51 protein-coding genes (1 of these 51 only partly in view) are annotated in these 57,362 nt (G+C 69.1%); 33 read left to right on the top strand and 18 right to left on the bottom strand.

Features of this window, described 5'->3' with window-relative positions:
- Window positions 1-28 precede the first annotated feature (28 nt).
- A complete protein-coding gene (locus AC0Z9V_RS02610) occupies window positions 29-1,093 on the top strand; it encodes an NAD(P)-dependent alcohol dehydrogenase (protein WP_485140621.1) in 1,065 nt (354 codons plus the stop codon).
- A gap of 21 nt (window positions 1,094-1,114) precedes the next feature.
- On the opposite strand, the gene AC0Z9V_RS02605 is transcribed toward AC0Z9V_RS02610, so the two are convergent.
- On the bottom strand, window positions 1,115-2,023 hold the full coding sequence (locus tag AC0Z9V_RS02605) for a sugar-binding transcriptional regulator (protein WP_459290164.1): 909 nt from the start codon (window positions 2,021-2,023) through the stop codon (window positions 1,115-1,117).
- Window positions 2,024-2,239: 216 nt separating this feature from the next.
- On the opposite strand from AC0Z9V_RS02605, the gene AC0Z9V_RS02600 reads away from it, so the two are divergent.
- The 8 genes from AC0Z9V_RS02600 (at window position 2,240) to holA (ending at window position 14,978) form a co-directional block, all read left to right on the top strand.
- Window positions 2,240-3,982, top strand: coding sequence for a glycerol-3-phosphate dehydrogenase/oxidase (locus tag AC0Z9V_RS02600; RefSeq protein WP_485141266.1), 1,743 nt, complete (start codon window positions 2,240-2,242; stop codon window positions 3,980-3,982).
- Window positions 3,983-4,119: 137 nt separating this feature from the next.
- Window positions 4,120-4,866 carry an MIP/aquaporin family protein gene (locus AC0Z9V_RS02595; RefSeq protein ID WP_133080569.1) on the top strand — a complete coding sequence of 249 codons (747 nt, stop codon included), beginning with the start codon at window positions 4,120-4,122 and terminating at the stop codon, window positions 4,864-4,866.
- Window positions 4,867-4,937: 71 nt separating this feature from the next.
- A complete protein-coding gene (glpK, locus tag AC0Z9V_RS02590; protein ID WP_208741194.1) occupies window positions 4,938-6,455 on the top strand; it encodes a glycerol kinase GlpK in 1,518 nt (505 codons plus the stop codon).
- 262 nt (window positions 6,456-6,717) lie between these two features.
- Window positions 6,718-9,240, top strand: coding sequence for a leucine--tRNA ligase (gene leuS / locus AC0Z9V_RS02585; RefSeq protein WP_485141265.1), 2,523 nt, complete (start codon window positions 6,718-6,720; stop codon window positions 9,238-9,240).
- Between the two features lie 43 nt (window positions 9,241-9,283).
- Complete coding sequence (locus tag AC0Z9V_RS02580; protein ID WP_485140620.1) at window positions 9,284-10,138, top strand: DegV family protein; 855 nt, start codon at window positions 9,284-9,286, stop codon at window positions 10,136-10,138.
- A gap of 102 nt (window positions 10,139-10,240) precedes the next feature.
- A complete protein-coding gene (locus tag AC0Z9V_RS02575; protein ID WP_485140619.1) occupies window positions 10,241-11,308 on the top strand; it encodes a ComEA family DNA-binding protein in 1,068 nt (355 codons plus the stop codon).
- Complete coding sequence (locus AC0Z9V_RS02570; RefSeq protein WP_485140618.1) at window positions 11,305-13,869, top strand: ComEC/Rec2 family competence protein; 2,565 nt, start codon at window positions 11,305-11,307, stop codon at window positions 13,867-13,869. Before AC0Z9V_RS02575 ends, AC0Z9V_RS02570 begins: the two co-directional genes overlap by 4 nt.
- A gap of 92 nt (window positions 13,870-13,961) precedes the next feature.
- On the top strand, window positions 13,962-14,978 hold the full coding sequence (gene holA, locus AC0Z9V_RS02565; RefSeq protein ID WP_485140617.1) for a DNA polymerase III subunit delta: 1,017 nt from the start codon (window positions 13,962-13,964) through the stop codon (window positions 14,976-14,978).
- Between the two features lie 174 nt (window positions 14,979-15,152).
- Here holA and rpsT read toward each other — a convergent pair whose 3' ends face one another.
- Both rpsT and AC0Z9V_RS02555 read right to left on the bottom strand, forming a co-directional pair.
- On the bottom strand, window positions 15,153-15,413 hold the full coding sequence (rpsT, locus tag AC0Z9V_RS02560; RefSeq protein WP_087075755.1) for a 30S ribosomal protein S20: 261 nt from the start codon (window positions 15,411-15,413) through the stop codon (window positions 15,153-15,155).
- A 252-nt stretch (window positions 15,414-15,665) separates the two neighbouring features.
- The gene (locus tag AC0Z9V_RS02555) at window positions 15,666-16,223 is read right to left on the bottom strand and encodes a type II toxin-antitoxin system PemK/MazF family toxin (protein WP_485140616.1); all 558 of its coding nucleotides are present in this window, start codon (window positions 16,221-16,223) and stop codon (window positions 15,666-15,668) included.
- A gap of 183 nt (window positions 16,224-16,406) precedes the next feature.
- On the opposite strand from AC0Z9V_RS02555, the gene lepA reads away from it, so the two are divergent.
- Both lepA and hemW read left to right on the top strand, forming a co-directional pair.
- Complete coding sequence (gene lepA, locus AC0Z9V_RS02550; RefSeq protein WP_459268345.1) at window positions 16,407-18,260, top strand: translation elongation factor 4; 1,854 nt, start codon at window positions 16,407-16,409, stop codon at window positions 18,258-18,260.
- Window positions 18,261-18,290: 30 nt separating this feature from the next.
- Window positions 18,291-19,520 (top strand): radical SAM family heme chaperone HemW, encoded by a 1,230-nt coding sequence (hemW, locus tag AC0Z9V_RS02545; protein WP_485140615.1) that lies wholly within the window; start codon window positions 18,291-18,293, stop codon window positions 19,518-19,520.
- Between the two features lie 110 nt (window positions 19,521-19,630).
- Here hemW and AC0Z9V_RS02540 read toward each other — a convergent pair whose 3' ends face one another.
- Both AC0Z9V_RS02540 and AC0Z9V_RS02535 read right to left on the bottom strand, forming a co-directional pair.
- Window positions 19,631-20,047: a DUF4870 domain-containing protein gene (locus AC0Z9V_RS02540; RefSeq protein ID WP_133080562.1), complete on the bottom strand. Its 417-nt coding sequence runs from the start codon at window positions 20,045-20,047 to the stop codon at window positions 19,631-19,633.
- 78 nt (window positions 20,048-20,125) lie between these two features.
- Complete coding sequence (locus AC0Z9V_RS02535) at window positions 20,126-20,977, bottom strand: DUF3097 domain-containing protein (RefSeq protein WP_208740080.1); 852 nt, start codon at window positions 20,975-20,977, stop codon at window positions 20,126-20,128.
- 164 nt (window positions 20,978-21,141) lie between these two features.
- Here AC0Z9V_RS02535 and hrcA point away from each other — a divergent pair, with 164 nt between their 5' ends.
- From hrcA to AC0Z9V_RS02520, 3 genes are all read left to right on the top strand, one after another.
- The gene (gene hrcA / locus AC0Z9V_RS02530; protein WP_133080560.1) at window positions 21,142-22,155 is read left to right on the top strand and encodes a heat-inducible transcriptional repressor HrcA; all 1,014 of its coding nucleotides are present in this window, start codon (window positions 21,142-21,144) and stop codon (window positions 22,153-22,155) included.
- 104 nt (window positions 22,156-22,259) lie between these two features.
- Complete coding sequence (gene dnaJ, locus AC0Z9V_RS02525) at window positions 22,260-23,390, top strand: molecular chaperone DnaJ (RefSeq protein WP_485140614.1); 1,131 nt, start codon at window positions 22,260-22,262, stop codon at window positions 23,388-23,390.
- A gap of 2 nt (window positions 23,391-23,392) precedes the next feature.
- Window positions 23,393-24,160, top strand: a complete 768-nt coding sequence (locus tag AC0Z9V_RS02520; protein WP_133080558.1) for a 16S rRNA (uracil(1498)-N(3))-methyltransferase — start codon at window positions 23,393-23,395, stop codon at window positions 24,158-24,160.
- A 14-nt stretch (window positions 24,161-24,174) separates the two neighbouring features.
- On the opposite strand, the gene AC0Z9V_RS02515 is transcribed toward AC0Z9V_RS02520, so the two are convergent.
- Window positions 24,175-25,170: a GerMN domain-containing protein gene (locus tag AC0Z9V_RS02515; RefSeq protein ID WP_485140613.1), complete on the bottom strand. Its 996-nt coding sequence runs from the start codon at window positions 25,168-25,170 to the stop codon at window positions 24,175-24,177.
- Between the two features lie 403 nt (window positions 25,171-25,573).
- Between AC0Z9V_RS02515 and AC0Z9V_RS02510 the strand changes: the two genes are divergently transcribed.
- The 5 genes from AC0Z9V_RS02510 to AC0Z9V_RS02490 all read left to right on the top strand — a co-directional run bounded on the left by AC0Z9V_RS02510 (window position 25,574) and on the right by AC0Z9V_RS02490 (window position 31,075).
- Window positions 25,574-26,602: a PhoH family protein gene (locus tag AC0Z9V_RS02510; protein ID WP_133080556.1), complete on the top strand. Its 1,029-nt coding sequence runs from the start codon at window positions 25,574-25,576 to the stop codon at window positions 26,600-26,602.
- Window positions 26,599-27,072 carry an rRNA maturation RNase YbeY gene (ybeY, locus tag AC0Z9V_RS02505; protein WP_133080555.1) on the top strand — a complete coding sequence of 158 codons (474 nt, stop codon included), beginning with the start codon at window positions 26,599-26,601 and terminating at the stop codon, window positions 27,070-27,072. The genes AC0Z9V_RS02510 and ybeY overlap by 4 nt, the downstream gene beginning before the upstream one ends.
- Window positions 27,069-28,379, top strand: coding sequence for a hemolysin family protein (locus AC0Z9V_RS02500; RefSeq protein WP_208739826.1), 1,311 nt, complete (start codon window positions 27,069-27,071; stop codon window positions 28,377-28,379). The genes ybeY and AC0Z9V_RS02500 overlap by 4 nt, the downstream gene beginning before the upstream one ends.
- Window positions 28,366-29,295 carry a GTPase Era gene (gene era / locus AC0Z9V_RS02495; protein ID WP_133080553.1) on the top strand — a complete coding sequence of 310 codons (930 nt, stop codon included), beginning with the start codon at window positions 28,366-28,368 and terminating at the stop codon, window positions 29,293-29,295. The genes AC0Z9V_RS02500 and era overlap by 14 nt, the downstream gene beginning before the upstream one ends.
- A 205-nt stretch (window positions 29,296-29,500) precedes the next feature.
- Window positions 29,501-31,075: an LCP family protein gene (locus AC0Z9V_RS02490; RefSeq protein WP_485140612.1), complete on the top strand. Its 1,575-nt coding sequence runs from the start codon at window positions 29,501-29,503 to the stop codon at window positions 31,073-31,075.
- A gap of 100 nt (window positions 31,076-31,175) precedes the next feature.
- Here AC0Z9V_RS02490 and AC0Z9V_RS02485 read toward each other — a convergent pair whose 3' ends face one another.
- Window positions 31,176-33,134: a M13 family metallopeptidase gene (locus AC0Z9V_RS02485; protein WP_485140611.1), complete on the bottom strand. Its 1,959-nt coding sequence runs from the start codon at window positions 33,132-33,134 to the stop codon at window positions 31,176-31,178.
- A gap of 228 nt (window positions 33,135-33,362) precedes the next feature.
- On the opposite strand from AC0Z9V_RS02485, the gene leuA reads away from it, so the two are divergent.
- From leuA to AC0Z9V_RS02470, 3 genes are all read left to right on the top strand, one after another.
- Window positions 33,363-35,105 carry a 2-isopropylmalate synthase gene (gene leuA, locus AC0Z9V_RS02480; protein ID WP_485140610.1) on the top strand — a complete coding sequence of 581 codons (1,743 nt, stop codon included), beginning with the start codon at window positions 33,363-33,365 and terminating at the stop codon, window positions 35,103-35,105.
- Between the two features lie 72 nt (window positions 35,106-35,177).
- Window positions 35,178-35,924: a DNA repair protein RecO gene (recO, locus tag AC0Z9V_RS02475; RefSeq protein WP_133080549.1), complete on the top strand. Its 747-nt coding sequence runs from the start codon at window positions 35,178-35,180 to the stop codon at window positions 35,922-35,924.
- Entirely contained in the window at window positions 35,921-36,721 is an 801-nt protein-coding gene (locus AC0Z9V_RS02470) for an isoprenyl transferase (RefSeq protein ID WP_133080548.1), read from the top strand. Before recO ends, AC0Z9V_RS02470 begins: the two co-directional genes overlap by 4 nt.
- Here the strand turns inward: AC0Z9V_RS02470 and AC0Z9V_RS02465 are convergent.
- Window positions 36,718-37,719, bottom strand: coding sequence for an alpha/beta hydrolase (locus AC0Z9V_RS02465; RefSeq protein WP_133080547.1), 1,002 nt, complete (start codon window positions 37,717-37,719; stop codon window positions 36,718-36,720). The two genes, AC0Z9V_RS02470 and AC0Z9V_RS02465, sit on opposite strands and share 4 nt — an antisense overlap.
- A gap of 81 nt (window positions 37,720-37,800) precedes the next feature.
- Here AC0Z9V_RS02465 and AC0Z9V_RS02460 point away from each other — a divergent pair, with 81 nt between their 5' ends.
- Window positions 37,801-38,886, top strand: coding sequence for a quinone-dependent dihydroorotate dehydrogenase (locus AC0Z9V_RS02460; RefSeq protein WP_485140609.1), 1,086 nt, complete (start codon window positions 37,801-37,803; stop codon window positions 38,884-38,886).
- Between the two features lie 92 nt (window positions 38,887-38,978).
- On the opposite strand, the gene AC0Z9V_RS02455 is transcribed toward AC0Z9V_RS02460, so the two are convergent.
- Window positions 38,979-39,569: a DUF3043 domain-containing protein gene (locus tag AC0Z9V_RS02455; RefSeq protein WP_133080545.1), complete on the bottom strand. Its 591-nt coding sequence runs from the start codon at window positions 39,567-39,569 to the stop codon at window positions 38,979-38,981.
- A gap of 116 nt (window positions 39,570-39,685) precedes the next feature.
- Here AC0Z9V_RS02455 and AC0Z9V_RS02450 point away from each other — a divergent pair, with 116 nt between their 5' ends.
- The 6 genes from AC0Z9V_RS02450 to AC0Z9V_RS02425 all read left to right on the top strand — a co-directional run bounded on the left by AC0Z9V_RS02450 (window position 39,686) and on the right by AC0Z9V_RS02425 (window position 45,729).
- Window positions 39,686-41,110, top strand: a complete 1,425-nt coding sequence (locus AC0Z9V_RS02450; protein ID WP_485140608.1) for a M20/M25/M40 family metallo-hydrolase — start codon at window positions 39,686-39,688, stop codon at window positions 41,108-41,110.
- Window positions 41,111-41,265: 155 nt separating this feature from the next.
- Window positions 41,266-41,646, top strand: coding sequence for a HesB/IscA family protein (locus AC0Z9V_RS02445; protein ID WP_485140607.1), 381 nt, complete (start codon window positions 41,266-41,268; stop codon window positions 41,644-41,646).
- 171 nt (window positions 41,647-41,817) lie between these two features.
- On the top strand, window positions 41,818-42,690 hold the full coding sequence (gene ctaC / locus AC0Z9V_RS02440) for an aa3-type cytochrome oxidase subunit II (RefSeq protein WP_485140606.1): 873 nt from the start codon (window positions 41,818-41,820) through the stop codon (window positions 42,688-42,690).
- Window positions 42,690-44,420, top strand: a complete 1,731-nt coding sequence (gene ctaD / locus AC0Z9V_RS02435) for an aa3-type cytochrome oxidase subunit I (protein WP_133080541.1) — start codon at window positions 42,690-42,692, stop codon at window positions 44,418-44,420. Before ctaC ends, ctaD begins: the two co-directional genes overlap by 1 nt.
- Window positions 44,417-44,818 (top strand): cytochrome c oxidase subunit 4, encoded by a 402-nt coding sequence (locus tag AC0Z9V_RS02430; RefSeq protein ID WP_133080540.1) that lies wholly within the window; start codon window positions 44,417-44,419, stop codon window positions 44,816-44,818. Before ctaD ends, AC0Z9V_RS02430 begins: the two co-directional genes overlap by 4 nt.
- Before the next feature lie 119 nt (window positions 44,819-44,937).
- Entirely contained in the window at window positions 44,938-45,729 is a 792-nt protein-coding gene (locus AC0Z9V_RS02425; protein ID WP_459268335.1) for a GntR family transcriptional regulator, read from the top strand.
- 85 nt (window positions 45,730-45,814) lie between these two features.
- Here the strand turns inward: AC0Z9V_RS02425 and AC0Z9V_RS02420 are convergent, their stop codons facing one another.
- From AC0Z9V_RS02420 to ctaE, 5 genes are all read right to left on the bottom strand, one after another.
- Window positions 45,815-47,779: a PKD domain-containing protein gene (locus AC0Z9V_RS02420; RefSeq protein WP_485140605.1), complete on the bottom strand. Its 1,965-nt coding sequence runs from the start codon at window positions 47,777-47,779 to the stop codon at window positions 45,815-45,817.
- Window positions 47,780-48,088: 309 nt separating this feature from the next.
- Complete coding sequence (gene qcrB, locus AC0Z9V_RS02415) at window positions 48,089-49,774, bottom strand: cytochrome bc1 complex cytochrome b subunit (protein WP_485140604.1); 1,686 nt, start codon at window positions 49,772-49,774, stop codon at window positions 48,089-48,091.
- 1 nt (window position 49,775) lies between these two features.
- Window positions 49,776-50,798 (bottom strand): cytochrome bc1 complex Rieske iron-sulfur subunit, encoded by a 1,023-nt coding sequence (qcrA, locus tag AC0Z9V_RS02410; RefSeq protein ID WP_133080537.1) that lies wholly within the window; start codon window positions 50,796-50,798, stop codon window positions 49,776-49,778.
- Window positions 50,799-50,873: 75 nt separating this feature from the next.
- Window positions 50,874-51,665, bottom strand: coding sequence for a cytochrome bc1 complex diheme cytochrome c subunit (gene qcrC / locus AC0Z9V_RS02405; RefSeq protein WP_133080536.1), 792 nt, complete (start codon window positions 51,663-51,665; stop codon window positions 50,874-50,876).
- An 86-nt stretch (window positions 51,666-51,751) separates the two neighbouring features.
- The gene (gene ctaE / locus AC0Z9V_RS02400; protein ID WP_133080535.1) at window positions 51,752-52,390 is read right to left on the bottom strand and encodes an aa3-type cytochrome oxidase subunit III; all 639 of its coding nucleotides are present in this window, start codon (window positions 52,388-52,390) and stop codon (window positions 51,752-51,754) included.
- Window positions 52,391-52,538: 148 nt separating this feature from the next.
- Here ctaE and trpD point away from each other — a divergent pair, with 148 nt between their 5' ends.
- On the top strand, window positions 52,539-53,600 hold the full coding sequence (gene trpD / locus AC0Z9V_RS02395; protein ID WP_485140603.1) for an anthranilate phosphoribosyltransferase: 1,062 nt from the start codon (window positions 52,539-52,541) through the stop codon (window positions 53,598-53,600).
- Between the two features lie 59 nt (window positions 53,601-53,659).
- Here the strand turns inward: trpD and AC0Z9V_RS02390 are convergent, their stop codons facing one another.
- Window positions 53,660-53,941 (bottom strand): Lrp/AsnC family transcriptional regulator, encoded by a 282-nt coding sequence (locus tag AC0Z9V_RS02390; RefSeq protein ID WP_055771154.1) that lies wholly within the window; start codon window positions 53,939-53,941, stop codon window positions 53,660-53,662.
- 34 nt (window positions 53,942-53,975) lie between these two features.
- A complete protein-coding gene (locus AC0Z9V_RS02385) occupies window positions 53,976-54,407 on the bottom strand; it encodes a DUF3054 domain-containing protein (RefSeq protein WP_485140602.1) in 432 nt (143 codons plus the stop codon).
- A 92-nt stretch (window positions 54,408-54,499) separates the two neighbouring features.
- Here AC0Z9V_RS02385 and AC0Z9V_RS02380 point away from each other — a divergent pair, with 92 nt between their 5' ends.
- From AC0Z9V_RS02380 to AC0Z9V_RS02370, 3 genes are all read left to right on the top strand, one after another.
- Entirely contained in the window at window positions 54,500-54,964 is a 465-nt protein-coding gene (locus AC0Z9V_RS02380) for a VOC family protein (protein ID WP_459291324.1), read from the top strand.
- A 389-nt stretch (window positions 54,965-55,353) separates the two neighbouring features.
- Entirely contained in the window at window positions 55,354-55,878 is a 525-nt protein-coding gene (locus AC0Z9V_RS02375; protein WP_485140601.1) for a hypothetical protein, read from the top strand.
- 220 nt (window positions 55,879-56,098) lie between these two features.
- On the top strand, window positions 56,099-56,671 hold the full coding sequence (locus AC0Z9V_RS02370) for a cysteine hydrolase family protein (RefSeq protein ID WP_485140600.1): 573 nt from the start codon (window positions 56,099-56,101) through the stop codon (window positions 56,669-56,671).
- Window positions 56,672-56,675: 4 nt separating this feature from the next.
- Here AC0Z9V_RS02370 and AC0Z9V_RS02365 read toward each other — a convergent pair whose 3' ends face one another.
- Complete coding sequence (locus AC0Z9V_RS02365; RefSeq protein ID WP_133080529.1) at window positions 56,676-57,248, bottom strand: MOSC domain-containing protein; 573 nt, start codon at window positions 57,246-57,248, stop codon at window positions 56,676-56,678.
- A gap of 60 nt (window positions 57,249-57,308) precedes the next feature.
- Window positions 57,309-57,362, bottom strand: partial view of an acyl-CoA dehydrogenase family protein gene (locus AC0Z9V_RS02360; RefSeq protein ID WP_485140599.1) — the final stretch only. It continues 1,251 nt past the right edge of the window; 54 of the gene's 1,305 nt are visible here — the last part of the coding sequence; its start codon lies off the right edge, out of view; the stop codon is at window positions 57,309-57,311.

Raw genomic sequence — 57,362 nt, 5'->3', positions numbered from 1 at the left:
GCGCTCCTGTCCCTCGTCTTTTCGTACAGTGTACGATACGGTGCTCGCAGGCGGGACGCACGGGGCGGGCGCCGGGGAGGCGATCATGCAGGAATCGATCGGCGGCAGGACGACGAGCGGAACCATGAGGGCGGTCGTCCACTCCGCGTACGGCGGCGCGGACGTGCTCGAACTGCGGGACGTGCCGGTGCCCGCGGTCGGGGCGGGGGAGGTGCTGGTCCGGGTCCGGGCCGCAGGGGTGGACCGGGGAGCCTGGCACATGATGACCGGCCTGCCGTACCTGGGGAGGCTCGCCTTCGGACTCCGGGGCCCGAGGAATCCCGTCCTCGGCATGGACGTGGCGGGCGTGGTGGTCGCGGTGGGCGGGCAGGTGTCGCGCTTCGCCGTCGGCGACGAGGTGTTCGGCGTGGGACGCGGGACGTTCGCGGAGTTCGCGACGGCGGCGGAGGGATCCCTCGTGCGCAAGCCGGCGCTCCTGTCCTTCGCCGAGGCTGCCGCCGTGCCCGTCTCGGGTGTAACGGCGCTGCAGGCGCTGCACGACGTCGGGCGGGTGCGCGAGGGCCAGCAGGTGGCGATCCTCGGGGCATCGGGCGGGGTCGGCAGTTTCGCCGTGCAACTCGCCCGGGCGGCAGGAGCGCAGGTCACGGCGGTCTGCAGCGACGCGAAGGCCGGGTATGTGCGCTCGCTGGGCGCCGGGTCCGTCCTCGACTACGGCGAGCGCGACTTCGCCGACTGCGGGACGGCGTTCGACCTCGTGGTCGACATCGGCGGCAGTCCGTCGGTGGCCCGCCTGCGCCGCGCCCTGGCGGCCGACGGCACCGCGGTGATCGTCGGTGGCGAGGGCGGCGGGAACCTGACCGGTGGGCTGAACCGCCAGCTCGGCGCCGTCGCGCTGTCCCCGTTCGTCCGCCAGCGCCTGGCGATGATGTTCACCAGGGTGCGCGCGGACGGCCTCGGGCGGCTCGTGGACCTGATCGGGGCCGGGTCCGTCGTGCCGAGCATCGACCGGGTCCTCCCGCTGGCGCATGCGGCCGAGGCCCTCGAGCTCCTCGCGTCGGGTGCCGTGCGGGGCAAGCTGGTCCTCACGGTGTAGCCCCCGACGGGCTCCCGTCCCTCACGCGTGGACGAGGCGCCGGGCACACCCCTCGTCCAGGATCAGGTCGGTCGCGAGTCCGGCGGCGAGTGCACCGCGCAGGCCGTCGATCTTGGACTCGCCGGACACCACGCAGATGCGGCGCTGCACCGCCCGCAGGTCGTCGAGGTTGGGACCGGTGCTGCGCGTGTTGAGCAGGATGTCGCGGTGCGTGCCGTCCGCACGGAAGAACATGGTGGCCACGTCGCCGACCACCCTGTCGGTCTCGAGGGTCTCGAGGTCCTCGCGGTCCAGGTAGCCGCCGCTGTAGACATGGCTCGGGATGCCTGCGCCGATCGAGCCGACACCGAAGATCGCCATGGTCATGCGGCGTTGCAGGTCCAGGATGCGGCGCACGCTGCGCTCCTCCCACATCGCCGTCTTGGTGGCCGCGTGGTCGAAGAAGGCGGGGACGGGGAACTGCTCGACGCGTGCGCCGTAGGCCTGCCCGAAGCGGCGCAGGATCTCGCTCGCGTAGGTGATGCCCGTGGTCTGGGTGTTGCCGGCCCCGTTCAGCTGCACGATCGCGCTGTCGTGGGTCTGCTTGCGGGTCAGGTGGTGGCTGACGGCGCTCAGCGTGGATCCCCATGCGACGCCGATGATCGCGTTCGAATCCACGAGTGGCCCGATGGTGCGGGCGGCCTGGATGGCCACGCGGTCGAGCACCTCGGAGTCGTTCCCCGAGTCCGCGACGGGCACCACGTGCGCCTCGACACCGAACCTCCGGCGGATCTGCTGCTCGAGGGCAGGGGCCCTCTCGGACGGGTTGTTGACCTGGATCTGCACCAGCCCGGTCTCCCGTGCCATGGACAGCAGCCGGGAGACGGTGGATCGGGACGTCCGCAGTTCGCGCGCGATCGCGTTCATGGTGAGGTCCTGCAGGTAGTACATCTGCGCGGCCCGCAACGCGTCCCGTGACCTGTTGCCCTGGTACTGATCGGGGTCGCCGGGATCCCGGGCGGGACCACCGCTCGTCGTCGTCATGCCGCCAGTCTGGACCGCTTCTGCACGTTTGTGCAATCCGGTTGACTGTTATTTCCAGCGCTCGAAGAATGGACAGTGCAGTACCCATTCCAGACATTGAGGTTACGGAGTAGTCCCTTGAGCATTCCAGCCGGCCGGACCGACGGTGAAGGCACCACAACTTCTACCCGCACCGCGGTGCAGGAGCTCAGGGACAACCCCCGGGCCTCCGTGCTGATCGTCGGTGGCGGCATCAACGGGGTCGGGACCTTCCGCGACCTCGCACTGCAGGGCATCGACGTCGCACTGGTGGAGCGCGGCGACTACTGCCAGGGTGCATCCGGTGCGTCGTCGCACATGATCCACGGCGGTATCCGCTACCTGGAGAACGGCGAGTTCCGCCTCGTCCGTGAATCGGTCATCGAGCGCAACGCACTCATGCGGATCGCACCGCACTACGTGAAGCCGCTGCAGACCACGATCCCGATCTACACGACGTTCTCGGGCATCCTCTCGGCGCCCATGCGGTTCCTGACGCACCGCCAGGGCAAGCAGGTGGAACGCGGCGCCGTCCTCATCAAGGCCGGCCTCACCATGTACGACTTCTTCTCGCGCGACGGCGGCAACGTCCCCCGCCACTCCTTCGTCGGCCGCAAGAAGGCGCTCGCCGCCATGCCCGACCTCCGCAAGGACATCAAGTACGCGGCGACCTACTTCGACGCGTCTGTGCACAATCCGGAACGCCTGACCCTGGACGTGCTGCGCGACGGCCACGTCGCCAACCCGGCCGCCCGCGCCGCGAACTACGTCAGCGCCATCGGGAACAGCGAGGACGGAGTCCTCCTGCGCGACGAGCTCACGGGCGAGACCTTCCCCTTCCAGGCCGACGTCGTCGTGAACGCCACCGGCGCCTGGACGGACGGCACCAACGCCGTGCTCGGGGCGGAGACCCGGTTCATGGGCGGCACCAAGGGTTCGCACATCGTGCTCGACCACCCGGAACTGCTCCGTGCCTGCAACGGCACGGAGATCTTCTTCGAGCACGTCGACGGCCGGATCGTGCTGATCTACCCCATGGGCGACCGCGTCCTCGTCGGCACCACCGACATCGACGTCGACGTCACCGAGCAGGCCGTGTGCACGGACGAGGAGATCGAGTACTTCTTCGAGCTGATCGGGCACGTCTTCCCGGACATCGAGGTGACGCAGGACGACATCGTGTACAGCTTCTCCGGGGTCCGGCCACTGCCGCGCCACGACGAGACGCAGCCGGGCTTCGTCTCCCGCGACTACCGCATCGAGAAGCGCGAGGAGATGCTGGGCGGCCGGTCCGTCACCACCCTGAGTCTCGTGGGCGGCAAGTGGACCACGTTCCGCGCACTGTCGGAGCACCTGACCGACGACACCCTCGCCGCCCTCGGGGCCGAGCGCAGGACATCGACGGCGGGTGTCGCGATCGGCGGCGGGAAGGACTTCCCGACGGACGAGGCCGCCGAGCGCGCCTGGATCACGGCGGCCGTCCGCCCGGGCTTCGACGAGGCCCGCGTGCAGGTCCTGCTGACCCGTTACGGAACCCGCGCGAAAGACGTCCTCGAATACCTCGCGGAAGGCCCCGACAGGTTGTTTAATTCCACGAAGGAGCTGAGCACGCGAGAGCTCGCCTACATGGTGGAGCACGAGCAGATCGGCCACCTGATCGACGTCCTGATTCGCCGTACATCGCTTGCCTTCCGGGGACTCGTCTCCGAGGAGCTGCTCGCAGAGCTTGCCGAGACCCTGGCCCCGTTGCTGGGCTGGACCGCAGCGGAATCCGCAGCGGAGATCGAGCTCGCCGAGAAGGTCCTCGCCGATGCCCATCGGGTGCAGGTCAAGAGCCTGACCGCGTAGCGGCTCCCGCCGCAACGGGTCGAACCGCTGTTCGGAACAGCGGTGCAGTGCCAACGGCAGCAGCTGCCGGGGGGGATCAACGCGTGCCGTCGAGGCGGCGGCACGCGTCAATAAATGAATAGATAGAGGAGTCAAAGATGTCTCTGGAAGTGTTTGTCGCCGAAATGTTCGGCACGATGCTGCTGCTGTTGCTCGGTACGGGTGTGGTCGCGAATGTCGCGCTCGCCCGGACCAAGGGCAATAACGGCGGCTTCCTCATGGTCAACTTCGGATGGGGCCTCGCCGTCTTCGCCGGCGTCTACGTCGCGGCCCTGTCGGGAGCCCACCTCAACTTCGCGGTCACGGTCGGTCTGTGGGTCAACGGCGACACCGCCGAATTCGCTCCGGGGGTCGACAAGAACTTCATCACCGCGATGGCCTACCTGGCGGCCCAGATGATCGGTTCGATCCTCGGTGCGGTCCTGTGCTGGCTCGCCTACAAGCAGCACTTCGACGAGGAGCCGGACCCCGCCAACAAGCTGGGTGTCTTCTCGACCGGTCCCGCCATCCGCTCCTACGGCTGGAACCTCGTCACCGAGATCATCGGAACCTTCGTGCTCGTGTTCGTCATCCTGTCCTTCGCCGGGACACCGACGGAGATCGGGCCGCTCGCGGTCGCCCTGCTCGTCGTCGGCATCGGCGCCTCGCTCGGCGGGCCGACCGGCTACGCCATCAACCCGAACCGCGACCTGGGACCCCGCATCGCCCACGCCATCCTGCCGATCAAGGGCAAGGGCAGCAGCGACTGGGGCTACGCCTGGGTGCCGATCGTCGGCCCGATCGTCGGTGGCGCCCTCGCCGGCATCCTGGTCCAGGTCATCTCGTTCCCCGTACCTGCCGCCTAGGCTCCAGCACCACCCGGGGCGGCTGTGCGCAGCCGCCCCCCGAAGACGTCCATCCAATGAAGGAGTAAGACATGTCGCAGCAGTACGTCATCGCCATCGACCAGGGCACAACGTCCAGCAGGGCCATCGTGTTCGACCACAAGGGCGATATCGTCTCGTCCGGCCAGAAGGAACACGAGCAGATCTTCCCGAAGGCCGGCTGGGTCGAGCACGATCCCGCCGAGATCTGGGGCAACACCCGCGAGGTCATCGGCACCGCCCTCTCCAGGGCCAACCTCACGCGCCACGACATCGCAGCCGTGGGCATCACCAACCAGCGCGAGACCGCCGTCGTCTGGGACAGGACCACCGGCAAGGCCGTCTACAACGCGATCGTCTGGCAGGACACGCGGACGCAGAACATCGTGGACGAGCTGGCGCAGGACGGCGGCGTCGAACGCTACAAGGCCAAGGTGGGCCTGCCGCTGGCCACCTACTTCTCCGGCACGAAGATCAAGTGGATCCTCGACAACGTCGACGGGGCCCGCGAGAAGGCCGAGGCCGGCGATCTCCTGTTCGGCAACACCGACTCCTGGGTGACCTGGAACCTCACGGGCGGCACCGACGGGGGCGTGCACATCACCGACGTCACCAACGCCTCGCGCACGCTGTTCATGGATCTCGAGACCCTGTCCTGGGACGAGTCGATCCTCGCCGACTTCGGCGTGCCCCTGTCGATGATGCCCGAGATCCGCTCCTCCTCCGAGGTCTACGGCACGGTGCACACCTCGCAGCTGCTGCGCGAGACACCGGTGGCCGGCATCCTCGGCGACCAGCAGGCGGCGACCTTCGGCCAGGCCGCCTTCGACAAGGGCGGTGCGAAGAACACCTACGGCACCGGCAACTTCATGATCGTGAACACCGGCGAGGAGATCGTCCACTCCAAGAACGGCCTGCTCACGACGGTCTGCTACCGGCTCGGGGACGCCAAGCCCGTCTACGCGCTCGAGGGTTCGATCGCCGTCACCGGTTCACTCGTGCAGTGGCTCCGCGACAACCTCGGCATCATCAAGAGCGCCCCCGAGGTGGAGCAGCTCGCCACCACGGTCGACGACAACGGCGGCGTGTACATCGTGCCCGCGTTCTCGGGACTCTTCGCGCCGTACTGGCGCGCCGATGCACGCGGTGCCATCGTCGGCATGACCCGGTTCGTGAACAAGGGCCACATCGCCCGTGCGGCCCTGGAGGCCACGGCCTTCCAGACGCGCGAGGTGCTGGACGCGGCGAACGCCGATTCCGGCGTGAACATGGAGGACCTCCGGGTCGACGGCGGCATGGTCGCGAACGACGCCCTGATGCAGTTCCAGGCCGACATCCTCGGCATCCCCGTCATCCGACCGAAGGTCACGGAGACCACCGCGCTCGGCGCCGCCTACGCCGCGGGCCTCGCCGTCGGCTTCTGGAAGGACACCGACGAGCTCGCCACCAACTGGGCCGAGGACAAGCGCTGGAACCCGTCCATGGACGAGGCCGAGCGGGAGCGCCAGCTGCGACTGTGGAAGAAGGCCGTCACGAAGACCTTCGACTGGGTCGACGAGGACGTGCGCTAGCACGGACTCCCCACCGAACGGGGCACGCCCGGTCCGCAGCAGACGGACCGGGCGTGCCCGTTCTCCGCCGCACATCCGTCGGCACGGCTCGCACTGCTAAAGTGAACCCATGCCCCGAGCCCTCCTCCTTACCTAGCCGCACGGCATCCACCGTGCGGCGGCCCCTCCTGGATGTGAGGGGCTTTTGTGTGTCCGGCGCCGGACACCCCAGGCAGGGGGTGGGTCCCCGCGGACGAGCAGTACCAGAGCAGGACGACGTTCCATCGACAGGACAGGTCAACACACAGTGAGCATCAACCCCGAGGGCGCTCAGCCGGACGAGAACACCTACGACTTCTCCGCCATCGAGGCGAAGTGGCCGGCGGTCTGGGATCGGCTGCAGGCGTTCGCGCCCGCCGACGACGGCACGCGCGAGCGGCGCTACGTGCTCGACATGTTCCCGTACCCCTCCGGCGACCTCCACATGGGCCACGCGGAGGCATTCGCCATGGGCGACGTCGCGGCGCGCTTCTACCGCCAGAAGGGCTTCGACGTCCTGCACCCCATCGGCTGGGACTCGTTCGGCCTGCCCGCCGAGAACGCCGCGATCAAGCGCAACGCGCACCCGGCCGAATGGACCTACGCGAACATCGAGACGCAGGCGCACTCGTTCAAGCGGTACGCGATCAGCGCGGACTGGAGCCGGCGGCTGCACACCTCGGACCCCGAGTACTACCGCTGGACGCAGTGGCTCTTCGTCCGGTTCTTCCAGAAGGGCCTGGCGTACCGCCGGACCTCGCCGGTCAACTGGTGCCCGAAGGACCAGACAGTGTTGGCGAACGAACAGGTCATCAACGGGGCCTGCGACCGCTGCGGGACGATGGTCACCAAGAAGAACCTGAACCAGTGGTACTTCAAGATCACCGACTACGCCGACCGCCTGCTGGACGACATGGAGCAGCTCAAGGGCCACTGGCCCGAGCGGGTGCTCGCCATGCAACGCAACTGGATCGGCCGCTCCGAAGGTGCGCACGTGCATTTCCGGATCGAGGCCGACGGCGACCTGCCGGAGCGGGACGTCACCGTCTTCACCACCCGGCCCGACACCCTCTACGGGGCGACGTTCTTCGTCGTCGCCGCCGACGCGGACCTGGCCCTGGACCTGATCACGCCGGACCGGCGCGCGACCCTGGAGCAGTACCGCGAACAGGTCAAGGGACTGTCGGAGATCGAACGGCAGGCCACGGAGCGCGAGAAGACCGGGGTCTTCACCGGCCGCTACGCCGTCAACCCGCTGAACGGCGAGAAGCTGCCCGTCTGGGCTGCCGACTACGTGCTGGCCGACTACGGCACCGGGGCCATCATGGCCGTCCCCGCGCACGACCAGCGCGACCTCGACTTCGCCCGGGCGTTCGACCTGCCCGTCCGCACCGTCGTCGACACCGGGGCCGATGATGCCGCCGAGACCGGGATCGCCACGACGGGCGAGGGAACGCTCGTCAATTCCGGCGAGCTGACCGGGCTGGACAAGACGACCGCCATCCGCCGGGCCGTCGAGCTCGTCGAGGAGCAGGGTACCGGTGAGCACACCATCAATTACCGCCTGCGGGACTGGCTGCTCTCCCGGCAGCGCTTCTGGGGGACGCCGATCCCGATCATCCACTGCCCGTCCTGCGGTGAAGTACCGGTTCCGGACGACCAGCTGCCGGTCACCCTGCCCGAGGGGCTGCGCGGCGAGGCGCTGGCGCCCAAGGGCACCTCGCCGCTGGCCGCCGTCGAGGAGTGGGTCAACGTGCCCTGCCCCGACTGCGGTGGCGCGGCGAGGCGTGACACCGACACCATGGACACCTTCGTCGACTCGTCGTGGTACTACCTGCGCTTCGTCGACCCGCAGCTGGACACTGCGCCGTTCGACACCGAGGCCGTGAACCGCTGGCTGCCCGTCGGCCAGTACGTCGGCGGCGTCGAGCACGCCATCCTGCACCTGCTGTACAGCAGGTTCTTCACCAAGGTGCTGTTCGATCTCGGCATGGTCGGTTTCACCGAGCCCTTCAGTGCGCTGCTGAACCAGGGCCAGGTGCTCAACGGCGGCAAGGCCATGAGCAAGTCCCTCGGCAACGGCGTGGACCTCGGCGAGCAGCTGGACCGCTTCGGCGTGGACGCCGTGCGCCTCACCATGGTGTTCGCGTCACCTCCCGAGGACGACGTCGACTGGGCGGACGTCTCGCCGTCGGGCTCGGCGAAGTTCCTGGCGCGGGCCTGGCGCCTCGGTGGCGGCGTCACCAGCGCGGTCGGGGCTGACCCGTCGACCGGCGACCGGTCACTGCGCTCTGTGACGCACCGCACGGTGGCGGAGTCCGCGGAGCTCATGGAGGCCAACAAGTTCAACGTCGTCATCGCGAAGCTCATGGAGCTCGTCAACGCGACGCGGAAGGCGATCGACTCCGGTGCCGGCGGTGCCGACCCCGCCGTGCGCGAGGCCACCGAGGCCGTCGCGATCCTGCTCAGCCTCTTCGCGCCCTACACAGCCGAGGACCTGTGGAGCCGCCTCGGACACGAGGCGACCGTCGCCACGGCGGGCTGGCCCACGGTCGATCCGGGCCTGCTGACCCAGGAGAGCGTCGTCGCCGTCGTCCAGGTGCAGGGCAAGGTGCGGGACCGCCTGACGGTGTCCCCGGACATCGCCGAGGACGAGCTGCGCGAGCTGGCGCTGGCCAGCGAGCAGATCCAGCGCGTGCTGGACGGTCGCGACATCCGCACGGTCATCGTGCGGGCGCCCAAACTGGTCAACATCGTCCCGGCGTGATGACTCGTCGGTGGACGGCCCCGACGCGGGCAGGGCGTGCTGCGTGCGCATAGCCGTCGTCACCGACTCGGCCGCCGGGTTCGCTCCGGAATGGAGCGCGCCCGGTGGCCTCGCCGACGGCATCCCGGTGGTCGCCATGCCGGTGCTGGTCGGCGCCGACATCCTGACCGGGGAGCACGACGACGTCACCGCACCCCTCATGGTCGCCCTCGCCGCAGGCACGACCGTGCGCACGTCCCGGCCGTCTCCCGGCCAGTTCGACGCCGTGTACGGCCGCCTCGCCGAAGAGGGGTACGACGGCATCGTGTCCGTGCACCTGTCCGGCCTGCTGTCGGGCACGGTCGATGCGGCCCGCCAGGCGGCATCCCGCGCGACGATCCCCGTCGAGGTCATCGACGCACGCACCGCGGGCATGGCGCAGGGCCGGGCGGCCCTCGCAGCCCGGGCAGCGGCGCGGAGAGGTGCGGACCTGCAGGCGGCCGCCGCCGCGGCGGCCATGGCCGCGCGGGCGTCCGCCCTCTACTTCTACGTCCCCAGCGTTGAGCAGCTCCGCCGCGGAGGCAGGATCCCGGCGGCGGCAGGCTGGCTGGGCGCCCTGCTGTCCGTCCGGGTGATCCTCCATATCCAGGGCGGGCGACTCGTCCCCCTCGAACGCATGCGGTCGGCGGCGCGCGGCATGGCGCGGCTCCAGGAACTGGTGGAGGCCGACATCACCGCGCGCGCCGGCGGCGTCCTGCTGACCGTGCACCACTTCGGCAACGAGGACGAGGCTGCGGCCCTCGCCGGGCGCCTCGAGGCGGTGGCAGGAACCGGGCAGGTGTCGACCGCCCCGTGCCCCTCCGTCCTCGCCGCACATGCCGGGCTCGGCGTCGTGGCGGTGACCGTCAGTCCCGACTGACCGGTGGCCACGAGGACCTCTGCGGCGGACCGCCGCGGGCGCGATATCCACATAGCGCTCCGGGACCCGATCGAGGACGAGTCCCGCTCCTAGCGTTGCGGGATGGGAAAGCACCGATGGCCGACCGCCGGCGACGCAGGGGAGACCGGCACCTGGGCTCCCGCGGCCCGGCCGGCGGATGGCAGCGCGGCGGGCGTTCTCCTCCCGGCGGATGGCCTCGAGGATGTGCCGGACAGTTCGGATACGCGCGCTGTCCGCGCTGCCCGGAGGGAGGAGGTGGGCCGGCAGACCGTGTCGACCGGTGTCCAGTGGCGCGTCGCGCGCTCGGCGGCACTCGTCTTCGCCGGGGTGGCACTGGCGGTCGGCGCAGCGCTCTTCCTCGTCCGGAGCTCCGAGCCGTCCGCAGCCGCGGTGTCGGTGCAGCTCGACAGCGGCGTATCGGAGGATACTGCCGAGCCGGCTGCCGGCGATGGAGCCGCACGGGGTGCGACTGCCGGTGACGGAGCCGCAGGGGATGCAGCCGTGGGGGCCGCTACGGGCGAGGGTCCGGGTGGTTCCGGTGGCGAGGACGGTACGGGTGGAGTCGGCCCGGGGAGTCCCGGTGAGGCACCGACGTATGAGTCGACCGACCGGTCAGGGGACCCTCTCGGCGTCACGGGCGGTACCGGAGGCGGAGCGCAGGGGATCATCATCGTCTACGTCACGGGAGCGGTCGCAGCACCCGGAGTCGTCACGGTCCCGTCCGGTACGCGCCTGTTCGACGTCATGGGCAGGGCAGGTGGTGCGCTCCCCGAGGCAGACCTCGAGGGGATCAACCTCGCTGCGACACCGTCCGACGGGCAGCACATCCACGTCCTCGCCGTCGGCGAGGAACCGCGGATCACCCAGGACCTCCCCGGCACCTCGTCCCCCGCCCAATCCCCGGGACGGCAGGTCGAGGGTCCCGGCGGCGGCGGTGCACCTGGCGGGAGCCCGGGCGGAATCGACATCAATACCGCGACGCTCGCGGAGATCGAGCTGCTGCCACGCGTCGGTCCGGTGCTCGGACAGCGCATCATCGACTGGCGCACGGAGCACGGGCCGTTCGGCCAGGCGGCCGACATCGACGCCGTGCCTGGTATCGGGCCGGCGATGCTCGACGGGATCCTTCCCCTCATCGTGGTGCGGTGAGGCACGACGGCGGAGGTCCTGGCCGCGCTGCCTCCGCCGATCCGCCGGGAGGATCCGTCCCGGGACCGGCCCACCGAGGCCCGCAGGCTGCTCCGTCCCGGTGGCACGGCGACCTGCGCCTGGTCCCGTCCGCTGCGGCTGCGTGGACGGCCGCTGCCGTCGCTGTCCATGGCGGGGCGGTCGGGGCGACGGCAGCGGGGCTCCTGGCCGGGGCCTGTGCACTCATGCTGTCCTGTCTCGTGGTCATCGTGCCGGGCCGGCGACGTGCGTGGGCGCTGCTGCCCGGCCAGGCGCTGGCCCCCGCGGCCGCGCTGAGCCTGGTGCTGCTGTCGGCCGGCGGCAGCCTCGCCCGTGCCGAGGCGGGACCGGTGGACGAGGCGCTCGACGGCGGTGTCCCGTTCACTGCGGTCCTGCGCATCACGGGAGAGCCGTCCTCGTTGGGTCCGGGAGCATTCGGGGGCGGGAAGCGCTACCTCGTGGACGCCGAGGTCCTCGGTGGTGTCCTCCGGGGTGCTCCCTTCGTGGCGGCGACCCCCGTCGTGGTCCTGGGGCCGGGCGGGTGGGCCGGCGTGGGGACCGGCGACACCGTCCGCGTCCTGGGCACGGCGGAACCTGCGGACCGCGTGGGGAGGGCGGCCGCGATCTTCCTCCCTGCCAGCAGCCCGGCGATCGAGGAGGCCCGCGGCTGGCTCGGCTACACGGATCACCTGCGCACGCGGTTCCGGGACCTCGCCCTCGCCGACAGCCGCGACGGAGGCCTGCTCCCGGGCATGGCACTGGGTGACCGGACCGGGCTCGCCCCGGACCTCGAGGAGGCCATGCGACGGACCGGACTGACCCATCTCACCGCGGTGAGCGGAGCGAACTGCTCCTACGTCGTGGCGTTCGCCTTCCTCGGGCTGCGGGTGCTCCGGCTTCCCCGGCTACCGGCCGGCGTCGGTGCCGTGGTCTCGCTCGTGGCGTTCGTCCTGCTCGTCCGGCCCGAGCCGAGCGTCCTCCGCGCTGCGGTCATGGGGGCGGTCGGGGTGGCTGCCGTCCTCTCGGGCCGCGGCAGGGTCTCGCTGACACTGCTGATGGTGTCGGTCATCGTCCTCCTCGCCGTGGATCCCTGGCTCTCGGTGTCCTTCGCCTTCGTGCTGTCGGTGGCGGCGACCCTGGGGCTGGTCACGGCCGGTCCGACGGTCGTCGACACCCTCGGCCTGATGATGCCGCGCCCGGCGGCCCAACTGCTCGCCATCCCGCTGACCGCGCAGCTCTTCTGCACTCCGATCCTGGTCCTGATCCAGCCCGCCCTGCCGGTGTACTCGCTACCCGCCAACGTCCTGGTGTCACCGGTCGTCCCGGCCATCACGCTGGTGGGCATGGCGGCGGTCGTGGCACTCGTCGCCGGTCCCGTACTCGCGCCGGCCCTGATCGCCACCGCCCAGTGGGGTACCCGCTGGGTGGCAGGCGTCGCCGAGGCCCTCGCAGCCGCTCCTGCCGCGACCGTGCCCTGGTTCCCGGGCGCGCCGGGAGCGGTGGTGGCTGCATTCGGGTCGGTGCTGCTTCTCCTCGCCATGGTCCGCCGCGAGTCGGTCCTCGCCGGTTGGCGGCGTGCCGTCACCCGCACTCGGCAGCCCCCGTCCGTCCCGACCGGGTCTGGAACAGCAGGGCGGCCGCCGGCCGGGTCTGGAACAGCAGGGCGGCCGCCGGCCAGGGCCGGGCGCCGGACCGTCGCGATCGTCCTCGCCGTCGCCCTGCTGGGGGCGCTCGCGACCATCGCCCTCGTCGACCGGCGGGGCACGGGGTCCTCCGCCCGGTGGGCTCTCACGATGTGCGACGTCGGACAGGGCGACGGCATGGTCATCAGGACGTCGGCGGAGCACGCACTGGTCGTCGACACCGGGCCCGACCCCGATGCCATGGACCGGTGCCTGGACGCACTCGGGATCGAGGTGATCGATGCACTCGTCATCACGCATCTGCACGACGACCACTACGGCGGGGTGGAAGGGGCATTGCGTGGAAGGACCGTATCGGCCCTGTACTACTCGACCGGGGAGGACGGCCTGCCGCGTGAGCTGACCGACGCGACGGCAGGCGCCGGCGTCGGCGCCGAGCGTCTGACCGGTGCGACCCGGCTCGACCTTCCACCCGTGCGGGTGGACGTCCTCTGGCCACGGGGGGAGACACGCCTGCCGGAGGAGAACAACGCGAGCGCCGTCCTGCAGGTCGTGGTGCCCACGGCGGAACGGCCCGTCACGCTCCTCCTCACCGGGGACCTCGAGGAGGACGCCGCCGCGGAGCTCCTCGCCGCGGTCCCCTCCCTGAGGGACGGGGGAGTGGACATCCTCAAGATCGCCCATCACGGAGCGAGGAACGGGGGAACAGGGATCATCGACGCCGTTTCACCCGCCCTCGCCCTCATCTCGGTCGGCAAGGACAACGACTACGGCCACCCGCATCCCCGCATCCTCGAACGGCTCGACCGCTCCGGCATCGCCAGCGCCCGGACCGACGAACTCGGATCGTTCACCGTGGGTGTCACCGACGGCAGGATCGAGGTCCACCGACTCCGCTGACGGGGTGCCGGCCGGAGCCACCGCTGCAGCTTTGAGGCGAGAGGGCTCCGTGCAAGAGTAGGAGTGCATTCCGACGGAAGGAACACCCCCGCGTGGCAACGAGATCACCCGCCGGCCGCAGCACCGGCGCGGGCCAGCAGCAACCAGCATCATGGCGCGAGGTGCGCCCCGCCGGCGTCCTCCTGCTCTCCGGTCCCGAGGAGTACCTGGCATCCCGGGCTGCGGAATCGATCCGGGCACAGGTGCGCACGGCACAGCCTGGAGCGGAACTGGTCCGGTTCGACGCCGGGTCCTATGACGCGGGAACCCTGACCATGCAGGCCAGCCCGTCGTTGTTCGGGGACTGGAAGATCATCGAGGTGGCGGGGCTGGCACAGATGAACGATGCCTTCCTGGTCGACGCGCTCGCCTACCTCGAGGACCCGGCACCCGATGTCGTCCTGGTGATGCGCCACTCGGGCGGGAACCGTGGGAAGAAGCTGCTCGATGCGATCAAGGCCGCCAAGGCCACCGTCGTCGACTGCCAGCCTCTGAAGAAAGACGGGGAGAAGGCGGAGTTCGTCACCACCGAGTTCCGTCTGGCACGCCGGCGCATCGACCCGGATGCCGTGCGGGCGCTCGTCGCCGCGGTCGGTTCGCAGCTCCCCGAGCTGGCGGCAGCCTGCCAGCAGCTCATGGCGGACACCGCGGGCGACATCTCGGCGGAGACGGTGGAGAAGTACTACGGGGGCCGCGTCGAGGCGACCGGTTTCAAGGTGGCCGATGCCGCCCTGGCAGGGCGGACCGCGCAGGCACTGTCCATGCTGCGCCATGCTCTTGCCACGGGGGCGGACCCCGTCCCCATCGTCGCCGCGCTCGCCATGAAGGTCCGCGCCGTCGCGAAGGTCCATGGGGTCCGAGGATCCTCGATGCAGCTGGCGAAGGACCTGGGGATGGCGCCGTGGCAGGTGGACCAGGCACGCAAGGAGGCCCAGCGCTTCAGCTCCGAGGCCCTGGCGCGCTGCATCCGCGCCCTCGCCGAAGCCGACGCCCAGGTGAAGGGCGAATCGCGGGATCCCGTGTACGCCGTCGAACGGGCCGTCACCGTCATCGCGCTGGGCGACGGCTGACGCAGCACGGACAGGATCAGCTCCGCGCCAGGCGCCTGGCTCGGTTGTGCGGCAGGGCCCCGGCGTTGTCCCGCGGGCCGGGACCGGTCCCGGCCCGGGATCGCTGCGCTCCCGCCCTTAACGACGTAGGGCCGCCTCCCTGCGGAGGCGGCCCTACGTCGAAGGTTCCGCAGCTCAGAGAGCGTTGACCTTCTTGGAGATCGCGGACTTGCGGTTCGCTGCGTTGTTCTTGTGCAGCACACCCTTGCTGACAGCCTTGTCGAGCTTGCGGCTGGCTGCCTGCAGCGCCGTAGCGGCAGCGTCCTTGTCAGCGCCCTCGACGGCCGTGTTCACGGCGCGGATGGCGGTCTTGAGCTCGGACTTGACCGAGTTGTTGCGCTGCCTCGCCTTTTCGTTGGTGAGGATGCGCTTCTTCTGGGACTTGATATTTGCCACGTATGAGAACTTTCTTTGTATTGCGGACTGGTCGTGAGGGTATTTCGGCCAACCAAGACTGAGCGGCGTGGGGATACCGTATGGCGATCGGCCAAAGTGCCCGAAGACCTGCGCGGACACACAGCTATAAAGGTTACCAGAAAGGCGCACGGAATCCCGACTCCCCAGCCGTGCCGGTCGGGCTCCGGCACCTCGACCGGTGAGCCCTCCGGCCTCGGGAGTGTGCCGTGGTCGGGACGGCCTCGGGCCTGCCTAGGGGAGCAGGTGGTCGGGTACCGCCGCGACCACCTGCTCGAAGCGCCCCCGTGCCAGGACCGCACCTTCACGCCTGATCTCGGCGGGGGCGATCCGCAGGACGCGGTCGATCTTCACCTCGCTCGGGCGCCCCTGCCGGTCCCAGCTGCCCGTGCCGATGTCCACGTACCGGTCGTCGGAGTCACGGCCGTTGTTCCGGTCCCGGCTCGTCAGCATGAGGCCCAGCAGGTCGCCGCCGTCACGCCCGATCAGGAGCACGGGGCGGTCCTTGCCCTGTGCCGGGTCGTCCTCGTACGGAACCCACGTCCAGACGATCTCGCCCGGGTCCGGGTTGCCGTCGGACGACGGCGAGTAGGCGAGCACCGCCTGCTGCCGTCGGTCGTGCCCGGAGCGGGGAGCCGCTGATGGCACCGCCGGCCCGGGCCGCCGTGTGCCGACGGGCCGACGTCGGCTCTGCGTGCCCGTCCGATCGGCCGGGGTCCCGGCCGAGGTGCTGTCCACCGCCCGGACGACACGACGCGCGAGGGACAGGAGGGAGCGGACCGTGATCGCCATGCTGGAATCCTAGGCCAGTACCAGCCGTGGCCCGGGAACCGGGAGCGCGCGATTCCCGGAGCCGTGCGGCCACGTGGGACACTAGGGGGAGTTGAATCGGCGCGAACCAGCCCCGTCCGCCGCCGATGACGGCGCGGCGGGAGCCGCATGCCGCACCCTGTCCCGAAAGAGTGAGGAACCTACGTGTCACCCATGGCCCGCACCGCGCCGGTGCCCGCCGCCACCGATCCGGCGATCATTCGGAATTTCTGCATCATCGCCCACATCGATCATGGCAAGTCCACGTTGGCCGACCGCATGCTCCAGCTCACCGGAGCCGTCGAGCAGCGGGACATGAAGGCGCAGTACCTGGACCGGATGGACATCGAGCGCGAGCGCGGCATCACGATCAAGTCGCAGGCCGTCCGGCTGCCCTGGGAGGTGGACGGCACCGCCTACGCGCTGAACATGATCGACACCCCCGGCCACGTCGACTTCACCTACGAGGTGTCACGCTCGCTCGCGGCCTGCGAAGGGGCGATCCTGCTCGTCGACGCGGCGCAGGGCATCGAGGCCCAGACCCTCGCGAACCTGTACCTCGCGATGGAGAACAACCTCACGATCATCCCGGTCCTGAACAAGATCGACCTGCCTGCTGCGCAGCCGGAGAAGTACGCTGCGGAGCTGGCGAGCCTCATCGGCGGCGAGCCCGAGGACGTCCTGATGGTCTCCGGGAAGACCGGGGTCGGCGTCGAGGCCCTGATGGACAAGATCGTGCGCGACCTCCCCGCCCCGACCGGGGATCCGGATGCGCCGGCCCGGGCGATGATCTTCGACTCCGTGTACGACACGTACCGCGGCGTGGTGACCTACGTCCGCGTGGTCGACGGGAAGCTCAGCCCCCGCGAGCGCATCCAGATGATGTCCACGCGGGCCAGCCATGAACTGCTCGAGATCGGCGTGAGTTCGCCCGAGCCGAAACCCTCCAAGGGGCTCGGCGTCGGCGAGGTGGGCTATCTCATCACCGGTGTGAAGGACGTGCGTCAGTCGAAGGTCGGCGACACCGTCACCAACCTCGCCAAGCCCGCCGCGGAGTCGCTGGGCGGCTACCAGGATCCAAAGCCCATGGTCTTCTCCGGCCTCTACCCGCTCGACGGCACCGACTACCCCGTGCTGCGGGACGCGCTCGCGAAGTTCACCCTGAACGACGCCGCTCTCGTCTACGAGCCGGAGACGTCGGCGGCGCTGGGCTTCGGCTTCCGTGTCGGCTTCCTGGGCCTGCTGCACCTCGAGATCACGCGCGAGCGCCTCGAGCGCGAGTACAACCTCGACCTGATCTCCACGGCGCCGAACGTCGAGTACGAGGTCACGCTCGAGGACAAGCGCATCATGAAGGTCACCAACCCGAGCGAGTACCCGGTGGGCAAGATCGCCGAGGTGCGCGAGCCGATGGTGTCCGCGACGATCCTCGCGCCGTCGGAGTTCGTCGGCGCGATCATGGAGCTGTGCCAGCAGCGCCGCGGCGTCCTCGGCGGCATGGACTACCTGTCCGAGGACCGCGTCGAGATCCGGTACCGGCTTCCGCTGGCGGAGATCGTCTTCGACTTCTTCGACCTGCTCAAGTCGAAGACCCGCGGCTACGGTTCCCTGGACTGGAAGGCCGACGGCGACCAGGTCTCCGACCTCGTGAAGGTGGACATCCTCCTGCAGGGCGAACAGGTGGACGCCTTCAGCGCCATCACGCACCGGGACAAGGCCTACGCCTACGGCGTCATGATGACGGGCAAGCTCCGCGAGCTCATCCCGCGCCAGCAGTTCGAGGTGCCCATCCAGGCTGCCATCGGCGCGCGCATCATCGCTCGGGAGAGCATCCGGGCCATCCGGAAGGACGTGCTCGCCAAGTGCTACGGCGGCGACATCACGCGCAAGCGCAAGCTGCTCGAGAAGCAGAAGGAAGGCAAGAAGCGCATGAAGATGGTGGGGCGCGTGGAGGTGCCCCAGGAGGCCTTCATCGCCGCGCTGTCGTCCGACGAGTCGAAGGACAAAGCCAAGAAGTGACCCCGCACGGTTTCGAGGGGGCTGGTCCGCGTGCCTAGCGCCCTTCCACTCGGCCTCCCGGCACCCGAGGACGGCGTCCTGCCTCGGGAGGCAGCGGACGGCGCGCTCGGGCGCGACTTCTGCCTCTATGTGCACATTCCGTTCTGCGCCGTCCGCTGCGGCTACTGCGACTTCAACACCTACACCGCGACGGAGCTCGGCGGCGGGGCGTCGCAGGACGCCTACGCGGGATCGGTGCTGGCGGAGCTGGCCCTCGGTGCGCACGTCCTCGAGGCCTCCGGAGTGCCGGCCCGGCCGCTGTCCACCGTCTTCTTCGGCGGAGGCACTCCCACGCTCCTGCCGGCGGAGGACCTCGCCTCGATCCTCCGCGCGGCCACCGCGCAGTGGGGTCTGGCCCCGGATGCAGAGGTCACGACCGAGGCCAACCCCGACTCCGTCACGCCGGAGTCGCTGCGTGTCCTGAAGGAGGCCGGCTTCACCCGCGTCTCGTTCGGCATGCAGTCCGCGGTGCCCCACGTGCTCGCCGTGCTCGACCGCACCCACTCGCCCGAGCGCGTGCCGCAGGCCGTGCAGTGGGCGCGCGAGGCCGGGCTGAAGGTCAGCCTGGACCTGATCTACGGGACGCCGGGGGAGTCGCTCGAGGACTGGCGGACCTCACTGGCCACGGCCCTCTCGTACGGGCCCGACCACATCTCCGCCTACGCGCTCATCATCGAGGACGGGACCCGCCTCGCCTCGCGCATCCGCCGCGGACAGGTGCCGCCCATCGACGACGACGACCACGCGGACAAGTACGCCCTCGCGGAGGAGATGCTGACCGCCGGCGGCCTGCACTGGTACGAGGTGAGCAACTGGGCGCGGACGCCCGCCGACGAATGTCGCCACAATCTGGCCTACTGGCGAGGGAGCGACTGGTGGGGCGCCGGCCCGGGTGCGCATTCGCACGTCGGCGGCACGCGCTGGTGGAACGTGAAGCATCCGCGTCCGTACGCCGAGGCTCTCGGTATCGGGCGGTCACCCGCGGCCGGACGCGAGATCCTGTCGGCGGAGGATCGCTACGTCGAGGACGTCATGCTGCGCGTACGGCTCCGTGAGGGGCTTCCGACCGGCTCCCTGACGGCGACGGGCCGCAGGGCGATCGCCGGGCTGATCGCCGACGGGCTCGTCGAGCCTGCCGCAGCTTTCGCGGGCCGCGTCGTCCTGACCTTCCAGGGCAGGCTGCTCGCGGACGCGGTCGTGCGGAGACTGCTGCCGGACTGACCGCACGGTCGTGCGGGCGGCGCGGGCCGGGACCGCTGATGACGGCCGGGCGCGCCGTCGGTGGATCGGGAGACCCATGACCGGGACCGGCGGATGCGGCGCCCGGGTGGTCAGCGGACGAGGCGCAGGTTCAGCGGGTACCGGTAGGGTCGCCCGCGGTTGACCTGGATGCCGGCGTTGACCGAGAAGATGGTGATCGTGACCCAGATGAGGGCGTTCACGACGGCGAAGATCCCGCCGATGACCGGCACCAGCGACAGGAGCCAGGCGACCAGCGCGAGGATCGTCGGCGGCAGCGTGAAGTTCAGTGCCTCCTTGGACTCCTGCGCGGTGAAGGGGCCCCTGTCCTTGAAGATGAGGAAGATCAGCAGGGACGGGATGAATCCCAGGATGCCGCCGAAGTGTGCCAGGGTGGCGAACTGGCGGTCCTCCGACGCGGTCAGTGGAAGGGCGTTGGCCGGCGTTCCTTCGAACGCGGACTGGGACTCGCCCCGTCCGTGGTGCTGGTGGTCGGCGGTGTTGGGCAACTTCGATTCCTTTGCTGGCGGCGGAACATTTCCCCCGGATCGTGCTCCAAGGATACGTGGTGGTCGGGCGCCGACCGCTCAGGCGGGACCTGCCGGAGCGGTCAGGAAGTCGATGACCTCCTCGACGCGGCCCAGCAGCGAGGGCTCCAGATCCGCGTAGGTGCTGACCCCCGCGAGGATGCGCCTCCACCCGTGGGCGATCGCGGCCTGGTCGGCGTGGGGCCAGCCCAGGCCGGCGAGGATGCCCGTCTTCCAGTCCTGGTGGCGGGGGACCACGGGCCAGGCCTCGAGCCCGAGGGCTGCCGGCTTCACGGCCTGCCACACATCGACGTAGGGGTGGCCCACGATCAGGACGTGGCTGCGGGCGCCGGGCACGGTCATCGCCTGCTGGGCGATGCGGGACTCCTTGGTGCCGGGCAGCAGGTGGTCGACGAGGATCCCCAGCCGGCGGTTCGGGCCGGGGCCGAAGTCCCGGACGGCTCCCTCGAGGTCGTCGACACCGTGCAACGGCTCGACGACGATGCCCTCGAGCCGGAGGTCGTCGCCCCAGACCTTCTCGACCAGTTCGGCGTCGTGCTTCCCCTCCACCCAGATCCTGCTGGCCCGGGCCGTCCTCGCCCGTGCACCCTCGACCCGCACGGACCCGGAGGCGGTACGCAGGGACGCGGGCGCCGTCCGCGCGACGGGTGCGACGACGTGCACGGGTGCGCCGTCGAGGAGGAAGCCATGGCCCAGCCGGAACGTGCGGTGCTTGCCGCGGCGATCCTCGAGGACCATCACGTGCAGCCCGCCGGACTTCTCGACGCGGATCACGGCGCCCACGAAACCGCTCTGGACGTCCTCGAGGACCATGTCCTTCTCGACGGGCACATCGGGCAGCGCGACCCTCCTGGGCGTCGAGATGTCCTGTGCCCCCCAGCCGTGGTCCATGCCGAGCCCGTCCTTCCCGCGAGGGCACCGGCGGTCTGCCGCAGCCCGGGTTCCCAATGCTAACAATCGGCCCGGACGTACTAGACTTGGCACTTGGGTGTGTCGAGTGCTAATCGCCTCCGGCCGCCCGGGAAGCGAGTGTGGAACCCGGAGGTGACATCGAAGTGAGTGAACCACGACGCCTGGAGGTCCTCCGGGCGATCGTCGAGGACTACGTCCATTCGCGGGAGCCCGTCGGCTCCAAGGCCCTCGTCGACCGCCACCAGCTCGGTGTCTCGTCCGCCACCATCCGTAACGACATGGCCGTCCTCGAGGAGGAGGGCCTGATCGCCGCACCCCACACGAGTTCGGGCCGGATCCCCACGGACAAGGGCTATCGGCTCTTCGTGGATCGCATCTCGGAGGTTAAGCCCCTCTCCGCGCCGGAGAAGAAGGCCATCCAGACGCTGCTCGAAGGAGCGGAGGACCTCGACGACGTGATGGACCGGACGGTCCGGCTGCTGGCGCAGCTCACCAACCAGGTGGCCGTGGTGCAGTTCCCCCGGGTCGGTGGGGCCTCGGTGCGCCACATCGAATTCGTGCTGCTCGCGCCGCAGCAGATCCTCGTGGTCCTGATCGCGACGAACGGCACGGTCCAGCAACGGATCGTCCGGACGCACGCCGATCTCCAGGAGGCCGAGCTGGCGGAGCTGAAGCAGCGGATCCTCTCCGCGGTGTCGGGTGTGAAGCTCTCCGCCCTGCCCGGCGAGCTCGCGGTCGCGGCCTCGCAGCTTCCTCCTGCACTGCGGGCCCACGGGAGTACCATCGGAAGGGCGCTCGAGCAGCTCGCGGGACTCGGCCGTGACGACCGTATCCTGCTGGCGGGTACCGCGAACCTCGCGCGGTCCACGGGCGACTTCCCGCTGAGCATCGGGCCCATCCTCGAGGCGCTGGAGGAGCAGGTGGTGATGCTCCGTCTCCTGTCCGAGATGGAGTACGACGCGCGGGGGATCTCGGTGAGGATCGGCAGCGAGAACCCCTACGGGGGCCTGTCGGAGGCCTCCGTGGTCGCGACGGGCTACGGCCCGGATGCCGGTGCGAAGCTCGGCATCCTCGGACCCACCCGGATGGACTATCCGACGACGATGGCCGCGGTGCGCGCCGTCGCCCGCTATCTCTCGAGGATCCTCGAGGAATAGCCTCCGGCCCTGATCCGGGCGGTATCCCGCGATCCGGGCAGTATTCCGCCGGCCCGGCCGGCGAGCACAAGACAGAAGTCTCCAACAGGAAGTGATGTGCACGAGTGAGTAATCACTATGAGGTCCTCGGTGTGGCGCAGGGTGCGACCGGGGAGGAAATCAAGAAGGCGTACCGCAAGCTCGCGCGGAAGCTCCACCCGGACGTGAACCCCGGTGAGGACGCGTCGGAGGAGTTCAAGCGCGTCAGTCACGCCTACGAGGTCCTGTCGGATCCCCAGAAGCGGCGGGTCTACGACACGACGGGCAACGAGAACGGGACCGACAACGGCTACGGCTCGGGCTACTCGGGCTCGGGCTTCGCCTTCCAGGACATCTTCGAGACCTTCTTCGGCGGAGGCGGCCAGCAGCCGGGTGCTCCTTCGCGGGCGCGTCGCGGGCAGGACGCGCTCATCAACGTGCGCATCGACCTGAAGGATGCCGTCTTCGGCACGAACAAGAAGATCGAGGTGGACACCGCGGAGGTGTGCCCCACCTGCGACGGCACGTGCTGCCAGCCCGGCACCTCGCCCCGCACCTGCGACATCTGCGGTGGTTCGGGCCAGGTCCAGCGGGCCGTGCGCTCGATCCTCGGCCAGGTCATGACGAGCGCGCCCTGCGGCACCTGCCAGGGGTACGGCACGGTCATCCCCAGCCCGTGCCACGAGTGCAGCGGCGAGGGGCGCATCCGCGCCCGCCGCACCCTCACCATCAAGGTCCCCGCCGGGGTCGGTACGGGCACGCGCATCCAGCTGGCCGGACAGGGCGAGGCCGGCATCGCCGGCGGACCCCAGGGCGATCTCTACGTTGAGATCCGGGTCGAGACGAATGCGACCTTCCTGCGTGACGGCGACGACCTGCACGTGACGCTGAGTGTCCCGATGACGGCTGCGGCGCTCGGTACCACGGTCCACCTGGACACCTACGACGGCGACCAGGAGCTGGTCATCAAGCCGGGCACGCAGTCCGGCGAGATCCTCACCCTGCGCGGCCTCGGCGTCACGCACCTGCGGAACCAGGGCAGGGGGGACCTGCGGGTCCACCTCAATGTCGAGACGCCCCGGAACGTCGACCACCAGCAGGAGGAACTCCTCCGCAAGCTCGCGGAACTGCGCAACGAGGAGTACACGGACGGACAGCTGGCCAGCAGCGGTTCGGGCGTGTTCGCGCGCCTGCGGGAGCGTCTCGGGAACCGCTGACCATGACGCGACCCCTCTTCTTCGGACCGGGTGAGGCAGTCCGGTCCGCAGCGCCCGGTGCCGTGTTCGTCCTCGGCGGTGACGAGGGGCGCCACGCCGCGACGGTCCGGCGGCTCACGGCCGGTGAGCGCATCGACGTCTCCGACGGTGCGGGCTACCGGCTCCGCGGGCTGGTCTCGGCGGTCGGGGCCGGGACCGTGGAGCTGACGGTGGAGAGCGCAGGGCAGGATCCGGCGCCCCGGCACCGCCTGGTGCTCGTCCAGGCCCTCGCGAAGGGCGGCCGCGACGAGCAGGCCGTGGAAGCGGCCACCGAACTCGGCGTCGACGCCGTCGTCCCCTGGCATGCCGAACGCAGCATCGTCCGCTGGCGCGGGGACAAGGAGGAGAAGGGCCGGCAGAAGTGGACCTCGCTCGTGGCCGCCGCCTCGAAGCAGTCACGCCGCTCGTTCGTCCCGACCGTCCATGGCGTGCTCGACACGCCGCGACTGGTGGCCTGGGCGTCGACGGTGGATCGGATCGTCGTCCTCCACGAGGACGCCGAGGTGTCTCTCGCCGAGCAGGTGTCGGAGCTGCGCACCTCAGGCGCCCTCGACGTCCCGACGTCGACCGCCGTGGTGGTCGGCCCGGAGGGCGGCATCAGTGACACCGAGCTGGCCAGACTGCGGACCGCCGGTGCGAGCACGGCCCGCCTGGGTCCGCACGTCCTGCGGTCGTCCTCGGCCGGTCCGGCCGCACTCGTGCTGCTGAACCACCTGCTCGGTCGCTGGTAGGGCGGGAGGCGCGGCTATCGGACGACGACGGTCTTCGAATCCGCGGCGCTGGTCGCGTCCGAGGGCGCGGACACCGTGATCTCGTAGCGGCCCGGTGGAAGGGTGACCGAGAAGGAGAACGCCCCGGGTGCGCCGTCCTGCGGGGCCATGTCCACGGAGCCGTCCCGGAAGAGGGCGGCGTCGCCGTCCTCGGAGCCGTCGATGCTGCGGTCGATCCGCCAGTCCAGGGACTGCTCGGCGGCCGGTCCCACCCCGTGGATCGTGAGGCCCGCGGTGTCGGCCTCGACATCCTCCTGCGGGTCGATGATCCACACCGGAGCGAGGTTGGCGGGGTCCCGGGTCCACTCGCCGTCGAGGTCGACGGCGTCGAAGGCGCGGTAGCCGGCCGTCCCGTCCACGAGTACGACCACCGAGCTGGCCTCGCCCCCGGTGATGAGGCCGGCGTCGGACGCCGCCGCGGTCGCCGTGTAGACCAGTTGCTGGAGGGCGAGGCGGGCCTCGTCCTCGCCGAGTCCCTCCGAGACGGCGTCCGAGGAGATGTCGAGCGTGATGACGTTCTTCGTGGAGATCGAGGACGTCACGTTCGACGCGGCCCGCCACGGGGAGCGGTAGTCGGGGTCGAGCGGCCGCCCCGAGGTCATGAGCTGCACGGCGTCGGCGATCGGATCTCCGGAGCCTTCGGCCGGTGCCACCAGGAATTCGCGGAACAGCTTGTCGCTGCCGTCGACGTCGCCGAGCCAGTAGACCGGGAGGAGGGGCTGGACCGCGTCGGCGGGCCCGGCTGCCGCGCCCTCGCTCCGGACCGCCGGCGCGGTCGGGGACGCACCGGTCTCCCCTGCGGACGACGTCGGCTGCAGGGGTGCCGGAAGGGACGTGGTCGGCGCGCCGCCCTGGTTCGGGCCGACGTTGGGGAGGAGGTACACGCTGCTGGCGACGAGCACCCCGCCGGAGACCAGGAGCATGCTTCGCAGCCCCAGCCGGTTCTTCCTCAGGGGGTCCTGCTCGTTCATGCCGGCCCCCTTCCGTCGGGCGCACTGGTGCGCGGGTCTATCGGTGGAATGTCCGTGTCCCGGCCGGGGGACGCCCCTGTCGGACGAGGCGCCGGCCGCTTGCGGTGGTCCTGCCGGACCTGATTCAGCTTGGCACAACGCAGGGAACGCCCCGCCACGAATACGGGCGGGTGGCAGGACTGAAACCCGATCGATACGAAGCCGTTGCCGATTCGCGACGAAAGCCGAGTGCGGCTCGGCAGCGTTCGCCGCCGTCGACCCCGAGGGAATCAAGGCGGTCCCGCTCCTGTTGACAAAAGGGGGATGCCGTAACATTGGCATTCCTGCTGCGAGAGCACGACAGGACCAGATCATCAGGACGACTACTCCAGCGAGGGGCGATCAGAGGCCGGACGGCCGAGCTATGAGCGAATCTTCAACAGGCATCAATGCGGCAGGACTGGACACCAGGACCTTCGTCTTCGAATCGACCCAGCAGATGGTGCAGTCGCTCGGCTCCAACGACGAGGCGCTCCGCCTGATCGAGGAGTCGTTCCCGGGCGTCAGCCTCCAGGCCCGGGGCAACGAGCTGGCGATCACGGGACCTTCCGCGGACGTCCTGCGCACCGAGCGGCTGATCGGTGAGATCCAGACCATGGCCAGCAACAACGCCACGGTCTCGCCCCAGGTCCTCGAGCAGCTGGTCACGATGCTCAAGACGCAGAGCGCCGCCCGTCCCTCGGAGGTGCTGTCCGTCAACATCCTGACGTCGCGCGGAAAGACCATCCGCCCCAAGACGCTGAACCAGAGCACGTACGTCGACGCCATCGACCGCAACACCATCGTGTTCGGCATCGGCCCGGCCGGTACCGGCAAGACCTACCTGGCCATGGCGAAGGCCGTCCAGGCGCTGCAGCAGAAGGAGGTCAACCGGATCATCCTGACGCGCCCCGCCGTGGAGGCGGGGGAGCGGCTGGGCTTCCTCCCGGGCACCCTGAACGACAAGATCGACCCGTACCTGCGTCCGCTGTACGACGCGCTGCACGACATGATGGACCCCGATTCCATCCCGCGCCTCATGGCGGCCGGCACGATCGAGGTCGCACCGCTCGCCTACATGCGCGGGCGGACGCTGAACGACGCGTTCATCATCCTCGACGAGGCGCAGAACACGACGCCGGAGCAGATGAAGATGTTCCTCACACGCCTCGGCTTCGGGTCCAAGATGGTCGTGACCGGCGATGTCACGCAGGTGGACCTCCCCAACGGTACGAGTTCCGGCCTGCGGATCGTGAGCGAGATCCTCCGCGACGTCGACGACGTCTACTTCAGCGAACTGGATGCCGCCGACGTCGTCCGGCACCGCCTGGTGGGCGACATCGTCAGTGCCTACAGCACGTGGGACGAAGAGCAGCGCGCGACGCAGGCCCGCCGACCGGTGGCAGCCCGATGAGCGTCGAGGTCAACAACGAGTCCGGTTACGAGGTCGAGGAAGAGTCCCTCGTCCGCCTCGCGAACTTCCTGTTCGAATCCCTGTTCGTCCACCCCGAGGCGGAACTGTCGATCATCCTCGTCGATGTCGCCGCGATGGAGAAGCTCCACGTGGAATGGATGGACGAGCCGGGTCCCACTGACGTGCTGTCGTTCCCCATGGACGAGCTGCGTCCCGGCACGCCGGGGCGCGTCACGCCCGCCGGGCTGCTGGGCGACATCGTGCTCTGCCCCGAGGTGGCGGCATCACAGGGGGCTGCCGCGGGCCACGGCACGAACGACGAACTGCTCCTCCTGACCACGCACGGCGTGCTCCACCTCCTCGGCTACGACCATGCGGAACCCGAGGAGGAGAAGGAGATGTTCGGCCTGCAGCGCCAGCTCCTGTCCGACTTCCTCGGCGGCACCGCACCCCGGGAGACGCGCGCTTGACCATCTGGCTCCTCGGGCTCATGGGTCTGCTCTTCGCACTCACCGCAGCACTCGTCACGGCTGCGGAAGCAGCGTTCAGCTACCTCCCGCGGCAGGAGGGCGAAGCACTCGTCCAGGGGTCCCGCACCACCTCCCTCCGCCGCATCCTCGATGCCCCCGTCGCCCATATGCATGCGCTGCGGTTCTGGCGGGTCTGGTTCGAGATGGCCGGAGCGGTCGCCGTCGCCATCCTGTTCCACGACCTCTTCGACAGCATCTGGCTCGCAGGGCTGCTCGCCACCGCGGTGATGGCGGCCATCGGCTTCGTGATCGTGGGCGTGTCGCCACGCCAGCTCGGGAGGATGCACGCTCCCGCCGTCGTGCGCGCGACCGCCGGGCTGGTGGCGTTCCTCTGCGCCGTCCTCGGGCCCATCCCGCGCTGGCTCGTGGGGATCGGCAGCGCCATCACACCCGGGGCCGCACGGGACGAGGCCGCGTTCTTCACGCAGGAGGAGTTCCGGGAACTGCTCTCCCGCGCCTCGGACGCCGAGATGATCGAGGACAACGAAGCGGAACTCATCCACTCGGTCTTCGAGCTCGGCGACACCAAGGTGCGGTCCGTGATGGTGCCACGCACCGACATGGTGACCATCGAGTCCGGCTCGACCCTCAGCCAGGCGATGTCGCTCTTCCTGCGGTCGGGCTACTCGAGGATCCCCGTGATCGGCGAGAGCTCCGACGACATCAAGGGCCTGCTGTACCTGAAGGACGTCGTCGCGAACCTCCACGGCCGCCCGGCGTCGAACCTGTCCCGACCGGTGGACGCGGACTGCCGGCCCGCCCGCTACGTGCCGGAATCGAAGCCCGTGGGCGACCTGCTGAGGGAACTGCAGCGCGAGTCGACGCACGTCGCGATCGTGATCGACGAGTACGGCGGAACCGCCGGACTCGTCACGCTCGAGGACCTGATCGAGGAGATCGTGGGCGAGATCGTCGACGAGTACGATTCCGAGGTCCCGGAGCAGGAGCAGCTCGACGACGGCGAATACCGCGTGAGTGCCCGGATGGGCATCGACGACCTCGGTGAGCTGTTCGGCCTCGACCTCGACGACGAGGAGGTGGACACGGTGGGCGGGCTCCTTGCGAAGACCCTCGGAAGGGTGCCGATCGTGGGATCGGAGGTCACAATTGACGGTATCGGTCTGCGGGCCGAGCGCGTGGAGGGCCGCCGCAACAGGGTGTCCCACGTCATCGCGTACCGCATTCCGCCAGAGCACACCGAGCAGGACGAACGAGAGACGATAGAGGCTGACAATGAGCGACGCTGAGCACAGGGCAGGATTCGTCTCGCTCGTGGGACGGCCGAACGCCGGTAAGTCCACCCTGACGAATGCCCTGGTGGGGCAGAAGGTCGCCATCACCTCGGCGAAGCCCCAAACCACCCGGCACACCATCCGCGGCATCGTGAACCGCGAGGATTCCCAGATCGTCCTCGTGGACACCCCCGGACTCCACCGTCCGCGTACCCTCCTGGGTCAGCGCCTCAACGACCTCGTCGCGGACACGCTGGCCGAGGTCGACGCCGTCGGTTTCTGCCTTCCGGCCAACGAGAAGATCGGCCCCGGCGACCGCTTCATCGCCGAGCAGCTGGCACGGCTCAACCGCAAGCCCCTCATCGCCGTGGTGACCAAGACGGACCTCGTGGACCGTCAGGCCCTGACCGAGCAGCTCCTCGCCGTGTCGAAGCTCGGCACCGAGGTCGCCGGCCCCGAGGGATGGGCGGACATTGTGCCGGTGTCGGCCGCCGACGGCTTCCAGGTGGACACCGTCGCGGAGGTCTTCAGCCGGCACATGCCGGAATCGCCCGTCCTGTATCCCGGCGGTGAACTGACCGACGAGCCGGAAGCGGTGATGGTGGCCGAGCTGGTGCGCGAGGCTGCCCTCGAGGGGGTCCGGGACGAGCTCCCCCACTCCCTCGCCGTCGTGGTGGAGGAGATGATCCCGCGCGAGGGCCGCAGCGAGGACAACCCGATGCTCGACGTGCACGTGAACCTGTACGTCGAGAGGCCGTCGCAGAAGGCGATCATCATCGGCAAGGGCGGCGCCCGGCTCAGGGAGGTGGGCACCAACGCCCGCCGCGGGATCGAGGCGCTGCTGGGCACCCGGATCTACCTCGACCTGCACGTGAAGGTGGCCAAGGACTGGCAGCGTGATCCCAAGCAGCTCGTGAAGCTCGGCTTCTAGCGGCACGACTTCCGCGTCCCGCTCGTTGGCATGCGGGGAGCGGGCTACCTGCCCTGCGCCCTTCGGCCGCTCGGTCCCCGATGGCCGCGGCCACCGCCGCGCCGCAGTTCGGGGACCGGCAGGAGAGCCGGGGCCGAGCGAAAAGGCGGGAGCGCCTCCCTCCGGCCAGTACCGACCACGTCCATCCATCCGAAGGAGACCGGGAATGACCGGCCGATCATCCCGCGAGGGCGCAGGCAGCGCCGGCGACGCCAGTGCGGCGAGCGCCCCAGTTCCCCTGGGTGCCGGACCCGCGGGGCGGCATCTCGGCCATGGCGGAGGGCACCGCGGGCTCAGGCTGACGGCCATCCTGATGGCCTCCGTCCTGGTGGCCGCCCTCGCTTTCGTCGCCGTGCAGGTCTTCCGCCTGCAGTCCAACGTGGCCACCCTCCCGCTCAATCTCGGACAGGGCCAGGAGTCGGCGCTCCCGGTCGACTCCAGCACGGACCCGCTCCAGATCCTCATCCTCGGTACGGACACGCGCACGGGCAACAGCGGCGAGTTCTTCGGGAACGAGGACTCCTCCGGCGACGGCAACTCGGACGTGATGATGCTGATGACGCTCTCGGCCGACCGCGAGGACGTCACCGTCGTGTCCTTCCCCCGCGACCTGCTGGTACCCCTGCCGAGCTGCGTGGATCCGGAGACGGGGGAGACATCGCAGGCGATGGATCTGGGCCAGCTCAACGGGGCACTCGACGAGGGCGGACCGGGCTGCACCGTGGCGGCGATCAACAACCTCACAGGGCTCTCGGTGGACCACTTCATGATGGCCGACTTCAACGCGGTCAAGGAGCTGTCCTCGACTCTCGGCGGGGTCGAGGTGTGCGTCGACGAACCCGTGGAGGACGAATACTCCGGGCTGTCCCTGCCTGCCGGGACCAGCGAGGTCGAGGGAGACCAGGCGCTGGCCTTCCTGCGCACGCGCCACAGCTTCGGTGACGGGGGAGACACCGGGCGGATCGCCGCCCAGCAGTCGTTCATGGCGTCGATGGCCCGCAAGGTGCGGGCAGAGGGGACCCTGACGAACCTGCCCAAGCTCTACACCATCGCCGACACGGTCACCCGGAACCTGACCGTCGACGAGGGCCTGTCCCAGCCCACGGAACTGCTGAAGATCGCCGATCGCCTGAAGGACGTCGATCTCGGCAACATCGCGTTCGTGACCGTCCCCACCGAAGCGTGGATCGAGGATCCGAATCGGCTCGTCCTCGACGAGGAGGGCGCCGCCCCGCTCTTCGACGCGCTGCGCGAGGACCGGGGCCTCACCGAGGAGGCGCCCGAGACCGCCGCGCCCGGTACGGGAGCCGCCACGCCTGCCCCGTCGGACGCACCCCCCGCCCCCTCGACCCCGACGTCCGCCCCCGAGGTGCCGGCGTTCGATCCAGCGTCCGTCCCGGTGCTCGTCATCAACGCGACGACGGACATCGACCGTGCGGCCGAGGTGCAGCAACTCCTCGTCGGGGCCGGCTACACGCAGGCCGCTCCCTTCGAGTCCGTCCCGGCGGAGACGTCACAGGTCCTGTTCGGGAGCGGGTACGACGCCGCTGCCGCTGACCTCGCGGAGCGGTTCGGGGTCCCTGCGAGCCAGGTGCTGTTCAGCGGGACGGCGGCAGGTGTGGAGCTGCTCGTCGGCGCCGACCTCGCCACCGGCACGAAGGTGGTCCTCCCGCCGCTCGGCGGCGAACTGGACGGCCAGACCGCGGACCAGGTCACCTGCCAGGCGTCGTCGGGGTTCTAGGAGTGCTTCTCCTCCGGCGCCCTCGGCCGCACGGACGCCCAGCGGACGCTCGGGGGAGTCGGGGCCGCAGCCGCACCGGCGGCCGCAGCCCCGACCCCGGTCACCAGATCCGGACGCGCTCTCCGGGCTCCAGCCACAGGCCGTCCTGATCGGCCACGTCGAAGGCGTCGTGGAACTCGTCGAGGTTCCGCACCACCTGGTTGCAGCGGAACTCGTTGGGTGAATGCGGGTCGACGGTCAGGCGCCGTCGGGCCTCCTCCGGCCGGATCTTCTGCTGCCAGCAGGTGGCCCACGACAGGAAGAACCGCTGCGTCCCGGTCATGCCCCCGATCACGGGTGCCTCCTCGCCGCCGAGGCTCAGGAGGTAGGCGCGGTAGCTGATGCCGAGGCCTCCGAGGTCGCCGATGTTCTCCCCGAGGGTCAGTTCACCGTTCACGGCCTGCCCGGGGACCTCGGACGGCTCGAGTGCGGCGTACTGCGCCACCAGGCGGCCGGTCAGGGCGTCGAAGGCCTCCCGGTCCTCCTCGCTCCACCAGTTGTGCAGGCGCCCGGTCCCGTCGAACTGGGATCCCTTGTCGTCGAAGCCGTGGCCGATCTCGTGGCCGATCACGGCTCCGATCGCTCCGTAGTTGACGGCGTCGTCGGCGTCGATGTCGAAGAACGGCGGCTGCAGGATCGCCGCAGGGAAGACGATCTCGTTCATGGTGGGCATGTAGTAGGCGTTGACCGTCTGCGGCGTCATGAGCCATGCGCCGCGGTCGATCGGCCGGCCGAGCTTGCCCAGCTGCCTGCGGTGCTCGAACTCCGACGCGCGCAGGACATTGCCGTAGAGGTCGGAGGGCCGGACGTCGAGCGGGCCGTAGTCGATCCACTCCTCCGGGTAACCGATCTTCGTGGTGAACTGCGAGAGCTTCTCCAGTGCCCTGGCGCGGGTCTCGTCGGTCATCCAGGTGAGCGCCGAGATGCTCGACTCGTAGGCCGCGATGAGGTTGCCGACGAGATCGAGCATCGCCGCCTTGTGCGTGGCGGGGAAGTGCCGCTCCACGTACCGCTGCCCGATGGCCTCGCCCATCGCTCCTTCCACCAGGGCCACGCCGCGCTTCCACCGGTCCTTCAGGCGCGGCGTACCCGCGAGGTGGGTGCCGTAGAAGGCGAAGGATGCGTCGACGAACCGCTCGTCCAGGTAGTCGGACGCGTGCAGCAGGACGCGGCTCACGAGCCACTCGCGCCATGTCCCGAGCTCCACCGAACCGAGGGCGTCGTCGAGCCCTCGCACGAAATCGGGCTGGTTGACGACGAGCTCCGAGGACTGGCGCGGTTCGTCGACGACGACGCGCAGCCACGGTGCCAGATGACCGGAGAGCTCGGCGGCGTCGTCGTGCCGGACGAGGTTGTAGGTCTTCTGCGGGTCGCGCCGCTCGACGCTGCCCATCGACGACGCCGCGAGGCGCGTCTCGAGTGCGAGCACGCGATCGGCCGCCCCGGCTGGATCGTCGCCGCCGACGAGCCCGAACAGCGTCGACAGGAGGTTTCGGTACTCGTCCCTCGTCTCCGCGAAACCCTCCTCACGGTAGTACGACTCGTCGGGGAGCCCCAGGGCGGACTGGTACAGGTGGAGCAGGTACCGCTCGGGATTGCCGGCGTCGTTGCTGACATAGGGTGCGACGAGGCCCTGGATACCCGACCGCGTCAGCTCCGCACTGAGGTCCACCAGCTCCGCGACCGACGACACGGCGGTGACCCGGGCCAGCAGCGGCTCGATCGGCTCCGCCCGCCGGGCCTCGATCCGGGCCGTGTCCATGAAGTCCGCGTACAGGGTGCCCAGTTTCGCGTCGATGCCGTCCGCCGGTCCGGTCCCCGCCCGCGAGGCGGCGTCCTCGATGATCGCGCGGACAGCGAGCTCGGACGCGTCCCGGAGGGCGGTGAAGGACCCCGTGAGCGGACGGTCGTCGGGGATCACCGCGTCCTTGAGCCACACTCCGTTGGCATGCCGGAAAAGGTCGTCCTGGGGTCGGACCGTTCCGTCGAGATTGTCCGGATCGAGCGTGCTGATCGTCATTGTCGCTTCCTGTTTCCTCGTGCTGCGGTACCTGGTATCCCGAGGCGAGGCGCCCCGCAAGCCATCCTATGTGCCGTGCTATCGTGGCAACGTGCGCGCACACAGAACTCTTCTTCGGTGCCGCGGCGAGGCCATCTAGGACCTACGAGCTACTGGCCATCCCTCGCCGCGGAGTCCGCGTTGCCCGGCCGCCAGCACCCTCAGTCCCGACAGATAAGGCCGATCCCCATGCGAAACGCACAGAAGTCATCAGGTATGCCGTTCGGCAAGTACCGCCCGTTCCAGGAACAGATCTCCGTGGAGCTCCCCGACCGGACCTGGCCGGACCGCGTCATCACGAAGGCGCCCCGCTGGTGCGCCGTGGACCTGCGCGACGGCAACCAGGCACTCATCGATCCGATGAACGCCGAGCGCAAGCACAAGATGTTCGACCTGCTCGTGGGCATGGGCTACAAGGAGATCGAGGTCGGTTTCCCATCGGCGTCGCAGACGGACTTCGACTTCGTCCGCCAGTTGATCGAGGGCGACCGCATCCCCGACGATGTCACCATCCAGGTTCTGACGCAGTCGCGTGAGCACCTGATCGAACGCACCTACGCATCCCTCGAGGGCGCGGACCGCGCCATCGTCCACCTGTACAACTCGACGTCCGTGCTGCAGCGCCGCGTGGTGTTCAACCAGGACCAGGACGGCATCATCGACATCGCCCTCCAGGGCGCCCGCCTGTGCCGCAAGTTCGAGGAGAACATGGGCGACACCGCTATCACCTACGAGTACTCCCCGGAATCCTTCACCGGCACCGAACTCGAGTTCGCGGCGCGCATCAGCAACGAGGTCTCGGCCGTGTTCGAGGCCTCCGCGGACCGGCAGATGATCCTGAACCTGCCTGCCACCGTCGAGATGGCCACGCCCAACGTCTACGCGGACTCGATCGAGTGGATGAACCGGAACCTCGCCGACCGCAGCAGCATCATCCTGTCACTGCATCCGCACAACGACCGCGGCACCGGTGTGGCCGCCGCAGAGCTCGGCTACCTCGCCGGTGCCGACCGCATCGAGGGCTGCCTGTTCGGCAACGGTGAGCGGACCGGGAACGTGGACCTGGTGACGCTCGGCATGAACCTCTTCAGCCAGGGGATCGATCCGGAGATCGACTTCTCCGACATGGACTCGATCCGCCGCACGGCCGAGTACTGCAACCAGCTCAGCGTCCCGGAGCGGTCGCCCTACGGCGGCGACCTCGTCTTCACGGCGTTCTCCGGATCGCATCAGGATGCGATCAAGAAGGGCTTCGAGAGCATGGAGCGCGATGCCGCAGAGGCCGGGGTCGGCGTCGACGACCTCCCGTGGGCGGTGCCGTACCTGCCGATCGACCCCAAGGACATCGGCCGTTCCTACGAAGCCGTCATCCGCGTCAACTCCCAGTCGGGCAAGGGCGGCGTGGCCTACCTGCTCAAGAGCGAGCACAGCCTCGACCTGCCGCGCCGCGCCCAGATCGAGTTCTCCGGCGTCGTCCAGCGCCGCACGGAGACGCAGGGCGGCGAGGTCAGTGGTGCCCAGCTGTGGTCGGCGTTCCAGGACGAGTACCTGCCCATGCGTGCCGAGGGCGGCGCGGGGGCCTGGGGCCACTACGAGCTGACCTCGGTGAACACGGACACGGCGGAGGACGGCTCCTTCAAGCTCGTCACGACCCTCCTCGTCGACGGTGTCCAGCAGCGCAAGACCTCGCAGGGCAACGGACCGATCGACGCCCTGCTGGCCATCCTCAGCCAGGACGGGGTCGACGTCCGCGTCCTCGACTACACCGAGCACGCCCTGTCCTCGGGCGGCAACGCGCGCGCCGCCGCCTACGTGGAGTGCGCCGTGGGCGAGCGGGTGCTGTGGGGCGTCGGGATCGATGCGAACACCACGATGGCAGCCCTCAAGGCGGTCGTCTCGGCCGTGAACCGCGCCATCCGCGACGCCGCCTGACCGAGCCCTCTCCGCCCTGCGACCCCCGCGCGGAACGATTCCCGCGGGGGTGGCAGGTGGAAGAATGAGACTGTGGCCTCCTCCTCAGCATCGCGCACCTACCGCACCGAAGGCGTGGTCCTGCGTACCTACAAGCTCGGTGAGGCCGACCGCATCATCGTGCTCCTGACGAGGGACCACGGCCAGGTCCGTGCCGTCGCCAAGGGCGTACGCCGGACCACCAGCAAGTTCGGCTCCCGCCTGGAACCGTTCATGTCCGTCGACCTCCAGCTCGCACACGGGCGGAATCTCGACGTCGTCACCCAGGCCCAGACGAAGGGCGCCTACGGGCACGGGATCGCCTCCGACTACGGCCGGTACACCGCGGCGACGGCCATCGCCGAGACGGCGGAACGGCTGACCGACATCGGAGAGGCCGGGGGAGCGCAGTACGCCCTCGTCGCTGGTGCCTTCTCCGCCCTCAGCCGCGACCTGCACCCGTCGGAACTCATCCTCGACTCCTACCTGCTCCGGTCACTGGCGACGGCGGGATGGGCCCCGAGTTTCACGGACTGCGCCCGGTGCGCCGCGCCCGGGCCGCACACCGCGTTCTCCGCCCCGCTCGGCGGAGCGGTCTGTCCCGTGTGCCGGCCCCCCGGAGCCGCATCGCCCTCGGCCGCGACCATGGACCTGCTCGCGGCGCTGCTGACCGGGGACTGGACCATCGCGGACGCCTCGGAGGGCGGCGCACGCCGTGAGGCCGCCGGACTGGTCGCCGCCTATCTGCAATGGCACCTCGAACGCGGGGTCGCCTCCCTCAAACACGTGGAGCGCATATGAAGAACCCTGTTCGACCCGTGGCGCCGTGGCCCCACCCGAGCGGTGAGCAGGTTCCCCCGATCCCGCGCCAGTTCGTGCCCGAGCACGTGGCGATCGTCATGGACGGCAACGGCCGCTGGGCCAACGAGCGGGGACTGCCCCGGACGGAAGGGCACAGGGCCGGTGAGGCGGCGCTGCTCGACGTCATGGCCGGCGCGATCGAGATCGGCGTCAAGCACGTCTCCGTCTACGCGTTCAGCACCGAGAACTGGAAACGCTCACCCGAGGAGGTCCGCTTCCTCATGGGGTTCAACAAGGACGTACTCCGGCGCCAGCGCGACCAGCTCGACGACTGGGGCGTCCGCATCCGCTGGTCCGGGCGTCGGCCGAAGCTGTGGCAGTCGGTCATCCGCGAGTTGGAGGACGCGGAGCGGCACACCGCTCTCAACACGACCTGCACCCTCACGATGTGCGTCAACTACGGGGGTCGTGCCGAGATCGCCGACGCCGCCAGGGCCATCGCCGAGGACGTCGCCGCCGGCACCCTGAAGGCCTCGTCGGTCAGCGAGAAGACCATCCAGCGGTACCTCGACGAACCCGACCTGCCCGACGTCGACCTGTTCCTCCGCACGTCGGGCGAGCAGCGGCTGTCGAACTTCATGCTCTGGCAGTCCGCCTACGCGGAGATGGTGTTCATGAACACCCTGTGGCCCGACGTCGACCGACGGACCCTGTGGCGTGCGATCGAGGAGTACGCCGCGCGCGACCGCAGGTACGGCGGCGCGGTGGACCGGGCGTCCGACGGGCCGTCCACCTAGGGCGGGCCCGCCGGTACACACGAGTCCAGCCACCACGCGGTGAAGCTCGCTGCCTGCCGGCGCACGTCGCGGCGGGAGAGGAAGACGTCGTGCAGCGCGCCGTGCAGCCGGCGGATGGTCACGGTGGTACCGAGTTCCGCGGCACGGCGCACGAGGGGCGTGACGTCGAGGATGCTGTCGGTCTCCAGCATCGAGCTGTTCCAGGTCCCACTGATCGTGGATGCCGTCGAACACAGCACGAGCACCGGCACATCGATGCACACCCCTCGGGCGAGGGCCGCGTGCCCGGCCAGGACCGCTGCCAGCCAGCCTGCCCTGATCGGGAAGCCGGCCTCCGGACGCCACGCCGGATTGATGGTCCACTCGCCGTCGCGCGTATCGCTGATGCTCCTGAAGTAGAAGCCCAGGGCAGGCAGCCGCAATCGTGTCTTCGGGCGGCGGCGGGACACCGTGTCGAGGATGCCCTGCGCGGCGGTCCGCAGCAGCGCGCTGCCCTGGGTGTCGAGCCAGGGGCTGTTGAGGACCAGGGCCGCGAGGCGGCCGGGGTTGCGGGCGGCCCAGAGGGCGGCGGTGAGGCCGCCGGTCGAATGCGCCATCACCGCGATCTCCACCACCGTCCCCGGGCCGTGCCGTGCCGCGAGACGGCTCCGGAGCGCGTCGATCGCGGCCTCGAAGTCGGCGTCGTAGTCGTCGAGGGAGGTGACGAACCCCGGGGTCTGGCCCGGCAGCAGGCTCCGGCCGTACTTGTGGAGGTCCAGGGCGAAGAAGTCCCACCCCCGGGCATGCAGGGTCTCCGCCAGCTCCGAGTGGAAGAAGTAGTCGCTGAAACCGTGCACGTAGAGCACGGCCCGCGCGGGCCCCGACCGGAGCCGCGGGACGTCCTCGGGCTCGTGGGCCACCAGGGTCGCGACGCGCGGGCCCTCGTCGTCGGGCGGCAGGGGCAGCGTGAGCGCACGGAAGGGCCCTCCGAGGATGTCCTCCGACCAGCGCCCGTCCATCCTCCGACACTACCTCCGGTGTCTCGAGCCGGGGGGCTTCCTGAGTTGGTGCGCACCCGCTCCGCGTGGAATTCTGGGTGCATGCGCATCTACCCGACCTTCTTCCGGATCGTCTTCTCCGGGATGGACGCCGAAAGGGCCCACAGGATCGGCTTCGCCCTCATCCGCGCCGTGGACCTCACCCCCGCGGGCTGGGCCCTGCGCCGTTTCTGCGCCCCGGACCCCCGCCTCGCCACGACCGCCTTCGGTGTGGACTTCCCGTCCCCGTTCGGCCTCGCGGCTGGTTTCGACAAGGCGGGCAAGGGAGTGCTGCCTCTCACCGCACTGGGCTTCGGACACATCGAGATCGGGACGATCACCGGCCGGGCCCAGCCCGGCAACCCCGCCCCGCGCCTGTTCCGGCTGGTGGAGGACAGGGCCGTCATCAACCGCATGGGCTTCAACAACGACGGCGCCGCCGCCGTCGCTCCACGCCTGCGATCGGCGCGGAACCGGCTTGCACGGCGGTACGGGACACGTCAGCGACCCGTGGTCGGTGTCAACATCGGCAAGACCAAGAAGGTGGACATCGCCGACGCGATCGCCGACTACCTCGTCAGCGCGGAGCAGCTGGCACCCGTGGCGGACTACCTCGTGGTGAACGTGTCGTCGCCCAACACCCCGGGCCTCCGTCTGCTCCAGAGTGCGGAGTCCCTGCGGCCACTGCTCGAGGCGGTCCGCCGCACCTCGGACGAGGCGGCGGGCCGGCATGTGCCGCTCCTCGTCAAGATCGCGCCCGACCTGACGGACTCCGACATCGACGACGTCGGAGCCCTCGCGCTGGACCTGGGGCTGGACGGCATCGTGGCCACCAACACCACCATCACGCGCGAGAACCTCACCACCGACGCCGCCACGGTGATGGCCAAGGGGGTGGGCGGCCTGAGCGGCGCACCCCTGAAGGCCCGGTCCCTGGAGGTCCTGAAGCGCCTGCGGGCTGCCGTGGGGGACAAGCTCGCCATCGTCGCCGTCGGCGGGATCGAGACACCCGAGGACGTCGTCGAGCGGCTGGACGCCGGTGCGACACTCGTCCAGGGCTACACCGCGTTCCTCTACGAGGGCCCGTTCTGGGCCCGGCGCATCAACCGCGGCCTCCTGCGGTCACGGTCCTCCCGATCCGCGACCTGAGGTTCCGGGAGGACCACGTCGACGACCGGGAACGACGGAAGCCGGGCCCGAGGGCCCGGCTTCCGTGCTCGTGCTCCCGGTCGCTGGACCGGTCAGGAGGGGTACTGGCCCCGGCGCACCTGGGGCTTCGGCAGGCGCAGACGGCGCAACTGCAGTGCCCGCGTGACGCCGTACCAGAGGTCACCCTGGTTCGGTGCACCGAACTTCTCGGTCAGTTTCCTCTTCAGCTTCCGGCGCAGCAGCACGCAGTCGACGATCACGGCGACGATGAGCACCCAGAACGCCATCAGGACGGCGCTCTGCACGGCGAGGGACTGGAAGAAGCTCAGGATCACGAAGACCAGCGCAGCGATCATGAGGAACTCACCGATGTTCACGCGGGCATCGACGAACTGCCGGATGTAGCGACGGCTGGGGCCCTTGTCCCGCAGCGGGAGGTAACGCTCGTCATCGGTGTCGAGGGCCTGGCGCATCCTTGCGCGGTCGTCGCGGACGCCGGCGCGGCTCTGCTCACGGGCCGCCTTGCGGTCGTTCGGCACGAGGGGACGCTTGCGCGCGGCCTCCTGCACACTGCGCTTGGGCGTCGGGGCGCCCTTGCCCTGTGCGCGTTGCGCCTCAGGGGTACGTGAAGCGCCGTCGACGACTTCCTGGGCAGAGGGGGCTTCTTTATTTCGTCCGAACACCCCTTCAGGATAGCGGTTCGCGGCCGGGAGGCGTCGCTCCGCGCCGAGCGTCGCCGCTGCCGCTCCGGAGTGCGCTGCGACACCACCGGCGCCGTCCGCGTGTGTAGGGTTCTGGCATGACTTCCATGAACACCTCCACCGGGCAACCGCAGGGATCCTCGCACGTCGGAGAGCAGCTCCGAGCGAGCATCGATGCCGCGTTCCCGCGCATCGTCGAGCAACTCTCGTCCTTCGTCGCCATCCAGGGCATCGCCTGGGAGGCTTTCGACGCGCACGAGCTCGACCGCAGCGCCGACGCCGTGGCCGAGCTGATCCGGGGCGTCGGCATCGACGACGTCCGCATCCTCCGCGTCGACAACGACGGCGCTCCCGGCGGTCCCGCCGTCGTGGCCCGTCGCGCTGCGGCCGAGGGCAGGCCGACCGTCCTGCTCTACGCCCACCACGACGTCCAGCCGCCGGGTGATCCGGCGCTCTGGGAGACCGAGCCCTTCGTCGCCACGGAGCGGAACGGCAGGCTCTACGGCCGTGGCGCGGCCGACGACAAGGCGGGCATCATGGCCCACGTCGGAGCCTTCGGAGCCCTGACGGAGGTGCTCGGGGACTCGTTCGGGGTCGGCGTCACGCTCTTCATCGAGGGGGAGGAGGAAGCGGGCTCGCCGACCTTCCGCTCGTTCCTCGAGACCTACCGGGACGACCTCGCGGCCGACGTGATCGTCGTCGCCGATTCCAGCAACTGGAAGGTCGGCGTGCCGGCGCTCACCACGAGCCTGCGCGGCCTCGTGGACGGCACCATCGAGGTGCAGGTGCTCGACCACGCGGTGCACTCCGGCATGTTCGGGGGACCGGTGCTCGACGCCCCGACGCTCCTCGCGCGCCTCATCGCGACCCTGCACGACGACGCCGGCGACGTCGCCGTCGCGGGCCTGGAGGGCGGGGACCACGCGTCCGTGGACTACGCCGAGCAGGACTACCGCGCGGACGCGTCGGTGCTCGACGGCGTCGAGCTCGCGGGCACGGGGTCGATCGCCTCGCGGCTGTGGCACAAGCCCGCCCTGTCCATCATCGGTATGGACATCCCGAGCGTTGCTCTGTCCTCCAACACGCTCCTCCCGCGGGCACGGGCGAAGTTCAGCCTCCGGCTCGCTCCCGGCCAGGATCCGCAGGCCGCGATGGAGGCGGTCCGGCGGCACGTCGAATCCCACGCGCCCTTCGGTGCGAAGGTCACGTTCACGCCGGGGGAGACCGGCAGCCCCTTCCGGACGGACACGAGCGAACCGGCATCGCGCCTCGCACTGGAGGCGCTCGAGGAGGCCTGGGGCGTGAAGCCCGTGGAAGCCGGCATGGGCGGATCCATCCCCTTCATCGCCGACCTCACCGAGCTCTTCCCCTCCGCCCAGATCCTCATCACCGGGGTCGAGGACCCGGACTCCCGGGCGCACAGCGCCAACGAATCGCTGCACCTCGACGAATTCAGGAAGGCCGTCCTCGCCGAGGCGATCCTGCTCGCCCGCATCAACGACGGCGGGCTCATCGCCGGCTAGTCACGGACGGGCCGGGAGGGCGGAAATGTTTCCGCCCTCCCGGCCGTTATCCCTGATGCGGGCCCGGCGTACGATTGACCAAAGCCGTGCGCGCTCCACCGCGGACGGCACTGAGAGCGGACACACCTGGTGGAGTCCGAGCTAGGAGAAACACTATGAGCACATCGACCACCGAAACAGGATCCCTGCAGGAGTCCACGGAACTCCCTGTGCACGAGGTCGCCCTGTCCGACGTCGCAGCCGGCAAGGTGCGCAGCCTCCTCGAGCAGGAAGGCCGTACCGACCTCCGCCTGCGCGTGGCGGTCCAGCCCGGCGGCTGCTCGGGCCTCATCTACCAGCTGTACTTCGACGAGCGCGTGCTCGACGGCGATGCCGTCCGCGACTTCAACGGCGTGGAGGTCATCGTGGACAAGATGAGCGTCCCCTACCTGTCGGGTGCCTCCATCGACTTCGAGGACACCATCTCGAAGCAGGGTTTCACCATCGACAACCCGAACGCAGGCGGCTCCTGCGCGTGTGGGGACTCCTTCCACTAACACGCGGAAAGGGCCCGGAACATCACCGCCGAGGTGTGTTCCGGGCCCTTTTGCATGTCACCAGATCGCAGGTCTTACGGGTAAGCTCTACAGTGAGTAGTAAAACTGGATGTGCACCCCGGGCAGCTTCATGGGCGGGTGGCAACGCACGTAGAAAAGGAAGGTCCGTCTGTGAGTTCGCAGGACCGAACCGGTAGCAAGCGCGTCAGGATCGCGAAGATCTCCAGCCTCTCGCTGGCTGGCGCCCTCCTACTGACCGGCTGTTCGGCAGAAGCCCAAAAGGGCTGGCTTCCGGCAGACCGGGACAACACCAATCACACCGGGATCATCACCGATCTCTGGGTCAACTCGTGGATCGCGGCCCTGGCCGTCGGCATCATCACCTGGGGCCTGATCATCTGGTGCATGGTCGCGTACCGCCGCCGGAAGAACGACACCGGCTACCCGCGGCAGATGAGCTACAACCTGCCGCTCGAGATCTTCTACCTGACGATCCCGCTGTTCATGGTGCTCGTCTTCTTCTACTTCACCGAGCGCGACATCGCCACGATCGACGCGCGAGTGGAGGACCCCGACGTGATCGTCGACGTCCGCGGCAAGCAGTGGTCGTGGGACTTCAACTACGTCAAGGAGGACAAGTACTCCACCGGCGTCCAGGGCAGCCTGAACGGCGAGGAGGGCGTTCCGGAGAACCTCCCGACGCTGTACCTGCCCGTGAACCGGTCCGTCGAGCTCCAGCTCAACGCCCGCGACGTGCAGCACTCGTTCTTCGTCCCGGCGTTCCTGCAGAAGCGCGACCTGTACCCGGGCCGTACCAACTACATCAACCTCACTCCTAGCAAGGAGGGGACCTTCGCGGGCAAGTGCGCCGAGCTGTGCGGTCAGTACCACTCGGAGATGCTCTTCAACGTCAAGGTCGTCTCGCAGGAGGAATTCGACGCGCAGATGGCGCAGCTGGAAGACGGTCAGCTCGGCGACGAGTACGACCGCGACTCCTACCCCGAGGATGACCCCGATACCGACCCAGCCAGGAGCAGCAGCTGATGTCCACCTTCGAATACACCCTTGAGGAAGCCGGCACCGTAGCCGCTCCCCGCGTGGTCCCGAGGTCCAAGGGACGCATCGTCGTCAGCTGGATCACCTCGACCGACCACAAGACCATCGGGTACATGTACCTGATCGCCTCGTTCGTCTTCTTCTGCTTCGCCGGCGTGATGGCGCTGGTCATCCGCGCCGAGCTCTTCGAACCGGGCATGCAGGTCCTGCAGACCAAGGAGCAGTACAACCAGCTGTTCACGATGCACGGCACCGTGATGCTGCTGATGTTCGCGACACCGCTGTTCGCAGGCTTCACGAACATCATCATGCCGCTGCAGATCGGCGCTCCCGATGTCGCCTTCCCGCGGCTGAACGCCCTGGCCTTCTGGTTCTTCCTGTTCGGCAGCACCATCGCCGTCTCCGGCTTCATCACCCCGCAGGGTGCCGCCTCGTTCGGCTGGTTCGCCTACGCGCCGCTCTCCAGTACGACGTTCTCACCGGGCGTCGGCGGTGACCTCTGGGTCTTCGGACTCGCCCTGTCGGGCTTCGGCACCATCCTCGGCGGCGTCAACTTCATCACGACGATCATCTGCATGCGCGCCCCGGGCATGACGATGTGGCGCATGCCCATCTTCACCTGGAATGCGCTGATCACCTCGATCCTCGTGCTGATGGCCTTCCCGCCGCTGGCTGCCGCCCTGTTCGCCCTCGGCGCCGACCGCCGCTTCGGCGCCCACATCTTCGACCCGGAGGCCGGCGGTGCCATCCTGTGGCAGCACCTCTTCTGGTTCTTCGGCCACCCCGAGGTCTACATCATCGCGCTGCCGTTCTTCGGCATCGTCTCGGAGATCTTCCCGGTGTTCAGCCGCAAGCCGATCTTCGGCTACAAGGGCCTGGTGTACGCGACGATCGCCATCGCCGCGCTCTCCGTGACGGTCTGGGCGCACCACATGTACGTCACCGGAGCCGTCCTGCTGCCGTTCTTCGCCTTCATGACGATGCTCATCGCCGTTCCGACGGGCGTGAAGTTCTTCAACTGGATCGGTACGCTCTGGCGCGGGTCGCTGACGTTCGAGACGCCGATGCTCTGGAGCCTCGGCTTCCTCGTGACCTTCCTCTTCGGTGGCCTGACCGGCATCATCCTGGCCTCGCCGCCGCTGGACTTCCACGTCTCGGACACCTACTTCGTGGTCGCCCACTTCCACTACGTGGTCTTCGGCACCGTGGTGTTCGCGATGTTCGCCGGGTTCTACTTCTGGTGGCCCAAGTTCACCGGCAAGATGCTCAACGAGCGCCTGGGCAAGATCCACTTCTGGATGCTGTTCCTCGGCTTCCACGCCACGTTCCTCATCCAGCACTGGCTCGGCGTCGAGGGCATGCCCCGCCGCTACGCGGACTACCTGCCGGAGGACGGCTACACCGCGATGAACCAGTTCTCCACGATCGGTTCGTTCGTCCTCGGGGCGTCGCTCATCCCGTTCTTCTGGAACGTGTACATCACCTGGCGGACCGGTAAGAAGGTCGAGGTCGACGATCCGTGGGGCTTCGGTGCCTCGCTGGAGTGGGCGACCTCGTGCCCGCCGCCGCGCCACAACTTCACCTCGCTGCCGCGGATCCGCTCGGAGCGCCCTGCGCTCGACCTGCACCACCCCGAGCTGCAGCAGACCCACACCCCCGATGACAGCGCCGTGGGCCAGGCCCTGGGCTCCGCGGACCGGAAGGACGCCAAAGCATGAGGATCGAGAAGAACCTGTTCCTTTTCGGTGTCCCGATCTTCGTGCCGGTCGCCATCATCTACGGGTGGTTGACGGAATGGTCCGAGTGGGTCGGCCTGCTCGGGATCCTCCTGGTCGGCGGCCTCGCCGGCATGATCGGTTTCTACCTCGCCTTCACCGGCAAGCGCGTCGGTGCACGCCCGGAGGACCGGCTCGACGCCGAGATCCACGAGGGTTCCGGCGAGCAGGGCCACTTCAGCCCGTGGAGCTGGTGGCCGCTGGTCCTCGGCATCTCGGCCGCAACCGGTTTCCTCGGTATCGCGATCGGATTCTGGATCCTGTACATCGGCCTCGGCCTGGCCGTGATCGCCCTGGTCGGCTGGGTCTTCGAGTACAGCCGCGGAGACCACGCGCACTAGGAGAAGTCCACCGGAAGGACCGCGAGGGAGCCCGCCACGTGCGGGCTCCCTTCCGTTTAAGTACAGTCGGTAGTGCCGCCGGACAGGCGGACCCGGGAACGAGGAGGGGGGACGGATCCATGGCGGTGCTGCCGCGGCCCTTCGACGCCGAGCTCCTCGATGAGGGGTCCGCCGTGCCGAAGCATGTCCAGCTCCGGGAGAGCCTGAGGCGATACGTGCTCGAGTCCGGGGACCCGGGAGCGGGCATCCCGTCGGAGCGCAGGCTGAGCGAGTACTACGGTGTGGCCCGCATGACGGTGCGACAGGCCATCGACGCCCTTGTCGCGGAGGAGATCCTCGAGCGCATCGTGGGACTCGGTACCTTCGTGGCGCGCAGCAAGATGGACCTCCACATGAAGATGACCTCGTACACCGAGGAGATGATACGGCGCGGCATGGTGCCCGACGCACGGGTGCTGAGCTTCGAACAGCAGGGTGCCACGCCGCTGGTGGCACGGGAACTGCAGATCGAGATCGGCCAGCCCGTGGTCCGTTTCCGTCGACAGCTCCTCGCCGACGGAGAGCCGATGAGCGTCGACGAGAACTTCATCCCGGCACACCGGGTGAAGGGGATCCTGGACGACCCGCCACCGACGTCCCTGTACAACGTGCTCAGCGAGAAGTACGGCCTCGTGATGGAGTGGGGTGAGGACACCATCGAGGCCACGGCGGCGTCGCCGTCCATCGCACGGCTGCTCAACGTCGAGATGAACGCGCCCCTGCTGAAGATCCAGCGCCACGCCTACGTGGCGCGCGCGATGATCGACTACTCGGTGTCCTACTACCGCGCAGACCGCTACAAACTGTGGGTTCCCCTGCAGCGGCCAGGCGTGCGGACGCCGCGCGCCTACACCTCGAAGAGACTGGGGTAGCGATGCGACCGATGAGGCCGTAGGACATCGATCCTGTGCCCGGTCCCTTGCACCGGTTCCGCGCGACCATGTCCGTGCAGATCGGCTACGGTGTGGGAGTCACAGCGTTCAGGTCATCGAGAGCCAAGGTCACCGGCGCATTCGTCGCGGTGCTGGAGAGGTACATATTGATGCCGATCCCGCCGGCGGCCTGGAGCCCGGCCGTCGTGTCCGTCACTGATCGTTGCCACGCCGCCGGTTCAGCACTGCCGGACTTCCAGACCTTCGCTCGGAGTGTCGTGGGGTTGGTTTCGGAGGCCTGCACCCGCACCGCGAGGATATCGCCGGCGGACAGGGTCAGCCCCGGTACGTCGATCGCGGGTTGGAGGACGACCTCGCTGCCACCCGTCGCATTGGCACGCGCCAGCGAGAGACCTACCGCGCCTGTCGAGCGGAGCACGATCTTCGCCTGATAGGAACCCACCCCGAGGACTCGCCGTGCGATCGGCGATACGTAGATCCCATTGCCGGTGGCCCTCTTGTCGGCCGAGACCGTCATTCTCAGATCGGTCGCGGTCGACGACACGCCTGCGAGGTAGGCGTTGTTCGTGACACCGGGCGTAGAGAACACGACCCGCCCCGTGTCCGAGACGGAGTACCGCGACGACGTGCCGGTCGTGGTCCACGAACCGCCGACCTCCGCCGTGCCGAAGCCGTTGGTGACTGTACGGGAGAAAGTATCGGTGGCCAGGCCGACGGGCTGGCCGGGAGTCGTCACCGTCAGGGACCGCGTCGTCGCAGCAGTTTGGCCGGCATTGTCGGTGACGGTGAGCCCGATCGTGTACGTGCCGGCCGTCGCATAGGAGTGGGACGCGACAGCACCGGTCGCCGTTGCGCCGTCTCCGAAGGTCCAGGCGTATCCGGCGATCGAACCATCAGGATCGCTGGAAGCCGAGCCGTCCACCGAGCAGGTCAGGTCCGTGCAGGAGGACGTGAAGAAGGCCGTCGGGGGTTCGTTGGTCGACGTACCCGCGGCGATCGTGAACGAGTCCGTGAAGGCGGCTGTACCCGCCGGGCGGAAGTCGGCAACCAGGGACGTTGCCGTCGCCGATACCTCGAGGTTGCCGAAAGCCGGTTGGGCGTTCAGGCCGGAGGAGGCGGCGAAGTATTGTCCCTCCGTGTCGCCCTGGTCGACGTCGCGAAGGGGAGTTCCACCCGTTCCTACGATGGCGAACACCGTGCCGGCACCCTTGACCAGGCTGTTGTCAGCGTCCCTGACGCAGCCGGCGGTATAGGTGCCCGGGGTGACAGAGGAACAGGATGGTCCGTGTGCGAGCTGCTTGGACCGTGCGTAGAGGTGCTCGTGCCCGCTCAATACCAGGTCGACCTTCTTGCTCACCAGGAGATTCATCAGGGCGGAGCCGGGCTCGCAGCTGTACTGGCCCACGGACAAGCACGGCTTGTGCATCCCCACCACAACCCAGGGAACCCCTGCAGCGCGTGCTCCGTCGATTGCGGCGGCAGTCCACTGATAGCGTGCTGAACCGGCACTGTAGGACCAGAGCCCGTCCGGGTAGGTGAGAGCCGGCGAGATCATCACATAGCGCACGACCGGGTTCACCTCGGGCACGTCGACGTAGTACTGGCGGCCATAGGTTCCGACAAGGCCGGGCAGCTGATTCGGCAGGCAGGCCGAGAAATCGTTGATGTTGCCGTTGAGGGCGTCCGATTCATGATTGCCCGACAGCAGCTCGAAGGGGAATCCGGCCCCCACCCGCGACGTGACGAAGTCACACCACGCCTGCTCGGCGCCGGTAGCGCCGTAGGACAGGTCGCCGAGGGCGAGGTGCAGATCCGGGTCGATGCTCCTGACCTGCGTGAGGACGGTTGCCGCCTGACTACTCGCGGAAATATCGCCGCTCGTGGTGAAGTGCACTGTGCCCGGAGTATCGAGGACGGCCTGAAGTGCCGCGGGCGCCACCACTCGTCCCGTATCGCCGGAGCTGGCAAAGAAACCGGCGACGAGGAAGGCACAGGCCACACCGGCGACGAAAGACCTACGTGCGCCCATGATCGCGCTCCTTGCACCTCGAATTCTTCATCCGGAACCCACGACGGGTGGCGCTTTCATCATTGAGGATGAGGAATCGTCAGGCGTCTCAGGGAGAACGATAGACCCCGTGGCACTCTCGTAACAAGGATCTGCGGGAACCTGTAGGAACCTACGGACAGGCGAGCTCGTTCACGCCTTCGATACCCGGCTGATCTACCGGAGCGGGGACCAGCGCTTCCCGCCGAGGGCGCGTTCCGTCCTGGGAACGGGAAAGGGCCCGGACGTCTCCGTCCGGGCCCTTCCTCGTACCCTCGGGGCTGGTGGCCCCTAGTGGCTGGCGATGGACTCCCGGTCCTTCGCGCCCGCGATCTCGTCGTGGTGGTCGCCGTGGGAGGCCGAGAGCTCCTTCGGCGTCACGGGGGCGACGCGGTCCTCGAAGAAGAACCGGGACACGCGTCCGTGGACCTTGTCGAGCAGGCCGATCTTCCCGTCAGCGTCGGCCTTGGGAACCATCACCTCCGGAGAGTCGAAGCTGACGAGCGTGTAGCGCTTGTAGTCGTCGACCGGCTCGTGGACCTCGATGAACTCGCCGTGCGGGAGGCGGACGATGCGTCCGGTCTCGCGACCGTGGAGGGCGATCTCGCGGTCCTTGCGCTGCAGCGCCAGGGCGATGCGGCGCGTCGCCATGAAGGCGAGGATCGGGCCGAAGATCACGAGGAAGCGCAGCCAGTACGTGACGTCGTTCAGCGACACCAGGAAGTGCGTGGCGATGAGGTCCGAGCTGGCAGCTGCCCACAGCACGCAGTAGAACACGATGCCGGCGACGCCGATAGCCGTACGGGTAGGAGCGTTCCGGGGACGGTTGAGCAGGTGGTGCTCACGCCGATCCTTCGTGACCCAGGCCTCGATCCACGGCCACGCGAACATCAGGGCGAAGACGATGGTGGCCGGTACGAGTGCCGGGATCAGGACGTTCAGCGAGAGCGCGTTGACGCCCCAGGGGAACGGGATCATGAACTCGAAGTCGAAGTTGCTGCCGATCGTGCCCGGCATCAGGCGGAGTGCGCCGTCCACCCAACCGATGTACCAGTCGGGCTGGGTGCCTGCGGAAACGGGGGAGGGGTCGTACGGGCCGTAGTTCCAGATCGGGTTGATGGTGAAGGCTGCGGCGATCGCTGCCAGCACACCGAACACGATGAAGAAGAATCCACCGGCCTTCGCCGCGTAGACGGGGCCGACGGGGTAGCCGACGACATTCGTGTTCGTGCGGCCCGGGCCGGCGAACTGCGTGTGCTTGTGGAGCACCACCATGAACAGGTGGATACCGATCAGCAGCAGGATCACGGCGGGGATCAGCAGGATGTGCAGGACGTACAGGCGACCGATGATCATGGTGCCCGGGAACTCACCACCGAAGAGGAAGAAGCTCAGGTACGTACCGACGACGGGGATGGCCTTCATGACGCCGTCGATGATGCGCAGGCCGTTGCCGGAGAGCAGGTCATCGGGGAGCGAGTAGCCGGTGAAGCCCGCGGCCAGGCTCAGGATGAGGAGGACGCAGCCGACGACCCAGTTGAACTCGCGGGGGCGGCGGAAGGCACCGGTGAAGAACACGCGGAGCATGTGCACGGCCACCGAAGCGGCGAACAGCAGGGCCGCCCAGTGGTGGATCTGCCGCATGAACAGGCCGCCGCGGATGTCGAACGAGATGTCCAGCGAGGACGCGTAGGCGACCGACATCTCGACACCCCTCAGGGGCAGGTAGCTGCCCTCGTAGTGGGTCTCCGCCATCGACGGATCGTAGAAGAAGGTGAGGAAGGTTCCGGAGATCAGCAGGATGACGAAGGTGTACAGCGCCACCTCACCGAACATGAACGTCCAGTGGTCGGGGAAGATCTTCCGCCCGAACTCCTTGACGATCCCGGAGCCGCCGACGCGCGAGTCGACGTAGTCGGTGACCTTGCCGACGCGCGTCTTCGGCACGTAGGTTTGCGTCGCAGTTGAGCTGCTCATGTCAGCCTCGCTCCCAGAAACTAGGTCCTACGGGTTCTTGGAAATCGCTTGACGCGACGAGGTAGCCCTCGTCGTCGACTTCGATGGGTAGCTGTGGCAGCGGACGCGCAGCCGGACCGAAGATCACCTTGCACTCTTGTTCGAGGTCGAAGGTGGACTGGTGGCATGGGCACAGCAGGTGGTGGGTCTGCTGTTCGTACAGCGCTACCGGGCAGCCGACGTGCGTGCAGATCTTGGAATACGCAACAATTCCGTCGTAGCCCCAGTTCTCCCGGCCGGGAGAGGGATTGAGTTCCTCGGGGTCGAGGCGCATCAGCAGGACGACTGCCTTGGCCTTCTCCTCGAGCTTGTTCTCGACCTCGTTGAGGCCTTCGGGGATGACATGGAACGCCGAGCCGACGGTGACGTCGGAGGCGCGGATGGGGGTGCCGCTCGGATCGCGTGTGAGGCGGACACCGGTGTCCCACATCGTCTGCTTCAGCGTGTTGCCCGGCAGGGGACCGAGGTCGCGGAAGATGGCGATGGCCGGCAGTGGAGCCAGGATGGCAGCTCCGAGAAGCGTGTTGCGGATCAGCGGACGGCGCTTGATGCCGGACTCGTCGAGGATGTCGTTGACGATCTTCTCGGCGTCCTGGCGATCGCGCTCGGGGCGGATCTCGTGGCGGCTCTCCGTGACCTCGTGGTCCGGCATGAGCGTCTTCGCCCAGTGGACGATGCCGACGCCGATGCCGAGCATCGCGAAGGCGGTGCCGAGACCCAGCATCAGGTTCTGCAGGCGCAGGCGCTCGACGGTCTCGTTGAGCGGGATGGCGAAGTAGCCGACGAAGAAGAGCAGGGTGCCGAGCACCGAGATGAAGAACAGCAGGGCGACCTGGCGTTCGGCACGCTTCTCGGCGCGTCGGTCCCGGTCCGCGAGGCGCGGCCGGTGCGGCGGGAGGCCCGGGTTCTCGAACTCGTCCAGCTCCCGGCCTGGCGTAGCGACGGTCACCGAGGTTCCCGGAGCACCGTGACTAGAGTCGGCCATGATCCCTCTCATCCTTCTTTAGGTACTGCATGCGCAGGTATGTTGTTGATTCGTTGTCGAGGCGGGGGCGGATGGTCAGGACGACCTCGACGTGAGCCACACCGTGAAGGCGATGACGACGCCCAGACCGGCGACCCAGATGAACAGACCTTCGGAGACCGGACCCAGCGACCCGAGCTCTGCTCCGCCCGGTGAACCCTGTTCCTCGATGGTCTTGAGGAACGCGATGATGTCCTGCTTGTCCTCCGGAGCGATGTTCGCGTCGCTGAAGACGGGCATGTTCTGCGGGCCGGTGACCATGGCCTCGTAGATGTGCTGCTCACTGGTGCCGTCGATGGACGGGGCGAACTTCCCGCCGGTCAGGGCGCCGCCGGCGGCTGCCGCGTTGTGGCACATCGCGCAGTTCACGCGGAACAGCTCTCCACCCTTGGAGGCGTCACCGGCGGAAGCATCGAGGATCTCCTCGGAGGGGATGGCCGGGCCGGCACCGAGCGAGGCGACGTACGCCGCCATCTGCCGGATCTGCTCATCGGTGAACTGGACGGGCTTGGCCTGCGCCTGCGGGCCGTCCATCTGCATGGGCATCCGGCCCGTACCGACCTGGAAGTCGACGGAGGCGGCGCCGACCCCGACGAGCGACGGTGCGGCGTCCGAACCGGTCGCACCCATGCCGTGGCAGGATGCGCAGTTCGCCGAGAAGAGCTTGCTGCCCTCTTCGACGTCGTCCGCCGTGAACGTGGTGGTCTGTGCCTGCGCCTCGTTCGCGGTGCTGGCTGCGGCGTAGATCCCGCCGGTGACGAGGAGCGCCATCAGGAGCAGCGCGAATGCTGCTAGTGGGTGACGCCGCCTCTGGGAGAGTGCCTTCACGGAATGCTTCCTGCCTTTTGTGGTACCAGAGCTGCTGGAGGTCCTTCTTGAATTCTACCTCTAGTAGAAGAGATTACAGGAGGTGGTTACTGAAGGAAGTAGATGATGATGAACAGGCCGATCCAGACGACGTCGACGAAGTGCCAGTAGTAGGACGTCACGATGGCCGAAGTGGCTTCGAAGTGGCCGAAGCGCCTCGCGATGAAGGCCCGGCCGATGATGAACAGGAAGGCGATGAGCCCGCCGATCACGTGGATGCCGTGGAACCCGGTGGTGATGTAGAAGGCCGATCCGAAGGCGTTCGACGACAGCGCGACACCCTCGGAGACCAGCTCCGCGTACTCGTAGGCCTGCACGGAGACGAAGATCGCACCCATCAGGAAGGTCAGCAGGAACCACTCGACCATGCCCCAGCGGGCGAAGGCGAAGAGCCCTCCCGTCCGGCGCGGCTGCAGGCGCTCGGCGGCGAAGACGCCGAACTGGCAGCTGAAGGAGCTCGACACCAGGATGACGGTGTTGATCAGCGCGAACGGGACGTTCAGCTTCTCGGTCTCCATGGCCCACAGCTCGCTGGAGGTGGAACGGAGGGTGAAGTACATGGCAAAGAGGCCGGCGAAGAACATCAGCTCGCTGGACAACCACACCACGGTTCCTACGGAGACCATGTTGGGGCGGTTGAGCGCGGGATGCGGGGCGGCGCTGGGGGCTTGGGTCGCAGATGTCACAGACTCATTATGTCCCCAAGATCGTGGCGATCACCAACGCGAAACGGCCGCCCGGAGCCTGCCGTGGCGGGGCGGGGAGCCCCAACGCCCGGAATTCCGCGGAAGTTCCCCGGGATGACTTTCTACAATTCGTAGATAATCTTGGACGGTGAGCCTGACAACGAGCCCTGCAGCGGACCGACCCACCTGGCCGTCGATCTTCTCGTCCCTGCTGGCGGGTACCGATCTGAGCACCGGGCAGAGCCGCTGGGCGATGGACACCATCATGGCGGGAGAGGCGAGCCATACGCAGATCGCCGGCTTCCTGATCGCGCTGCGCGCCAAGGGGGAGTCCGTGGGTGAGCTCCTCGGGCTGGTCGAGGCGATGATCGGACGGGCCCACCGGATCGAGGTCGCGGGACCCACGCTGGACATCGTGGGGACCGGGGGCGACGGCCTGAACACCCTGAACATCTCGACGATGGCGTCGCTCGTCGCCGTAGGGGCCGGCGCGAAGGTTGTCAAGCACGGAAACCGGGGGGCGTCCTCCGCCTCGGGCGCGGCCGACGTCATCGAGGAACTCGGTGTCCGGCTCGACCTCGCGCCGGCCGATGTCGCGCGGACGGCCGAGCAGGCGGGGATCACCTTCTGCTTCGCGCAGGTCTTCCACCCGTCCATGAAGCACGTCGCGGTGCCGCGGCGTGAACTGGGCATCCCCACGGCGTTCAACTTCCTCGGCCCCCTCAGCAATCCTGCCGGCGTGACCGCGCAGGCCCTCGGGTGCGCCGACGCCCGCATGGCGCCCCTCATGGCGGGTGTCCTCGCCGAGCGGGGCATCCGCGCACTCGTGTTCCGCGGCGACGACGGCCGCGACAAGCTGACGACGAGCGGCTCCTCCACGGTCTGGGAGGTCCGGGGCGGGCGCGTCGATGCGCACGAGGTGCATCCCGGCGACTTCGGCCTGGATGTCGTCCCGGTCGACGCGCTGCGGGGTACCGATGCCAGGGGCAATGCCGCTGTGGTGCGTGCAGTGCTGGCCGGCGAGTCGGGACCGGTGCGCGACGCCGTCGTCCTCAACGCGGCGGCGGGCCTGGTCGCGCTCGACGAGAGCTCGGAGGGCGGTCTCGTCGACCGGATCCGTTCGGCGATGGACCGGGCTCGCGCCTCGATCGATTCCGGGGCCGCGGCCGGTGTACTCGAGCGGTGGGTCGAGGTCAGCCGCTCCGCCTGATCGCCCGGCCCCTACGCGGCCCTGATGCGGCGCTCACGCAGCGGACGCGCGGCCGAGCCTCAGCTGTCGAAGCCCAGGGAGAACGCGGCGTCGAGGTCGTGCTGGGAGTAGGAGCGGAAGGCGATCTGCGTCGTCGTCGAGCGGATCCCCTCGATCTTCGAGAGGCGGTCGGCGATGACGTCCGCCAGGTCCTCATGCCGGCTCACGCGGGCGATCGCGATGAGGTCCCATTCGCCCGTCACCGAGTAGACCTCGCTGATCCCCTCGATCTCGGAGATGGCCTGGGCGCTCTCGGGGATGCGCGACGCATCGGTCTGGATGAGGACGAAAGCGGTGATCATGGCGTGCCTTTCAGGGAGGGGAGGGAACTCGGGCCTACGCTACCGGCCGTACACGGCGTCGTCGGCCCCGGCGGACGCGCGCGAGAGCGCGCGGCAGCAGCAGGAACGCACCGAGGACCAGCAGGGTCACGATCTGGAAGCTGACGGCCACTCCGGCGCCCGACAGGGCGCGGAGGGCGAGCCCGCCGGCCACCGTGCCAAGCCACAGGACCAGCCCGGTGGGACGGATCGCCGCGGGGAGGCGCCACGCGCGGATCGCGAGGAAGCAGACGGCGTAGGCGAGGAGGAACGGCCAGGCAGTCTCGAGGACGCCGGCGACGGTCACCCCGTGCTCGTGCGTCCTGCGGCCTGAAGCGGCGAAGGCGAGGATCAGGACCGCATCGAGCGCGATCCAGGTGATCGGAGCCGCCGCCGACCGGCCGGGGGACTGCTCGGCCCTGGCGGGCGGGCGGCTGGCTCGGGGCATGCGTCCAGCCTACTGGTTGTCGGTTCCGGTCCCGTGGACTACATTCAGGCGACATCCGCACGCGCAGCGCGGCACGAGCGAAGGACACTCCCATGGGATCCATCACCCCCTGCCTCTGGTTCGACGGCCAGGCCGAGGAAGCGGCGGCTCTCTACACCTCGGTGGTGAAGAACTCGCGGATCGTGAGCCTGTCACGCGCCGGCCAGGAACCGGACGCCCCGGCCCTGACGGTGTCCTTCGAGCTCGACGGCCAGCCGTTCGTCGCCCTGAACGGCGGACCGCTCTACACCTTCACGGAAGCGGTCTCGTTCCAGATCGCCTGCGCCGACCAGTCGGAGGTGGACCACTACTGGACCGCGTTGACGGCCGGCGGGGAGGAGAGCCGCTGCGGCTGGCTCAAGGACCGGTTCGGGCTGTCGTGGCAGATCGTGCCCACCGTGCTGCCGAGCCTGATCGGCGGGGACGACGCCGAGGGTGCGCAGCGCGCGATGGCGGCGATGCTGGGCATGGGCAAGCTGGACATCGCAGCCCTCGAAGCGGCCTACCGCGGCCGATGACCGGTTGACCGGGACGGGCGGGCTCGGGCGAGCGGTTCCAGCAGCGCGGCGCTGGGTGCGGCCCGCTCGTCGATCTCCGAGGCGAGCGCGTGGAGGGCGCCGCTGATGACGTGCGCGCGGCCGCGGCACGGACGATCTGCACGATCTCCTCGTCGCTGAAGCCTTCGCTCAGCGGGACCTGTGGATCGATGGTGCGGAGAATCATGCCGCTGCCTGCCCTTCGGAGTGGTCCTCCGGGACGGGCCGTCGCACGGGCGCGGACGAGGGTCCTGCGTCACAGGTCGTGCACAGCATCGCGAAAGCAGGGTCACAACCGCGATGGCGAAGGTGGGTCAGGGGCCGTAAGGGCCCCACCGGAACCGCGACGAGCGGCAGATCGAGGAGACACGATGATTCAGCGGAGAAAGATGGCACTGGGCTTCGGCGCGGCCGCACTGGTGGCGGGGGCCGGCCTCGGCGTCACGGGAATGGCCAGCGCGGCGACGGCGGCGCCCGAGCCGTCGGCGAGCGCATCGGCCACCCCGGGCGAGGAGGGCCGCGGGGGCGGGTTCGGGCGCCACGGGGGGTTCGATGCGGCGAGCCTCGCCGAGAAGCTCGGGGTCGAGGAGTCGGCTGTCAGTGACGCCCTGCAGACCCTCCGGAACGACGCGGGGGCGGGGAAGGACGCAGGAGGCACGCCGGACCGGGACGCCCTGCAGTCCGCGCTCGCAGCATCGCTCGCCGAAGCACTGGGACTGGACGAGGCCACGGTGCAGGGTGCGCTCGACGAGCTCCGGGCCGAGCAGCAGGAGGAACGATCGGCGGCTGTGCAGGAACGGCTCGACGCGGCGGTCTCGGACGGGTCCCTCACCCAGGAGGAGGCGGACGGCGCGGCGAGAGCTGTGGAGCTCGGCATCCTCGGCGGCCACCGCTAGGTCCGGCCACGGCAGGCACCACCCGCACACGCCGGGTGGTGCCTGCCCGGCGCCTGACTGTTCCTGTCCTGTCCCGGGCCTGTCGGGGGAGCCGACCCGATGCGGAAGGAAGCTGTCCTCGATGCTCCTGTCCCCGCCGGGTGCGTCGTCGTAGTCTTCTCCCAGCCCGAGGACGCGGCAGGTCCGCGCCACGGTCGGCCGATCATTCGAAGGAGCAGCCATGACCACTTTGCAGAACCGTCCCCACACCGCCCTCCTGGTCATCGACGTACAGATCGGCGTCGTCGCCGGTGCCCACCGGCGGGATGCGGTGCTGTCCAACATCAACACCCTGGTGGCGCGGGCGCGCAGCGAAGGCGTTCCGGTGGTCTGGGTGCAGCACTCGGACGCCGAGTTGGAGGTCGGGAGCGATCCCTGGCAGCTCGTGCCGGAGCTGGAGCGGTCCTCCGGCGAACCCCTCGTCCGGAAGACCTACGGTGATTCGTTCGAGGACACCGATCTCGAGGACGTCCTCGCGGCATCCGGCGTGGGCCGGCTCGTGGTGTCGGGCGCCCAGACGGACGCGTGCATCCGCTCGACCATCCACGGTGCGTTCGCGCGGGGATACGACGTCACCCTCGTCGGTGACGCCCATACCACCGAGGATCTGAGCGAATGGGGAGCCCCGACACCGGACAAGGTCATCGGGCACACCAACATGTACTGGCAGTACCAGTCCGCGCCGGGGCGCTCGGCGACCGTCGACGACACCGTCGATGTCTCCTTCGCCCCTGCCGGCGCCGTGCCGGCCTGATCCCTCAGGGCAGCCGGGAGGGCCGCAGCACGGACGGCAGGGAAGCCCTGCCCGGATCCAGGCGGACCGGGCTGACCAGGACGGCCGGGCCGCGCTGGAGGACACCGCTGGACAGGGGTCGGCAGCGCAGGCCGCCCCGCCCACGCATGGCCTTGTGCGCTCCCGGCGCGAGGACGCGGTCCATCCACGCGCAGGGATGGGCGTGTCGTCCGCCGTGGAACCCGACGTGTCCGTCACCCGACTCCAGCACGAAGTCCTGGCCGATGAGCGGCACCAGTTCGGCGCCCCGCAGGATGACATTGCGGCGGGGGAGCAGGGCATCGAAGGGCTCCGCTCCCACCTCGGCTGCGATGGCCTCGAGCGACTCGACGGCCATCAGGGTGACGGCCGCGTCCATGTGCGCGGCCTTGCCGAAGAAGCGGTCGCCGACGATGCCCTTGCCCTCCACCACGTCCACGCTGTCGGCGTCGAGGGTGGGGACATCGGCGGCACCGTCCCGCGCCCGTCCGAAGTAGGCATGCGCCCCGGACACGAGCAGGTGCAGGATCTCCACGTCGTAGCGAAACTCAGGGGTCATGCCTCCACGCTATCCGGTGCCGGCTCGTCCCCGTCCCGGCCTGTCCGCTCCTGCCTCGGATCAGGCGTCCGGGGGCAGCGGCTCGCGCTCGCCGTGCACGGCCCAGTAGCCGAG

The organism is Arthrobacter sp. UYP4, from assembly GCF_057291175.1.
Note: the sequence above shows the minus strand (reverse complement) of the source record. Positions and strands in the feature narration are given on the sequence as shown.

Excerpts from the sequence above, each read along its gene's own strand:
- AC0Z9V_RS02605 (WP_459290164.1), bottom strand. The coding sequence starts at position 2,023 with ATGTACTACCTGCAGGACCTCACCATGAACGCGATCGCGCGCGAACTG.
- AC0Z9V_RS02595 (WP_133080569.1), top strand. The coding sequence starts at position 4,120 with ATGTCTCTGGAAGTGTTTGTCGCCGAAATGTTCGGCACGATGCTGCTG.
- glpK (WP_208741194.1), top strand. The coding sequence starts at position 4,938 with ATGTCGCAGCAGTACGTCATCGCCATCGACCAGGGCACAACGTCCAGC.
- AC0Z9V_RS02575 (WP_485140619.1), top strand. The coding sequence starts at position 10,241 with ATGGGAAAGCACCGATGGCCGACCGCCGGCGACGCAGGGGAGACCGGC.
- AC0Z9V_RS02555 (WP_485140616.1), bottom strand. The coding sequence starts at position 16,223 with ATGGCGATCACGGTCCGCTCCCTCCTGTCCCTCGCGCGTCGTGTCGTC.
- AC0Z9V_RS02535 (WP_208740080.1), bottom strand. The coding sequence starts at position 20,977 with ATGGACCACGGCTGGGGGGCACAGGACATCTCGACGCCCAGGAGGGTC.
- AC0Z9V_RS02520 (WP_133080558.1), top strand. The coding sequence starts at position 23,393 with ATGACGCGACCCCTCTTCTTCGGACCGGGTGAGGCAGTCCGGTCCGCA.
- AC0Z9V_RS02515 (WP_485140613.1), bottom strand. The coding sequence starts at position 25,170 with ATGAACGAGCAGGACCCCCTGAGGAAGAACCGGCTGGGGCTGCGAAGC.
- AC0Z9V_RS02510 (WP_133080556.1), top strand. The coding sequence starts at position 25,574 with ATGAGCGAATCTTCAACAGGCATCAATGCGGCAGGACTGGACACCAGG.
- ybeY (WP_133080555.1), top strand. The coding sequence starts at position 26,599 with ATGAGCGTCGAGGTCAACAACGAGTCCGGTTACGAGGTCGAGGAAGAG.
- era (WP_133080553.1), top strand. The coding sequence starts at position 28,366 with ATGAGCGACGCTGAGCACAGGGCAGGATTCGTCTCGCTCGTGGGACGG.
- AC0Z9V_RS02490 (WP_485140612.1), top strand. The coding sequence starts at position 29,501 with ATGACCGGCCGATCATCCCGCGAGGGCGCAGGCAGCGCCGGCGACGCC.
- AC0Z9V_RS02485 (WP_485140611.1), bottom strand. The coding sequence starts at position 33,134 with ATGACGATCAGCACGCTCGATCCGGACAATCTCGACGGAACGGTCCGA.
- leuA (WP_485140610.1), top strand. The coding sequence starts at position 33,363 with ATGCGAAACGCACAGAAGTCATCAGGTATGCCGTTCGGCAAGTACCGC.
- AC0Z9V_RS02470 (WP_133080548.1), top strand. The coding sequence starts at position 35,921 with ATGAAGAACCCTGTTCGACCCGTGGCGCCGTGGCCCCACCCGAGCGGT.
- AC0Z9V_RS02465 (WP_133080547.1), bottom strand. The coding sequence starts at position 37,719 with ATGGACGGGCGCTGGTCGGAGGACATCCTCGGAGGGCCCTTCCGTGCG.
- AC0Z9V_RS02460 (WP_485140609.1), top strand. The coding sequence starts at position 37,801 with ATGCGCATCTACCCGACCTTCTTCCGGATCGTCTTCTCCGGGATGGAC.
- AC0Z9V_RS02450 (WP_485140608.1), top strand. The coding sequence starts at position 39,686 with ATGACTTCCATGAACACCTCCACCGGGCAACCGCAGGGATCCTCGCAC.
- AC0Z9V_RS02445 (WP_485140607.1), top strand. The coding sequence starts at position 41,266 with ATGAGCACATCGACCACCGAAACAGGATCCCTGCAGGAGTCCACGGAA.
- ctaD (WP_133080541.1), top strand. The coding sequence starts at position 42,690 with ATGTCCACCTTCGAATACACCCTTGAGGAAGCCGGCACCGTAGCCGCT.
- AC0Z9V_RS02430 (WP_133080540.1), top strand. The coding sequence starts at position 44,417 with ATGAGGATCGAGAAGAACCTGTTCCTTTTCGGTGTCCCGATCTTCGTG.
- AC0Z9V_RS02425 (WP_459268335.1), top strand. The coding sequence starts at position 44,938 with ATGGCGGTGCTGCCGCGGCCCTTCGACGCCGAGCTCCTCGATGAGGGG.
- AC0Z9V_RS02420 (WP_485140605.1), bottom strand. The coding sequence starts at position 47,779 with ATGGGCGCACGTAGGTCTTTCGTCGCCGGTGTGGCCTGTGCCTTCCTC.
- qcrB (WP_485140604.1), bottom strand. The coding sequence starts at position 49,774 with ATGAGCAGCTCAACTGCGACGCAAACCTACGTGCCGAAGACGCGCGTC.
- qcrA (WP_133080537.1), bottom strand. The coding sequence starts at position 50,798 with ATGGCCGACTCTAGTCACGGTGCTCCGGGAACCTCGGTGACCGTCGCT.
- AC0Z9V_RS02390 (WP_055771154.1), bottom strand. The coding sequence starts at position 53,941 with ATGATCACCGCTTTCGTCCTCATCCAGACCGATGCGTCGCGCATCCCC.
- AC0Z9V_RS02385 (WP_485140602.1), bottom strand. The coding sequence starts at position 54,407 with ATGCCCCGAGCCAGCCGCCCGCCCGCCAGGGCCGAGCAGTCCCCCGGC.
- AC0Z9V_RS02380 (WP_459291324.1), top strand. The coding sequence starts at position 54,500 with ATGGGATCCATCACCCCCTGCCTCTGGTTCGACGGCCAGGCCGAGGAA.
- AC0Z9V_RS02375 (WP_485140601.1), top strand. The coding sequence starts at position 55,354 with ATGATTCAGCGGAGAAAGATGGCACTGGGCTTCGGCGCGGCCGCACTG.
- AC0Z9V_RS02370 (WP_485140600.1), top strand. The coding sequence starts at position 56,099 with ATGACCACTTTGCAGAACCGTCCCCACACCGCCCTCCTGGTCATCGAC.
- AC0Z9V_RS02365 (WP_133080529.1), bottom strand. The coding sequence starts at position 57,248 with ATGACCCCTGAGTTTCGCTACGACGTGGAGATCCTGCACCTGCTCGTG.